General features: G+C 43.6%; 61 protein-coding genes and 1 other annotated feature (1 of these 62 running past the window's edge). Of the genes, 48 read left to right on the forward strand and 13 right to left on the reverse strand.

The genetic code is table 11. The annotated features are described in order from the left end of the window. Positions 1-202: 202 nt before the first annotated feature. Positions 203-337 (reverse strand): hypothetical protein, encoded by a 135-nt coding sequence (locus ACNAZ4_RS19580; RefSeq protein ID WP_415817267.1) that lies wholly within the window; start codon positions 335-337, stop codon positions 203-205. A 195-nt stretch (positions 338-532) separates the two neighbouring features. Between ACNAZ4_RS19580 and ACNAZ4_RS19585 the strand changes: the two genes are divergently transcribed. Then, entirely contained in the window at positions 533-766 is a 234-nt protein-coding gene (locus ACNAZ4_RS19585; RefSeq protein WP_415817269.1) for a DUF2249 domain-containing protein, read from the forward strand. Positions 767-977: 211 nt separating this feature from the next. Here the strand turns inward: ACNAZ4_RS19585 and ACNAZ4_RS19590 are convergent, their stop codons facing one another. Continuing rightward, positions 978-1,958, reverse strand: a complete 981-nt coding sequence (locus tag ACNAZ4_RS19590; RefSeq protein WP_415817271.1) for a zinc-binding dehydrogenase — start codon at positions 1,956-1,958, stop codon at positions 978-980. Between the two features lie 106 nt (positions 1,959-2,064). Between ACNAZ4_RS19590 and ACNAZ4_RS19595 the strand changes: the two genes are divergently transcribed. The 4 genes from ACNAZ4_RS19595 to asnS all read left to right on the forward strand — a co-directional run bounded on the left by ACNAZ4_RS19595 (position 2,065) and on the right by asnS (position 6,918). After that, entirely contained in the window at positions 2,065-2,430 is a 366-nt protein-coding gene (locus ACNAZ4_RS19595; protein ID WP_415817273.1) for a winged helix-turn-helix transcriptional regulator, read from the forward strand. 184 nt (positions 2,431-2,614) lie between these two features. Continuing rightward, positions 2,615-4,123: a carboxypeptidase M32 gene (locus ACNAZ4_RS19600; protein WP_415817275.1), complete on the forward strand. Its 1,509-nt coding sequence runs from the start codon at positions 2,615-2,617 to the stop codon at positions 4,121-4,123. Positions 4,124-4,216: 93 nt separating this feature from the next. Then, positions 4,217-5,122: an EamA family transporter gene (locus tag ACNAZ4_RS19605; protein WP_415817277.1), complete on the forward strand. Its 906-nt coding sequence runs from the start codon at positions 4,217-4,219 to the stop codon at positions 5,120-5,122. A gap of 117 nt (positions 5,123-5,239) precedes the next feature. Then, positions 5,240-5,473: a binding site (T-box leader), on the forward strand. Positions 5,474-5,526: 53 nt separating this feature from the next. Further along, the gene (gene asnS / locus ACNAZ4_RS19610) at positions 5,527-6,918 is read left to right on the forward strand and encodes an asparagine--tRNA ligase (RefSeq protein ID WP_415817279.1); all 1,392 of its coding nucleotides are present in this window, start codon (positions 5,527-5,529) and stop codon (positions 6,916-6,918) included. Positions 6,919-7,432: 514 nt separating this feature from the next. Here the strand turns inward: asnS and ACNAZ4_RS19615 are convergent. From ACNAZ4_RS19615 to ACNAZ4_RS19625, 3 genes are read right to left on the reverse strand one after another with little or no spacing between them, the layout of a single operon-like run. Beyond that, positions 7,433-9,088, reverse strand: coding sequence for a b(o/a)3-type cytochrome-c oxidase subunit 1 (locus ACNAZ4_RS19615; RefSeq protein WP_415817281.1), 1,656 nt, complete (start codon positions 9,086-9,088; stop codon positions 7,433-7,435). Further along, positions 9,088-9,564, reverse strand: coding sequence for a cytochrome c oxidase subunit II (locus tag ACNAZ4_RS19620; protein ID WP_415817283.1), 477 nt, complete (start codon positions 9,562-9,564; stop codon positions 9,088-9,090). Before ACNAZ4_RS19620 ends, ACNAZ4_RS19615 begins: the two co-directional genes overlap by 1 nt. 27 nt (positions 9,565-9,591) lie before the next feature. Beyond that, complete coding sequence (locus ACNAZ4_RS19625) at positions 9,592-9,741, reverse strand: cytochrome c oxidase subunit 2A (RefSeq protein ID WP_415817285.1); 150 nt, start codon at positions 9,739-9,741, stop codon at positions 9,592-9,594. Between the two features lie 345 nt (positions 9,742-10,086). Between ACNAZ4_RS19625 and ACNAZ4_RS19630 the strand changes: the two genes are divergently transcribed. The 8 genes from ACNAZ4_RS19630 (at position 10,087) to ACNAZ4_RS19665 (ending at position 19,217) form a co-directional block, all read left to right on the forward strand. Next, positions 10,087-10,233, forward strand: coding sequence for a hypothetical protein (locus ACNAZ4_RS19630; RefSeq protein WP_415817467.1), 147 nt, complete (start codon positions 10,087-10,089; stop codon positions 10,231-10,233). A 102-nt stretch (positions 10,234-10,335) separates the two neighbouring features. Beyond that, positions 10,336-11,109 (forward strand): SDR family NAD(P)-dependent oxidoreductase, encoded by a 774-nt coding sequence (locus ACNAZ4_RS19635; RefSeq protein ID WP_415817287.1) that lies wholly within the window; start codon positions 10,336-10,338, stop codon positions 11,107-11,109. Between the two features lie 285 nt (positions 11,110-11,394). After that, positions 11,395-12,480, forward strand: coding sequence for a type III polyketide synthase (locus ACNAZ4_RS19640; RefSeq protein WP_415817289.1), 1,086 nt, complete (start codon positions 11,395-11,397; stop codon positions 12,478-12,480). Position 12,481: 1 nt separating this feature from the next. Continuing rightward, positions 12,482-13,051 (forward strand): isoprenylcysteine carboxyl methyltransferase family protein, encoded by a 570-nt coding sequence (locus ACNAZ4_RS19645; protein ID WP_415817291.1) that lies wholly within the window; start codon positions 12,482-12,484, stop codon positions 13,049-13,051. Positions 13,052-13,375: 324 nt separating this feature from the next. Further along, positions 13,376-17,035: a dynamin family protein gene (locus ACNAZ4_RS19650; protein WP_415817293.1), complete on the forward strand. Its 3,660-nt coding sequence runs from the start codon at positions 13,376-13,378 to the stop codon at positions 17,033-17,035. An 8-nt stretch (positions 17,036-17,043) separates the two neighbouring features. Continuing rightward, positions 17,044-17,223, forward strand: a complete 180-nt coding sequence (locus ACNAZ4_RS19655) for a hypothetical protein (RefSeq protein ID WP_415817295.1) — start codon at positions 17,044-17,046, stop codon at positions 17,221-17,223. Positions 17,224-17,235: 12 nt separating this feature from the next. Then, entirely contained in the window at positions 17,236-18,072 is an 837-nt protein-coding gene (locus ACNAZ4_RS19660; protein WP_415817297.1) for a sulfurtransferase, read from the forward strand. A gap of 254 nt (positions 18,073-18,326) precedes the next feature. Next, complete coding sequence (locus tag ACNAZ4_RS19665; RefSeq protein WP_415817299.1) at positions 18,327-19,217, forward strand: 5'-3' exonuclease; 891 nt, start codon at positions 18,327-18,329, stop codon at positions 19,215-19,217. Between the two features lie 40 nt (positions 19,218-19,257). Here the strand turns inward: ACNAZ4_RS19665 and sspL are convergent, their stop codons facing one another. Beyond that, positions 19,258-19,389: a small, acid-soluble spore protein L gene (gene sspL / locus ACNAZ4_RS19670; RefSeq protein WP_311071259.1), complete on the reverse strand. Its 132-nt coding sequence runs from the start codon at positions 19,387-19,389 to the stop codon at positions 19,258-19,260. A 154-nt stretch (positions 19,390-19,543) separates the two neighbouring features. Here sspL and ACNAZ4_RS19675 point away from each other — a divergent pair, with 154 nt between their 5' ends. Beyond that, positions 19,544-20,005 carry a divergent PAP2 family protein gene (locus tag ACNAZ4_RS19675; protein ID WP_415817469.1) on the forward strand — a complete coding sequence of 154 codons (462 nt, stop codon included), beginning with the start codon at positions 19,544-19,546 and terminating at the stop codon, positions 20,003-20,005. A 55-nt stretch (positions 20,006-20,060) separates the two neighbouring features. Next, entirely contained in the window at positions 20,061-20,342 is a 282-nt protein-coding gene (locus ACNAZ4_RS19680; RefSeq protein WP_415817301.1) for a DUF6123 family protein, read from the forward strand. A gap of 21 nt (positions 20,343-20,363) precedes the next feature. Here the strand turns inward: ACNAZ4_RS19680 and ACNAZ4_RS19685 are convergent, their stop codons facing one another. Next, a complete protein-coding gene (locus tag ACNAZ4_RS19685; protein WP_415817303.1) occupies positions 20,364-21,302 on the reverse strand; it encodes a DMT family transporter in 939 nt (312 codons plus the stop codon). Beyond that, a complete protein-coding gene (locus tag ACNAZ4_RS19690) occupies positions 21,303-21,710 on the reverse strand; it encodes a reverse transcriptase-like protein (RefSeq protein ID WP_415817305.1) in 408 nt (135 codons plus the stop codon). A gap of 184 nt (positions 21,711-21,894) precedes the next feature. Between ACNAZ4_RS19690 and ACNAZ4_RS19695 the strand changes: the two genes are divergently transcribed. Continuing rightward, positions 21,895-22,551: a reverse transcriptase-like protein gene (locus ACNAZ4_RS19695; protein WP_415817307.1), complete on the forward strand. Its 657-nt coding sequence runs from the start codon at positions 21,895-21,897 to the stop codon at positions 22,549-22,551. Positions 22,552-22,566: 15 nt separating this feature from the next. Beyond that, complete coding sequence (locus ACNAZ4_RS19700) at positions 22,567-22,743, forward strand: zinc-finger domain-containing protein (RefSeq protein ID WP_415817309.1); 177 nt, start codon at positions 22,567-22,569, stop codon at positions 22,741-22,743. A gap of 421 nt (positions 22,744-23,164) precedes the next feature. On the opposite strand, the gene cspD is transcribed toward ACNAZ4_RS19700, so the two are convergent. Further along, complete coding sequence (gene cspD, locus ACNAZ4_RS19705) at positions 23,165-23,365, reverse strand: cold-shock protein CspD (RefSeq protein ID WP_042355328.1); 201 nt, start codon at positions 23,363-23,365, stop codon at positions 23,165-23,167. 346 nt (positions 23,366-23,711) lie between these two features. On the opposite strand from cspD, the gene ACNAZ4_RS19710 reads away from it, so the two are divergent. From ACNAZ4_RS19710 to mntR, 4 genes are all read left to right on the forward strand, one after another. Then, positions 23,712-24,695, forward strand: a complete 984-nt coding sequence (locus ACNAZ4_RS19710) for an HD-GYP domain-containing protein (protein WP_415817311.1) — start codon at positions 23,712-23,714, stop codon at positions 24,693-24,695. 60 nt (positions 24,696-24,755) lie between these two features. After that, the gene (locus ACNAZ4_RS19715) at positions 24,756-25,064 is read left to right on the forward strand and encodes a hypothetical protein (protein ID WP_415817313.1); all 309 of its coding nucleotides are present in this window, start codon (positions 24,756-24,758) and stop codon (positions 25,062-25,064) included. A 128-nt stretch (positions 25,065-25,192) separates the two neighbouring features. Further along, on the forward strand, positions 25,193-27,367 hold the full coding sequence (locus ACNAZ4_RS19720; RefSeq protein WP_415817315.1) for a DNA topoisomerase III: 2,175 nt from the start codon (positions 25,193-25,195) through the stop codon (positions 27,365-27,367). 73 nt (positions 27,368-27,440) lie between these two features. Continuing rightward, positions 27,441-27,863, forward strand: coding sequence for a transcriptional regulator MntR (gene mntR, locus ACNAZ4_RS19725; protein WP_415817317.1), 423 nt, complete (start codon positions 27,441-27,443; stop codon positions 27,861-27,863). Between the two features lie 41 nt (positions 27,864-27,904). Here mntR and ACNAZ4_RS19730 read toward each other — a convergent pair whose 3' ends face one another. Then, positions 27,905-28,123: a DUF3892 domain-containing protein gene (locus tag ACNAZ4_RS19730; RefSeq protein ID WP_415817319.1), complete on the reverse strand. Its 219-nt coding sequence runs from the start codon at positions 28,121-28,123 to the stop codon at positions 27,905-27,907. A gap of 123 nt (positions 28,124-28,246) precedes the next feature. Between ACNAZ4_RS19730 and ACNAZ4_RS19735 the strand changes: the two genes are divergently transcribed. Then, the gene (locus ACNAZ4_RS19735; RefSeq protein ID WP_415817321.1) at positions 28,247-28,936 is read left to right on the forward strand and encodes a class I SAM-dependent methyltransferase; all 690 of its coding nucleotides are present in this window, start codon (positions 28,247-28,249) and stop codon (positions 28,934-28,936) included. Between the two features lie 36 nt (positions 28,937-28,972). On the opposite strand, the gene metA is transcribed toward ACNAZ4_RS19735, so the two are convergent. After that, on the reverse strand, positions 28,973-29,881 hold the full coding sequence (gene metA, locus ACNAZ4_RS19740; protein WP_415817323.1) for a homoserine O-acetyltransferase MetA: 909 nt from the start codon (positions 29,879-29,881) through the stop codon (positions 28,973-28,975). A gap of 181 nt (positions 29,882-30,062) precedes the next feature. Between metA and ACNAZ4_RS19745 the strand changes: the two genes are divergently transcribed. From ACNAZ4_RS19745 to ACNAZ4_RS19800, 12 genes are all read left to right on the forward strand, one after another. Continuing rightward, positions 30,063-31,751, forward strand: a complete 1,689-nt coding sequence (locus tag ACNAZ4_RS19745) for a formate--tetrahydrofolate ligase (RefSeq protein ID WP_415817325.1) — start codon at positions 30,063-30,065, stop codon at positions 31,749-31,751. A gap of 92 nt (positions 31,752-31,843) precedes the next feature. Further along, entirely contained in the window at positions 31,844-32,374 is a 531-nt protein-coding gene (locus ACNAZ4_RS19750; protein ID WP_415817327.1) for a hypothetical protein, read from the forward strand. Positions 32,375-32,544: 170 nt separating this feature from the next. Then, a complete protein-coding gene (locus ACNAZ4_RS19755; protein WP_415817329.1) occupies positions 32,545-33,393 on the forward strand; it encodes a DegV family protein in 849 nt (282 codons plus the stop codon). Between the two features lie 220 nt (positions 33,394-33,613). Next, on the forward strand, positions 33,614-33,868 hold the full coding sequence (locus ACNAZ4_RS19760) for a hypothetical protein (protein WP_415817331.1): 255 nt from the start codon (positions 33,614-33,616) through the stop codon (positions 33,866-33,868). A 10-nt stretch (positions 33,869-33,878) separates the two neighbouring features. Next, positions 33,879-34,523 carry an HD domain-containing protein gene (locus ACNAZ4_RS19765; RefSeq protein WP_415817333.1) on the forward strand — a complete coding sequence of 215 codons (645 nt, stop codon included), beginning with the start codon at positions 33,879-33,881 and terminating at the stop codon, positions 34,521-34,523. Continuing rightward, entirely contained in the window at positions 34,520-36,400 is a 1,881-nt protein-coding gene (locus ACNAZ4_RS19770; RefSeq protein ID WP_415817335.1) for an ABC-F family ATP-binding cassette domain-containing protein, read from the forward strand. The genes ACNAZ4_RS19765 and ACNAZ4_RS19770 overlap by 4 nt, the downstream gene beginning before the upstream one ends. A gap of 99 nt (positions 36,401-36,499) precedes the next feature. Beyond that, a complete protein-coding gene (locus ACNAZ4_RS19775; RefSeq protein WP_415817337.1) occupies positions 36,500-37,630 on the forward strand; it encodes a conserved virulence factor C family protein in 1,131 nt (376 codons plus the stop codon). Positions 37,631-37,986: 356 nt separating this feature from the next. Continuing rightward, on the forward strand, positions 37,987-39,699 hold the full coding sequence (gene ilvD, locus ACNAZ4_RS19780) for a dihydroxy-acid dehydratase (RefSeq protein WP_415817339.1): 1,713 nt from the start codon (positions 37,987-37,989) through the stop codon (positions 39,697-39,699). Between the two features lie 81 nt (positions 39,700-39,780). Beyond that, positions 39,781-40,215, forward strand: a complete 435-nt coding sequence (locus ACNAZ4_RS19785) for a BrxA/BrxB family bacilliredoxin (RefSeq protein WP_415817342.1) — start codon at positions 39,781-39,783, stop codon at positions 40,213-40,215. A 110-nt stretch (positions 40,216-40,325) separates the two neighbouring features. Further along, on the forward strand, positions 40,326-41,111 hold the full coding sequence (locus ACNAZ4_RS19790) for a class I SAM-dependent methyltransferase (protein ID WP_415817344.1): 786 nt from the start codon (positions 40,326-40,328) through the stop codon (positions 41,109-41,111). 391 nt (positions 41,112-41,502) lie between these two features. Next, positions 41,503-42,084 (forward strand): YpjP family protein, encoded by a 582-nt coding sequence (locus ACNAZ4_RS19795; RefSeq protein ID WP_415817346.1) that lies wholly within the window; start codon positions 41,503-41,505, stop codon positions 42,082-42,084. A gap of 162 nt (positions 42,085-42,246) precedes the next feature. After that, positions 42,247-43,035 (forward strand): TerC family protein, encoded by a 789-nt coding sequence (locus ACNAZ4_RS19800; RefSeq protein WP_415817348.1) that lies wholly within the window; start codon positions 42,247-42,249, stop codon positions 43,033-43,035. 105 nt (positions 43,036-43,140) lie between these two features. Here ACNAZ4_RS19800 and ACNAZ4_RS19805 read toward each other — a convergent pair whose 3' ends face one another. Next, positions 43,141-43,401 (reverse strand): hypothetical protein, encoded by a 261-nt coding sequence (locus ACNAZ4_RS19805; protein WP_415817350.1) that lies wholly within the window; start codon positions 43,399-43,401, stop codon positions 43,141-43,143. A 187-nt stretch (positions 43,402-43,588) separates the two neighbouring features. Here ACNAZ4_RS19805 and ACNAZ4_RS19810 point away from each other — a divergent pair, with 187 nt between their 5' ends. The 6 genes from ACNAZ4_RS19810 to ACNAZ4_RS19835 all read left to right on the forward strand — a co-directional run bounded on the left by ACNAZ4_RS19810 (position 43,589) and on the right by ACNAZ4_RS19835 (position 49,712). After that, entirely contained in the window at positions 43,589-45,226 is a 1,638-nt protein-coding gene (locus ACNAZ4_RS19810; protein WP_415817352.1) for a YceG family protein, read from the forward strand. A gap of 3 nt (positions 45,227-45,229) precedes the next feature. Continuing rightward, on the forward strand, positions 45,230-46,339 hold the full coding sequence (locus ACNAZ4_RS19815; RefSeq protein WP_415817354.1) for a toxic anion resistance protein: 1,110 nt from the start codon (positions 45,230-45,232) through the stop codon (positions 46,337-46,339). Positions 46,340-46,674: 335 nt separating this feature from the next. Beyond that, positions 46,675-47,376: an anthrax toxin lethal factor-related metalloendopeptidase gene (locus tag ACNAZ4_RS19820; protein WP_415817358.1), complete on the forward strand. Its 702-nt coding sequence runs from the start codon at positions 46,675-46,677 to the stop codon at positions 47,374-47,376. Positions 47,377-47,518: 142 nt separating this feature from the next. Beyond that, positions 47,519-48,313 carry a thymidylate synthase gene (locus ACNAZ4_RS19825; protein ID WP_415817360.1) on the forward strand — a complete coding sequence of 265 codons (795 nt, stop codon included), beginning with the start codon at positions 47,519-47,521 and terminating at the stop codon, positions 48,311-48,313. After that, complete coding sequence (locus ACNAZ4_RS19830) at positions 48,310-48,795, forward strand: dihydrofolate reductase (protein ID WP_415817362.1); 486 nt, start codon at positions 48,310-48,312, stop codon at positions 48,793-48,795. Before ACNAZ4_RS19825 ends, ACNAZ4_RS19830 begins: the two co-directional genes overlap by 4 nt. Before the next feature lie 185 nt (positions 48,796-48,980). Continuing rightward, entirely contained in the window at positions 48,981-49,712 is a 732-nt protein-coding gene (locus ACNAZ4_RS19835; protein WP_415817364.1) for a lysophospholipid acyltransferase family protein, read from the forward strand. A gap of 91 nt (positions 49,713-49,803) precedes the next feature. Here ACNAZ4_RS19835 and ACNAZ4_RS19840 read toward each other — a convergent pair whose 3' ends face one another. Further along, a complete protein-coding gene (locus ACNAZ4_RS19840; protein WP_415817366.1) occupies positions 49,804-50,025 on the reverse strand; it encodes a hypothetical protein in 222 nt (73 codons plus the stop codon). 163 nt (positions 50,026-50,188) lie between these two features. Between ACNAZ4_RS19840 and ilvA the strand changes: the two genes are divergently transcribed. The 8 genes from ilvA to ACNAZ4_RS19880 form a co-directional block, all read left to right on the forward strand. Then, a complete protein-coding gene (gene ilvA, locus ACNAZ4_RS19845) occupies positions 50,189-51,457 on the forward strand; it encodes a threonine ammonia-lyase IlvA (protein WP_415817368.1) in 1,269 nt (422 codons plus the stop codon). Positions 51,458-51,630: 173 nt separating this feature from the next. Then, on the forward strand, positions 51,631-51,834 hold the full coding sequence (locus ACNAZ4_RS19850) for a twin-arginine translocase TatA/TatE family subunit (RefSeq protein WP_079509461.1): 204 nt from the start codon (positions 51,631-51,633) through the stop codon (positions 51,832-51,834). A 105-nt stretch (positions 51,835-51,939) separates the two neighbouring features. Next, the gene (tatC, locus tag ACNAZ4_RS19855) at positions 51,940-52,704 is read left to right on the forward strand and encodes a twin-arginine translocase subunit TatC (RefSeq protein ID WP_415817370.1); all 765 of its coding nucleotides are present in this window, start codon (positions 51,940-51,942) and stop codon (positions 52,702-52,704) included. Positions 52,705-52,947: 243 nt separating this feature from the next. Continuing rightward, positions 52,948-53,199, forward strand: coding sequence for a DUF2535 family protein (locus ACNAZ4_RS19860; protein ID WP_415817372.1), 252 nt, complete (start codon positions 52,948-52,950; stop codon positions 53,197-53,199). Between the two features lie 168 nt (positions 53,200-53,367). Next, positions 53,368-54,210, forward strand: coding sequence for a DegV family protein (locus tag ACNAZ4_RS19865; RefSeq protein WP_415817374.1), 843 nt, complete (start codon positions 53,368-53,370; stop codon positions 54,208-54,210). A 302-nt stretch (positions 54,211-54,512) separates the two neighbouring features. Continuing rightward, positions 54,513-56,081, forward strand: coding sequence for an ATP-binding protein (locus ACNAZ4_RS19870; protein ID WP_415817376.1), 1,569 nt, complete (start codon positions 54,513-54,515; stop codon positions 56,079-56,081). Positions 56,082-56,154: 73 nt separating this feature from the next. Beyond that, the gene (locus ACNAZ4_RS19875) at positions 56,155-57,129 is read left to right on the forward strand and encodes a nucleoside hydrolase (RefSeq protein ID WP_415817378.1); all 975 of its coding nucleotides are present in this window, start codon (positions 56,155-56,157) and stop codon (positions 57,127-57,129) included. Positions 57,130-57,225: 96 nt separating this feature from the next. Beyond that, positions 57,226-57,671, forward strand: partial view of an SCO family protein gene (locus tag ACNAZ4_RS19880; protein ID WP_415817380.1) — the 5' portion only. It continues 139 nt past the right edge of the window; only the first 446 of its 585 coding nucleotides appear in the window; the start codon lies at positions 57,226-57,228; its stop codon lies off the right edge, out of view.

The raw sequence follows: 57,671 nt of genomic DNA on the forward strand, positions 1-57,671 counted from the left end.
CCTAGCCAGTTTTCATCCTTGAGTGCGCTTCCTCGAGTATCTTGCGATAAGCGTTAGCTTTGAGCAGCTCGAGACGCTTGGCTAGCTGCGGCTCCTAACTCCTCGAGACGTTTCGGTCCTGCCAATGAAGGCAAAGAACGACTTCACTGTCAGGCCCTCCAGCGCTTGTCGGGGCTGAACAAGGCGCTTGCGCTTTTTGTTCCTAGGAATCTTCCTTGGTGTTTTTTTCACATTCAAAACAAAGCAATTTACCATTGTCATGTATTCCATTCAAAAAGCCGTCCATGCAAAAAATTTCTTTTCCGCATGCATCACATATTCCAACAAGCTCCTTCATAAAGATCCCTCCCTACTAAACTAGTTCTTGTTTTGGCACGGAGTTCCTTTTTTATCAGCGGATTTTTTTGTCTGGAGCAGATTAAGCCGCCAATGAAGGATGTCATAGTCAAACTGTGACGACGCTCACTACCAGGGAAGCTGTGCGGTCCTATAATGTAAGTGTAAAGAAAATAGATTCGAAGGAGAGAGGGAAATGACTTTCAACATAATTATCAATGTTCCTGATTATGCACCACGGGAAAAACACCCTACCATATTCCAAAACTTTGATTCACTTAAACCAGGAGAATTCATGCAGATTGTCAATGACCATGACCCTAGGCCGCTCCAGTATCAATTCATGATGGAGCGTCCTGAAACTTTTTCATGGGAATATCTCGAAGAAGGTCCGGAAACATGGCGCGTAGCCATCGGGAAAACGAAATAAAAGAAATTGAATTTCTGATGCCATTATAACAACAGATTCTACTGCAGAATTGTGTATCTGTACGAAAGGCATCATTCATTGCGAAAACTGTTTAAAAAAGAACAAGCCGTCCTCAAGAAAGAGACGGCTTGTTCTTTTTTGCTATGAGTTGATAAATTGTAGTGACCACGGTCCTGCCAGTCGTGCAGCCAAGTGTAAGGGGAAAGCATTATTATTTTATCTTCGCTACGAGCTTCCCTTTTACATGGCGTTGTGATAAGCGGGTAAGTGCTGCTGGGACTTCCTCGAGAGAGATCACTTCAATCGGCAGTGGAGACAGCTTGCCTTCAGCCATTAATGACAGCATCGAGTCGCCAATTACTGATAGATCAGTTTCTCCTTTATTCCCGCCATACTGATATGCGGCTGCCAGGGCAATCTCATGATAAGATGGCACCTTTGTGAATCCTGGGATTTTTGTGAAATCAGGTGCTCCGGCAATGTAGACGATATGTCCCATATAAGCAAGGGCATCAAGAGACTGTGTTGAACTTTGTCTGCTGACAGCGTCAACGACCGCATCGACACCTGTTCCACCTGTAATCTCCATAACCCGGGCAACGACATCTTCATTGCTGTAATCAATGACATGGTCTGCGCCTAATGATTTCACATACTCATGATTGGAGCTGGACGCTGTGGAAATGACCGTTTTTCCAGCAAGCTTGGCCAATTGGACACTAAAGCCGCCTACTCCGCCTGCACCTCCGTGAATAAGGATGGTCTCGATTTGCTCGAGAGGGAGCTTTCTGTGAATGGCCTGGAATGCGGTATAGCCTGCTGTTGGAATCGCCGCAGCATCCTCAAAGCTGATTTCCTCGGGAATGCGGGAAACAGCGTGTGCAAGGGCAATAGCATACTCTGCGTAACCGCCTTTTCGTTTCAAGTCGCCATGAACCACGACCCTGTCACCTTTTTTCCATTGAGTAACACCTTCACCGGTTTCTGCCACAACACCCGCTGCATCGAGTCCCAAAATATGAGGATAGCTCCAGTGAGGATTGCCGTTTGTTGCTGTCTTATAGTCAACAGGATTCAAGCCGACGGCATGAACCTTAATCAATAATTCACCTTTTCCTGGCTGTGGTGCTTGAGTTTCTTCGACCTTCATTTCCTTCCAAAGGCCTTTATCATGTAAAAGCAATGCTTTCATCTATTTGTCATCTCCTTTTGAGAACTAGTTTTATCTAACAAGGTTTATAATATATACTGAACGACATCATAACAAGGCACCAAATGGGAACCAGGAGGATTCAAACATGAAACAGTTATACGAACAATATGATTGCGCAATTGATTTGGCCATCGACTTGATCGGGGGCAAATGGAAAGTATTGATATTATGGAATCTAAATGAAGGCACCAAACGTTTCAATGAACTTAAAGCCTCACTGCCTGGCATCACGCAGAAAATGCTGACCCAGCAGCTGAGAGAACTGGCATATCACGGTCTTGTCGAAAGGACTTCCTATGATGACAATCGCGTCGAATATTCCACGACTGAACTCGGCAAAAAATTGCAGACCACCTTATTCGAGATGTGCAAATGGGGCGATCAATATGCTGAGCAGAATGGCATCAGTATGAACAAGTGCTGGACGTCCATGGATTTTATGAAACTTTGAATCCGGATAAATCCAGATCCAGAATCAATCCATCTCCAAGTTCAATTTATTAAGTGAGAACCTTAATAGAGCCAAAACATAAAAAGCAACGAACAATCCGAAAACAACCTTTCTAAACTTCGTAAACCAAAATATCAGAAAAGTATGATAAGATGATGAAGAAAGATAAAATGGGGTGAGATGGATGAGTGAAGTTAAACAAACAGAAAAGAATTTCTTGGATTATGTAAAGAAGATGGCAGCCTATGGTGAGGCGCTTTCTTTGATTTACTGGGATTTAAGGACAGGCGCACCGAAAAAGGGAGCAGCGCAGCGATCCGAGGTGATTGGCGTCCTTTCATCTGAGGTATTCAATATGTCAACTTCAGAAGAAATGGCTTCATACATAGCAAGACTATCGAATGAACAGGCTTTATCTGAAATTACGCGTAAGACGCTTGAAGAGTGCAGAAAAGATTATGACCGCAATAAGAAAATTCCTGCCGATGAATACCGCGAATATGTCATCCTGCAATCAAAAGCAGAAACAGTTTGGGAAGAGGCGAAAACCAACTCTGATTTTGATCTGTTCCGTCCGTATCTTGAAAAATTGGTAGAAACGACAAAGAGATTCATTGGATATTGGGGTTATGAAGGAAATAGGTATAATACATTGCTTGATATGTATGAACCAGGAGTCACTGTCGAGGTTTTGGACCAGGTGTTTGGTGACCTGCGCAAGAAAATTGTTCCGCTTGTACAGCAGATCTCAAGCTCAACAGAAAAACCGGAGACCGGGTTCCTGTTCCAGCATTTCCCGAAAGAAAAGCAGCGTGCATTCAGCCTGGAAATCCTTAAGCAAATGGGATACGATTTCGATGCTGGACGTCTTGATGAAACAGTACACCCATTTGCGATGGGTCTAAACCCGGGGGATGTAAGGGTTACGACGAAATATGACGAAACAGATTTCAGGACAGCGGTATTCGGGACCATTCATGAAGGCGGCCATGCTCTATATGAACAAAACATTTCCGAAGAGCTCGTTGGAACGCCTATGAGTTCTGGGACATCTATGGGAATCCATGAATCCCAATCTCTTTTCTACGAAAACTTTGTTGGACGGAATCTTTCTTTCTGGAAGCATAATTACAGCCTCCTGCAGGAATATTCAGATGGCCAGTTTTCAGGAGTGGATGTAGAGGACTTCTATCGTGCAGTCAATGAATCAAAGCCAAGCTTGATCAGAATCGAGGCAGATGAGCTCACATATCCTCTGCATGTAATGGTCCGTTATGAAATCGAAAAGGGCTTGTTCAACGATGAGATCGAAGTCAAGGACTTGCCGGAAATCTGGAATGACAAGTATGAACAATATCTTGGCATCAGGCCTGACAATGATGCTGTAGGTGTCCTCCAGGATGTCCACTGGGCAGGAGGCAGCTTTGGCTACTTCCCATCCTATGCTTTAGGCTATATGTATGCAGCGCAATTCAAGAATGCCATGCTCAAGGACTTGCCAGACTACGAGGAACTAATGGAACAAGGGAATCTCCAGCCTGTTAAAGAGTGGATGACTGAGAAAGTCCATAAGCATGGAAAAATGAAAAAGCCTCTTGAAATATTGACTGATGTAACTGGTGAGGGATTGAATGCTCAGTACCTGGTTGATTATCTTTACGAAAAATACAGTAAAGTATACCAGCTGGTCTAGTGTCCAAAATTTTCGCTGAAATACTTATTTAGGTAACAGAATTTTGAATATAAGATGGCAGTCTTCCTGCCATCTTTACTGTGTGGTGAATGTATGTACAGTAAACTGCCATATTTCATGATCGCATTTGCAGCGGCTATGTGGGGCTTAATTGGTTTTTTTGTAAAAGGCTTGAATAACGCCGGGTTCAGTGCGATGGAGGTTGTCGCAATCCGCGTTTTGACCGCAGCCATCGTGTTGGTGCTGGTTGGAATTGTTTTTTATCGAAATCATTTAACGATCAGGGTGAAAGACCTGTATCTTTTTGTAGGTACAGGCATCTTAAGCATTGTGTTCTTTAATTGGTCATATTTTACGGCCATCAACCTGATGAACATCCCGATTGCAGTGGCGTTATTATACACCTCACCAGCTTTTGTGGCGGTTTTGTCATTTCTTTTTCTGAAAGAAAGCATGAACAGGAAGAAACTGTTGGCGATTGTCATGACGGTCATTGGCTGTACGCTTGCCGCGGGCATAACAGGGCAGGGAGGGACGTCTTTTTCTGTTTCCAGTATTCTGATTGGGCTGGGGGCAGGATTTGGCTATGCTCTTTACAGCATTTTTGGCAAGTTGGCATTAAGGCGTTATCATCCTTTTACAGTCACTCTGTATACATTCCTTGTTGCTTCGGCTGCCCTGGTGCCGACGACGGGTATAGTCAGCAAAACTGCCGTCCTTTTTGCCGGGGATACGTGGCTTTATGCGATAGGGTTAGGTGTTTTCCCGACTGTGGTTGCCTATTTTGCATATTCCTGGGGACTTGAAAGGACGGAAAGCAGTACTGCTGCAGTAGTTGCTACATTGGAACCCGTCGTCGCCACCTTGCTGGGAATGATGGTGTACGGAGACAGGCTCGATGGTATGCAGCTGCTAGGTTCAGCACTCATAATCCTGTCTGTGATTTCAATCAATCTTTCAGTACCGTTCAGGAAGCAGAAAAAGCACTTCACTGTTTGATAGATCTCTTTTGAATGCTCGCGTCTGACAAAATGCAGATCAAGCAGGGGCAACTAGACAAGGGATTGTGTTTTGTGATAAATTATTACAGTGAAAATCCTTTTAAAACTCCATATTTTTAAATCGATGAAAAGGAAAGTAGTTTTTGCTATATTCGATAGCGAGCCGGGGACGGTGGAAGCCTGGTGATGATGCATAAATGAAGAACACCTTTGAGTTCTGACCGAAAAGGAAATCATGAGTAGGCTTGGACGTTGCCAGCACGTTATCGACTGGGATAAGCAATAGTGAAGCTGGTCATTCTATGACAATTTGGGTGGTACCGCGGAAGTTCAGCCTTTCGTCCCTTTTTGGGGGATAGAAGGCTTTTTTTATTGCAAAAAATTATCATGAGGAGGCTTATTATGATTAAGACCGTAGTAAAAGATTTATTCAGAAATCAAGAAAATTTTAAGGACCAGACAGTTCAAATTACAGGATGGATCCGTACCCTGCGTGACTCCAAAACCATTGGCTTCATGGAGTTGAATGATGGAACTTTCTTCAAGAGTGTACAAATTGTTTTTGAGGATACCCTTGAAAACTTCAAAGAAATCACCAAGTTGCCGATCAGCTCTTCTGTTTTAGTAGAAGGGGTATTTATCCCAACACCTGAAATGAAGCAGCCTTTTGAAATCAAAGCGACAAAAATTATCGTCGAAGGATTATCGGATACAGATTATCCAATCCAAAAGAAGAGGCATACCCTTGAATACTTAAGGACAATCGCCCATTTGCGTCCAAGAGCCAATGCCTTCTCAGCAGTATTCAGAGTACGGTCCCTGGCGTCCTATGCCCTTCATAAATTCTTCCAGGATAAAGGGTTTGTCCATGTACATACACCGATCATTACCGGAAGCGATACTGAAGGAGCGGGGGAAATGTTCCGCGTGACATCCATGGACTTGAACAAGCTTCCAAAAACCGAAGACGGAAATGTCGATGAAAGTGCAGATTTCTTCGGCAAAGAAACCAATTTAACTGTAAGCGGTCAATTGAATGCGGAAAGCTTTGCTCTTGCGTTCCGCAACGTGTATACATTCGGTCCGACATTCAGGGCTGAAAATTCAAATACAGCACGACATGCCGCAGAATTCTGGATGGTCGAGCCTGAGGTTGCCTTTGCAGAATTACCAGATATCATGGACCTTGGAGAAGAAATGGTCAAATATGTCATTGATTACGTGTTTGAACATGCACCGGAAGAAATGGCTTTCTTCAACAGCTTTATTGATAAAACACTTATTGAAAGATTGCAGAATGCATTGAATTCCGATTTCGGAAGAGTTACTTATACTGAAGCAGTTGAACTACTAAAGAACTCTGGTAAGGAATTTGAATACCCTGTTGAATGGGGCACGGACCTGCAAACAGAACATGAACGTTACCTTAGTGAGGAAATCTACAAGCGTCCTGTTTTCGTCACCGACTATCCGAAAGAAATCAAGGCATTTTATATGCGAGCGAATGAGGATGAAAAGACAGTTGCGGCGACCGACCTTCTGGTTCCTGGCATTGGCGAATTAATCGGCGGAAGCCAGCGTGAGGAAAGAGAAGAAGTCCTTGCAAATCGAATCAAAGAACTTGGTATGTCTGAAGAAGATTACTGGTGGTATCTCGAGCTTAGAAAATACGGCAGTACCAAGCACTCCGGCTATGGAATCGGTTTCGAACGCCTTGTCATGTACTTGACCGGAATGAAGAACATCCGTGACGTCATTCCTTTCCCTCGTACACCAGGAAATGCAGATTTTTAATGGGATCAATGTAAATAAGAGACAATAGGATGCCGCGGCATCCTATTTTTTTATTGAACATGATCGGTCTTCAGAGCAGTGTGTAATTCACTAGTTGTTTATCATATATATCAATTGCTGTTGTAATAAAATGACTTTGTTAAAGCCCAATGTTGTTTTTACACCTGTTGATTGAGTGGAAGGCGCGTAGACTCCTCGAAAATGCTAACGCATTTCCTTCGTGCGTGGGCAGGTTCAAGGAAGCCAAATCAATGTCCTGCGGGCTCAAGCTGGTCAGGTGAGACCCCGCAGGAGCAAAGCGACGAGGAGGCTCAGCGGCAGCCCCGAGGAAGAATTGTTTATGAAAAAGACGGCAGTTGGTCTTTTTCATATTCTTCACGCGGAATGCGAAGCGCCTGGAACGAAAATCAACAGTCTTGATTAACAGAACCAACTAAAAAACAGGGTATGAAATCTCGACAGATTTCATACCCTGTTTTGTTTGATTCTGATTTTCCACTCATAAAGGGGATTTTTAGAAGAATTTATATCCCTTCGACCCAATTGGTGCATTTTGAATCATATCAATGAACGGGATAGTGTAAGCGAACAGAATCAAAAGAACAGTGATACCAAGCCATAACTTCCAGTTTTCAAATACCATTGGAGTTTTTTCGGCCTGATCAGCAACCTCTCCGACTGGGAATTCTTCTTCCCCTTTAGGTGCGAAGAAAGCGAGGTTGATGAAAATATATAGCATCAGGATAATTCCAAGGAACAGGATGGTTCCGCCAACCGCTTGGGCAATTTGATATGGAATCCACTCAGCAGCTTGCTCTGAACCGCCGTACGTTGAGAAAGATGAACGGCGTGGAGCACCAAGCAGGCCGGCTGCGTGCATCGCACCTGACATGAAGGTCATGCCGATTGCCCAGACGATACCCTGGATGATCGCTAATTTATTCATTGCTTTTGTCAGGACCCTTCCGGTAAGGTGAGGAACCAGCCAGTAGGAAATCCCGAAGAACGTCAATACGACAGAAGTTGCAAGAGTCAGATGGAAGTGTCCAGTAACCCAAATGGTATTATGGACTACCTGATTCAATTGGTGGGAAGCGTTGACAATACCGCCAGCACCAGCTGGGATGAACGCAAGCATACCGATGAATGGCACGGCGAAACGAGCATCTCCCCAAGGAAGCTTTTTCACCCAGCCGAATAGGCCTGTCGCACCTTTGGAACGTCCAAACATTTCAAACGTCGCAAACAGTGAAAATGCCGTCATCAAAGATGGTATGACAACCAGGAATGTCAAAATTACCTGAAGGAACTTCCATGCCGGATCAATTCCAGGTTCCATCAGCTGATGGTGGAAACCTACCGGGATTGAGAACAGCAGGAACAGGATGAAGGACATCCTTGCCAATGAATCTGAGAAAATCTTTCCGCCAATGATCTTTGGAACGATTGCATACCATGCCATGTAGGCAGGCAATAGCCAGAAGTACACAAGCGGGTGACCGAAATACCAGAACAATGTACGGCTGACCAGTACATCAACGCGATCTACAAGGCCCAATGACCAAGGAAGCAGCTGGAAGAGTACAGTTGCAGCGACACCAATCGTTGCGACGATCCACATAAGAGTGTTGACAAGTGACATGAAAGTCAGCAGCGGGCTAGGCTGTCCCGGGTTGGCTTTTCTCCAGGAAGAGTAGGCCATGATGATGGCAGCACCGTCAATCCAGCTTCCGACAATCACGAGTGTAAGACCAAGGTAAAAGAGTGCGTGTGCCTGTAATGGAGCATAGAACGTATAAAGGACTGAAGCTTGGTTAGTAAGGATCATGATCGCTGCCATTACAGTACCAATGGTCATCGTCCAGAACCCGATCCATCCGGTCATACGCTGTTTGTCAGTGAAGGTACCGGATGTTTTGCTCACAAGAGCGAGCTGGAATCCCATGATAAAAAATGTTGTCAGCACAAGGCCAAGTACGACACCATGTATCGTAAGGATCTGATAATACCCAGTCCATGATGGCAACTCGAATTTCCCAGAGCGGACAAGTGTTTGCAGAAGGCCTGCTAAACCGCCGATGGCAAGTGCGATGAAAGCGACATAAAAGTGGGCCATGGCGAGTTTGCCGTCACGGCGGTCAACTTTTGGGTTCATTGAATTTGTATTCATTATTCTACCACCTCGATCTTAGACGTCATCATGTGGTGGCCGACGCCACAATATTCATTACAAACAATCAGATATTCGCCAGCCTTGTCAAATGTAGTGACATATTCACTGATGAAACCAGGCTCGAGCATCATATTGATGTTTGTTCCTGCAACCTCGAAACCATGGATGACGTCCTTGGTTGTTGCGATGACTTTTACTTTTGCTCCTAGTGGAACTTCAACCTGTCCAGGATTGTATGAGAATGCGGAAGCAACGAAAACTAGTTCGTAATCCCATTCTTTTCCTTCAACCTTTTTTAAACCAGGTTCATTGAATGGTGCCTGAGTATCAACTTTTTCAGGATTGACCGTTGCCAGGCAGCTTGGCGGCTGGTTCCCGAGATAAAAAGCGCTGACCCCGATGACAGTCAGGAAGACGATCAATGTCGTTATCCCGAAGATAAGCCAGATTTTCTCAAATTTATGAATATGCATAACTTCTTTCTCCCCTTTAAGTCTCTCTTAAAAACGATCTACAAATAAGAAATAAACGCTTAACCAAGTGACGATCAAAAAGAATCCTAATAAGAAAACGGATGCAAGTGTTCCTTTCAAGGAAGATCGATCTTCCACCTTCGTATGTGTTTTCTTCCCAATTCCAGGCTGAGCCATCCCGGTCCACTCCCTTCGCATAAAATAAGTCATTGATAAATTGATAAGTACACTCTCATCATACAAAACAATTTGGAAACGTAAATATGGTTTCGCGCAGTTCACAAATTGTTCATACCTGACATATTTACTATGTTAATGATGAAAACGCGTCATTACAGTGATTTAAGTCACATGGTACGAGGGGTAAATGTGAATAATCTGTGAAAATAGCAATGTGAAAACTTGAGCATATTGCCAAATGCTAAATCAGGTGTGTGACAGGACTGCTTGACAATTTAAGAAAGGCTAGTCTTAAAAGGGAAGCACCATTCTGTTAGGACTTAATATAATGGCAGAAAGAACATTTTCCAGGAAGTGAGATCTTTGCAGAAATATTATTGCGATCATTGCCGGCTTATTTATGATGAAAAAAGAATCTGTATGAATTGCGGGGAAGCGGCTGAAAACCTGATCTGGATCGAAGTGCAGAAGCAGCCCGATGAAAACTAAGCACCTAGTATGGTGCTTTTTCTTTGGATAGGCATACAGGCAGCAATTTGCTGCTGTGCTATGGTAAAATGAAAGCAATTTTATATAGGGAGGCTGATAGGAATGTTCTTACCTTCATTTGAATTGAGCGGGAAAACGGCAATAGTTACAGGTGCAGGCCGGGGGATTGGCCGAGCGTTGGCAGTCGGATTAGCAGAAGCCGGCGCTGATGTCGCACTTCTTGCCAGAACGGAAAAAGACCTGGCAGAAACTGCAGGAATGATAGAGGAGCTAGAAAGAAAGGCCCTTATACTTCCGACGGATGTCACGGATAGGGAACAGATACATAATGCGATAGCAGAGATTCATTCTAAATGGGGTAAAATCGATATTCTTGTGAATAATGCAGGAATGAATATCCGTTCTAAAGCATTGGATGCGACAGATGAGGAATGGCAGCAGATCATGGATACCAACTTGAAATCAGCCTTCATGATGTCCCAGGAAGCTGGCCGAATCATGAAATCCCAGCCTTCAGGCGGAAAAATCATCAATATTGCATCAGTAGCCGGCCAGGTGGCGCTCAGGACCGGCGTAGTCTATGCCGCTACAAAAGCCGCTCTCATGCAGATGACAAAAGTGCTTGCGATGGAATGGGGCCAATATGGCGTCAACGTGAATTCCATCGGCCCATGGTATTTTAAAACACCACTGACCGAAAAGCTTTTAGCGGATGAAGCATATGTAAACGACATACTCGCTGTTACACCCCTGAAAAGGATTGGCGAGCTGCCTGAGCTTGTGGGGCCAGTAGTATTCTTAAGCTCGGATGCCGGGAATTATGTAACCGGACAAACCCTGTTTGTCGACGGCGGGATGACGATTCATGGTTTTTAAGTAAGGTTCCTAAATACATCAGACATTGGAGCAGGTATTTTTTTCGGCCAGCGCAACATTGTAGGCAGTATTGCTCAGGCCCTTTGTCAACTGGTAAAGATTTTATAGTGTACAAGTCCTGACGGCAATGTATAATGAACTTGCACAGCAACTCCTTCAAAACGTTAGGCTTCCTCCATCCCGGGGGAAGCTTTTTTTTTCGTTATTAAACAATATTTGTTTGCCTGTATACTCTCCGGGTAAATGGAAAAAGTAACCGTACATATATGTGAGGAGAGTATTGTCATGCCCAGAATTATATCGATCGCAGAAGCTGTTCCCCCATATTCCATTGAGCAGGAGAAAGTCATGGACTTCGCTGAAAAGTTATTCAACGAATCCTTTAAGGACATCCAGCGTCTGCTTACAGTATTCCAGAATGGCCAAATCGAAAAGCGCCATTTTGCCAGGGACCTGGACTGGTTCGAAACAGACCATAGTTTTGAGGAAAAGAATGACGCGTATATAGAGACGGCAGTGAAGCTTGGTGCAGAAGCCGTCACAAACTGCTTGAAGAATGATGATTTCCTGAAAAATGAAATCCATTTTGAAGAAATCGACGCAATTTTTACAATCAGCAGTACTGGTCTGTCGACTCCAAGCATAGATGCGCGAATCATGAATATCCTGCCGTCTTCTCAATACACCAAAAGGATTCCAATCTGGGGCCTTGGATGTGCTGGCGGAGCCGCAGGGCTGTCTCGTGCCTATGAATACTGCCTGGCATATCCAAAAGCAAAAGTCCTTGTGCTTTCCATTGAGCTATGCAGCCTGACCTTCCAGAGAAATGACAGGTCAAAAAGCAACCTAATCGGGACATCGCTGTTTGCGGACGGAGTTGCGTGCGCACTTGTCTGTGGTGATGATTCTGGCTACGAAAAACTGACCAAAAAGAGTTCAGCGCCTAATATTATCGGCACGCAATCCACCACGATGCCAGATTCCGAGGATGTCATGGGATGGGATGTGAAAAATGAAGGTCTCTATGTCGTCTTTTCCAAGGATATACCTACTATAATTGAAAACTGGCTTCAGCCTAATGTGCTAAGGTTTCTGAACACCCACGGCCTGGATGTTCCGGATCTTGATCACTTCATTGCCCATCCTGGCGGCAAGAAAGTTCTTGATGCATATGTTTCAGCATTGAAATTGCCGGAAGATATGACAAAAACCTCACTGGACGTTCTGAAAGAATTCGGGAATATGTCGTCCGTGACAATTCTGTATGTCCTTAAGAGATTCATGGAAACCGCTAATGAGGGTGATCTTGGCCTTGGCGCTGCCCTCGGGCCTGGCTTTAGTTCGGAGCTGCTGTTGATGAGGTGGGAGTAACGTGGTGTTCTATCTATTTGTTGGATTGATAACCTTCCAGAGGATAACGGAACTTGTGATTGCCAGGAGAAATGAAGCCTGGATGAAAAGGCAGGGGGCATTGGAATTCGGTCAGGGACACTATCCGGCGATGGTGGCAATCCATACAGCTTTTTTCCTGTTTTTAATTGCCGAAGTGAATTTATTTGATAAACATCTGTCAGAATATTGGCCGGTTTTGTTGACGCTGTTTTTGTTCACGCAGGGAATGAGAATTTGGGCACTCGCTTCATTGGGTAGGTTCTGGAATACGAAAATCATTATCCTTCCGGGAGCACAGGTCGTTAAGAGAGGACCCTATAAAATCATCAAGCATCCAAACTATCTGATTGTCGCGATTGAAATCCTGGTCATTCCGCTGATGTTCAATGCATATATTACGATGGCGCTTTTCACACTTTTGAACATCATGATCCTATCAATCAGGATCCCTGCTGAAGAGAAAGCTTTGAGAGAATTGACAAAATATGAAACAACCTTCACACATCAGGGACGTTTTCTGCCGAATTTGTTAAAGAAGTGTGACAATTAAACACCTTCCATTGAAAATGATAATCAATAGTGCTACACTTTCCTTAGATGAAAATAGTTCTCAATCAAAAGAACTTCAAGGACGGTGTCGTATAAATGGTTTCTATGCTAGTTGTTTCGACGATAGCTGCTTACTCCTTAGTCATGAAATATGTATTGAGCAATGTATTAAAACCTCACTGAAATTAAAATATCATTTAGATGGCGGCCCGGACATGATGTCCGGGTTTTTCTTTTTGCTCTGGAAATAATGTAATTATAGGAAAAGACCGAAAAATCGTATAAAATAAAGATATTCACAATTTTGTCACAAGGAGTTAGAGGAATGGGCCAGACTGTAGCACACCAAGAACATAAACTTCTCGGGAAGATTTTATCTCTATATAATTTATTGAACAAGAATCAAGATGGAGAAAGTGCGGAAAAAGTTAGGGAGCTGGGGAGAAAAGCCGTCGAAGAAGAATTTTCGATTGCCTTCTGCGGCCATTTTTCTGCAGGTAAGTCGAGTATGATCAATAAATTGATCGGCGACAATATCCTGCCGTCAAGTCCGATCCCTACCAGTGCAAATCTGGTGAAAATTAAGTCAGGAGCAGAATATGCAAAGGTCTTTTTCAAGAACGGAGGATCCAGGCTTTATCCTGCTCCATATGATTATGAAACAGTCAAAAGCTATTGTAAGGATGGTGACCAGATCCAGGCGATCGAAATCAGCCATAACGGTGCGGAATTCCTGCAGCAGGCTATCATCATGGATACCCCAGGAATTGATTCAACGGATGATGCCCACCGGATCGCGACAGAATCGGCACTTCATCTTTCTGATCTTGTTTTTTATGTCATGGACTATAACCATGTACAATCAGAGCTGAACTTTCTGTTTACGAAAGAGCTGACCGATGCAGGGAAAGAGTTATATTTGATCATCAACCAGGTCGACAAGCATCAGGATGCCGAGCTGTCGTTTGAACAATTCAAGGAAAGTGTCGAAGCTTCTTTTTCCGATTGGGGAGTAAAGCATTCAGGCATTTTTTATACGTCGCTTAAAGTTCCTGAGTCGCCATTAAACCAATTTGAGAAGCTTCGTCAATTCATCATTGAAAGAAAAAGCAAAAGGGCGGAAATTTTGCCTGTTTCAATTTTCAGGTCCCTGGAGAAGCTTTCAGAAGATCATTTAAGCCGCCTCCATCAGGATGTTTCGGCTCAGATTGACCAGTATGAATCTATTCTGGCAGATCTTTCTGAAAGCGACAGGCAGCAGCTCGCAAAAGAACTTGATGATATTAGAAGTCAAATTGCCAAAATCAAAACGGAGCAAGATCCGGAACAAGAGTTCAGGTCCGGCCAAAACGACATCCTGAAAAATGCATACCTAATGCCGTTCCAGACAAGGGAACTTGCAGAAGCATACCTGCAGGCCAGGCAGCCGGATTTTAAAGTAGGCTTATTTTTCTCAAAACAAAAAACCGAACAGGAAAGAGCAGACAGATTGGCCAGTTTCTATCAGGACCTGGAGGAAAAGGTCCAATCGCAGCTTAATTGGCATATCAAGGACTTTTTGACAAAGCTATTTAAAAAACATCAATTATCACAGCCTGAACTTCAGGGTGCTGCCAATGGTTTCAAGGTGGATTTTGGTGAAGAACTGCTGTCAGGATCCGTCAAGTCTGGCGCCCGGCTGTCAGGCGATTATGTCCTGAATTATACAAATGATGTCTCTGAAGCGATAAAAAACCTTGCCCGAAAAAAACTCGATCCGATTAAAGAAATCTTCCTTCAATATGTAAAAGTAAATGATGATGAGCAAGTGAATGAACTTATTCAAAAAGAACAGGAATACGAAAAGCTGCTCGATGCCTGGGAAGGCTTGTCCGCAATCAGGGAAAAAGAAGCCGAGGACAGGAGGCATGTATCCGAGATTCTTTATGGAGAGCCGATTAAGTGGAACGCTGAAGATTTAAGCGTATTCCAATCAGACGAGGATGAGCCTGAAGTGATCAAGAATCTGGACCCAGGCACTTCGGAACCTGCAAAGGAAAAAGGTGAACCTGTAAAAGATGAAGTATCTTCTAATGACCAGGAAGGTAATGAGATAGAACAGTTCCATGACGTTCAGAAGAAATTGGTGGGAAAACTGAACTTCACATCTGGACAGATAGAAGGGATTCCAGGACTGAAAAAGATTGCCCGCGAATTGAAGGATAAAGCTGAGAGGATCAAAGACAGGGAATTCACTGTAGCCTTGTTTGGTGCGTTCAGTGCCGGTAAATCCTCATTTGCCAACGCGCTTGTAGGGGAGAGGCTTCTGCCGGTATCACCTAACCCGACCACTGCCGCGATCAATAAAATCAAACCGGTGACAACAGAGCATCCCCATGGGTCCGTCATTGTTAAAATCAAAACGGATAAAGAACTCACGAAAGAACTTGAGCGTTCGCTCGGGTTATTCGGCGAAAATATCACAGATTTCGAGCGAGCGATCGATCAAATCAAAACCATTAAATGGGAAGACAGCGGTTATAGTGCGATAGAAAAGACGCATTACTCGTTTCTTCAGGCTTTTGCGAAAGGCTTTGAAGATTTCAGGGACAAATTCGGTGAGCAATTATCCGTTGACCTCGAATCTTTCCGTGGATATGTAGCGCAAGAGGAGAAATCATGTTTTGTTGAATGGATCGAGGTCTATTATGATTGCGAACTGACAAGAGAAGGAATTACCCTTGTCGATACTCCGGGTGCTGATTCAATCAACGCGCGCCATACAGGTGTTGCCTTTGATTATATCAAGAACTCTGATGCCATTCTTTTTGTCACCTATTATAATCATGCCTTTTCAAAAGCTGACCGGGAATTCCTGATTCAGCTTGGCAGGGTAAAGGACAGCTTTGAACTTGATAAAATGTTTTTCATTGTCAATGCAGTCGATTTGGCGAACTCAGAGGAAGAACAGGAGGCTGTTCTGGAATATGTTGAAGGTCAGCTTGTCCAGTATGGTATAAGGAACCCGCATCTCTATCCGGTATCCAGCTTGAAAGGGCTGAATGAAAAGCTGCAGCCGGGCAGTGGCGGGGATCCGCTCTTTAACTCCTTTGAAAAAGCGTTTTACAGATTCATTGCCAATGACCTGATGAACATGGCTGTCGATTCTGCCGAGGCTAAATGGCTGCAGGCTGTCAGGGTGATCGAAGAGATGATCCGCTCGGCAGAGGAAGACAAGGCGGCCAAGGCTGAAAAACGCCAAAATCTGCTTTCACAAAAAGAACAGATGCTGGCAGTACTTACCCAGAAAAATCACGCAATCCTAGAAGAGCGTTTGAAACAAGAGGCGGATGAATTGACTTATTATATCCGCCAGCGTGTCTTCATCCGCTTCGGGGAATTCTTCCGGGAAGCCTTCAATCCTGCACTACTGAAAGATGATGGACGGAACTTGAAGAAGGCTCTGGAGTCGGCATTGGATGATTTGATTGAAAGTATTGGATATGACCTGGCTCAGGAAATGCGGGCAACTTCATTAAGGATTGAAAACCATATTGCCCAGCTGCTCAAGGAGTTCCAGCTGGCACTTATTTCTGAACTGTCAAAAATAAATCCTTCTGTATCTATTTCATTAACTGAAAATGGACCATTGGCAGGAATTGAATTTGACACATACCAGAACATCGACCGTGTCCTTTTCAAGAAAGCGCTTGGGATGTTCAAAAATCCGAAGTCATTCTTTGAGAAAAATGAAAAGAGATATATGGCAGAGGAACTTGAACAGATCTTGCAGGAACCTTCCGGGGAATATTTAGAAGAAGAGAATTCAAGACTGAAAGACCACTATCAGCAAGAAATGAAGCGGGAGTTTGAAGAAGTACAAAATGATTTCTCAGAACAAATCAATGAATATTTTGAAGGAATCACCTCTGCGCTTGAAGAGAACTTCTCAATTGAAGTGGTTAAACAAGCTCTCATAAAGATTCAAAATTACTATAAGGGTTGATTGGGAGTATGAGCGGCAAAAGATTCCATGCATGTGCGACATGTGTTAATTTCCAGGCTATGAAGCAGGATGAGAAAATGAGCTATCATTGCAGCAGGCTAGGCTATGAGACGAAGAGCCACTATCAATTTGCCTGCTGGGAGCCTAAAGAACATGTGAAAAAATTGATGGCTAAAACAAAAAGCTGAGGAGTGGTTTCCTTGCAAAATTATGTAGACGCTGATTGGCTCAAAGAGCATCTCGACGAGAAGGATCTAAGAGTTGTGGATTGCCGGTTCAAGCTTGGGAATCCTGAAGAAGGCAGACAACAGTATGAACAAAGTCATATTCCTGGAGCAGTCTATTTCCACCTTGAAAAGGACTTGTCAGGTGAAGTTGGGGAGCACGGCGGCAGGCATCCGCTTCCTGATTTGACTGTGCTTAAAGATCGACTTGAAACTGAAGGAATTGGCAATGAAACAACGATTATCGCCTATGATAGTCATGAAGGTGCTTTTGCATCCAGGTTGTGGTGGATCATGAAATACATTGGCCATGAAAAGATATATATCCTGAACGGCGGATTCACAGTATGGGAACAGAAAGGCTATCCAACTGATCAAACCATGCCCCATTTCGAAAAAGCATTATACACCATATCTGAAAATGAAGATATGCTTGCTTCCTATGAAGAAGTGAAGGATATAGCGCTAAATGGATCAGGGAGCGCAGTCCTGATCGATTCACGGGAAAGCAGACGATATAAAGGACTCGAAGAGCCGATTGACAGTATCGCAGGCCATATTCCTACTGCCATCAATAAGCCGTGGATGGAGGGCCTTGAAAATGGGGCCTTCAAGTCCAGGGAACAGCAGGAAAAGCGGTTTGCCGAACTGGACCGTAACCAGCCTGTCATCGTTTATTGCGGCTCAGGAGTGACAGCAACTCCTAACTACATCGCCTTGAAAGAAGCCGGATTCAAAAATGTCAAACTGTATGCTGGCAGTTATAGCGACTGGGTTTCATACAAAGAAAATCCTGTGTCCGGGGAAGAATGAAACATGGGGACTAAGTGATTTTAGGAGGCCTCCACGGTCTGCTTCCGCACAAAAAATGGCGGTGCGGCTCCCTGGAGGTTTTTTGAATGATTTGAACTTGTCCTTTTACCTCCGTCCTTACATAAAGAAATAGGCGTAATTTTCCGTGCGAAATAGGACATTGAGGTATGTTATAATATAAAAGTTGTTTATTAAATATCGCCAAGCGTTTAACATAAATTCTGATCAAAATAATATTTTAAGGAGGTCCAGCTTTGGATACTAATAAATCGTCACTAATGCTTGTTGACGGAATGGCTTTGTTGTTCAGGGCATTCTTCGCAACAGCTGTTTCCGGACAGTTCATGATCAACTCCAAAGGGGTCCCGACCAACGCAATCCATGGTTTCGTCAAACACTTCGCGACTGCAGTGGCCAAATTCAAGCCTACCCATACAATGGTGTGCTGGGATATGGGCAGTAAAACGTTCCGCACCGAAATGTTCGATAATTATAAAGCCAACAGACCTGACGCACCGGTCGAGCTCTTGCCCCAATTCGATCTTGTCAAAGAGGTAGTCGCAGCTCTTGATGTTCCGAATATCGGCCTTCCGGGTTTTGAGGCAGATGATTGCATCGGCACGATTGCCAGGACCGCAAAGGAAGTGGATTCGATTACGATTTTGACTGGGGACAAGGATATCCTTCAGTTGATCGATGACCGGGTTTCTGTTATCTTACTGCAGAAAGGTTATGGGAATTATTTAGTTCACAATCGTGATAGTTTGTTTGCTGAAAAGGGAATCTGGCCTGAACAGATGATCGATTTGAAGGCTTTCATGGGTGACCCAAGCGATAATTATCCTGGTGTCCGCGGGATTGGTGAGAAGACCGCCATTAAATTGCTTCAGGAACACGGGAATGTAGAAGGTGTCATTGCAAATCTGCATCAATTGACTAAATCACAGCGTGCCAAAATCGAGGCTGACCTCGAGATGCTTCATTTAAGCAGGCAGCTTGCAGAAATCAAGTGCGATGTACCGGTCGAATGCAGGATGGACGAAGCACTATTCAGGATCGACAGGGAGAAGCTCCTTTCCAAGTTCAATGAAGTTGAGCTGAAAGGGCTGCACCGTCTATTTGAAAATGATGCAATGTACGCATAACAAAACGGCTGGATGCTCCAGCCGTTTTTTGTTTGCCTAATTATTTTGTATTCTTTTTCTTGGCAGCATTCTCAAGCTTTGACTTTGGTTCTTCAGCAAATTCAGCATCCTGTCCATATCCCTGTGGAGTAACTCCTGGTGCCTTAGTTCCTCTGTTGCCCTTTTTACTCATTGCGGTAGATCCCTCCAAAAATTTTTGTTTAAAAATACATAGAAAAGTGAATTAACCTTTATAGGTTGTCTGCTTGAGCAGCTTAATCCTTATTATGAACGCTCAAGAATAAAAGCACTCATTTTTCTTCAAAATAACATGGAGGTGACTGATGATGAATAAAGGTGCAGTAATTGCGATATCAAGTATCGGCCTGGCTCAGGCTTTAAAAATACCGATTCATTATGCAAAAACACAGGAATGGAAACCAGATTTATTTTTGGCAACAGGAGGAATGCCCAGCTCACACTCGGCCGGTGTTTCATCCTTGACCACCTATGTAGCCCTTACAAGAGGAGTACGTTCGATTGACTTCGCGCTTTCCCTTGTTTATGGCATGATCGTTATGTATGATGCACAGGGCATCAGACGGCAGACAGGAGAGCTTACTCTGAAAGTGAATGACCTTGATGAACTGATTGATAAAATCCATGAGGATGACCCAGTGGAGTTCGAGGAAAAGTCCCCGGATCCTTTGAAGGAAATGCTCGGACATCAGCCAAAGGAGGTGCTGGGCGGCGCCCTTCTGGGGATGGTCATGGGATATGCCGGCTATCTTTTAACGAAAAAACGGTAGAAAAAGCTCGGATAATGCGGTAAAATTTTACTAGAAACGGCTTGAAGAGAGAGGATTGATTCAGTCAGTGCGGACAGTTGAAGATTATCTGCTTCATTTGAAGAGCAAAGGGTTCCATTTTCGTGAGGATGCCATCGGCTTCATATTTTTCGGACAGCAATATACGAACTCAACCGATGAAATCGCGAATGCAGCCATTGAAATCACACTGAAGGCTCAAAAAGGTTTTGACGGGAGCTTTTATATTTCATTGCTTGAAACGTTCGCTTCTAATAAAATTCATTCCCGCAAAGAAGCATTGCAATTTGTCAAAAAAATCGAGCTTTTGGCTGTATAAAAAGAGGCTGGTTCCAAAGCGTCATGCTTTGAAATCAGCCTCTTTTTTAGGGAATATCTTACGAACAAAGCTTTCCAATTTTCCTGATGGCAATTCAGCGAAAATCATTCCAGCAAAAATCAGCACACACCCTGTCAGGGCACTATACGTCAGGCGCTCATCTGCCCATAAATAAGCGGTAATTGCTGCAAAGACAGGTTCCATGGCAAATATTAAGGCGACTCTCGTAGCAGTTGTATGCTTCTGGAAATTTGTCTGGATGAAGAACGCCAGGGCAGTCGCAAGAATCGATGTGACCAATAAGGCGACCATCACATCCGCAGAAAAAATGACCTCTGGCTGAAAAGCCCTTTGCCAGTCCTCGAACAGGACCGAAGATACAGCTGAAAGGGCGGCGACAGTCGCAATCTGCACTGCCGTCAAAAGCAGTGTCGGATAACTGCTTGAGAATTTTCCGGTAAAAACGATATGCAAGGCGAAGCCAGCTGCGCAAATCAGCACCAAAGCATCACCGATGTTAAGACTCGATACATCTGACATCGTTAATAAATAAAGGCCGCCGGTTGCCGCCGAAACGCCTGCTATCGAGTTCATGCCCGGGCGCTGTTTCAAAATCCCGATCATCAATAAAGGGACCAGGACGACGCTCAAGCCGGTGATAAAACCAGCTTTTGAAGAGGTGGTGTACAAAAGGCCCAGCGTCTGGAAGGCATAGCCAATGAACAGCCAAAACCCAAGCATCACTCCTGACAAAATCAATTTCTTATCAAGTTTCTGCAGTTGATGCTTTTCAAAAATCACCAGCCAGAGTCCCAGCAGGATCGCGGCAATGGTAAATCGGACGGTGTTGAACGCCAGGGGCTCAAGGAATGAGATGGCATTTTGTACGACAACAAAAGTCGCACCCCAGATGAGTGCCACGAATAATAAACTTAAGTCAGCAAAAGTCGATGCTTTCATTTAGTTTTCGGTTCCTTTCATATCGTTGTCTCTTACAGCTTTCCTGGCCAGGTCATCAGCTGTTTTATTTTCACTTGATGGAATCCATTTCATGAAGAATAAATCGAATTGGCCGGCAAGTATTAAAGCTTTTTCTAAAAGAGGAGCGTAAAGCTTGTTTTTGACGAACTCCTTTTCGACTGCAGCATTCACCAGCTGTGAATCAGTCCTGAAGGAAACCACTTTAAAACCCTTCTCAATACATATTTCCAATGCTTTTATAAATGCATGATATTCAGCTTCATGGTTTGACATGACGCCGAGAGGGATTGAATATCTGAAAACTTCCCCTTCTCCTTTAATAAAAATGCCAGCACCGCTTGGTCCCGGGTTGCCAGCACTTGCTCCATCAATATATACCTCGAACAAAGATGATCACTCCCGGTTGGTTTGTACAGATAATAGATAGTGTATCATAATAAGGGCGATAATTAATAAAATTATACAAATGCATTTTCGTCATCCTCAGCTCTTTTTCATTGTAACGGCCATCGAAAATGGGTAAGATAACTAAAAATGGTGGAGACAAAAGATCGGAAAGCGGGGAGAAGTCTTGAAATATAAATTGGAATGGGAATATAAAGCAAAAGGTTTGGCCCCTATCCTGTTCAGCTCTGATTATCTGGACGGGGAACATGCACTCCAGACGGCTGAAGAACTTGAGAAGTCAGGAAAAGCATTGGAAATCTCTTTCACTGATGAAATCGGCACTTCCTGGTCAATCAAGGAAATGCGCAAACTCCTTGCTGAGGTGGAAGAAGAGCCTCATGACCTGACTGTTTATTTTGACGGAGGCTTCGATAATACCCATTATAAGGCCGGACTCGGCACAATCATTTACTACAAGCAGGGCAAAAAGAAATACAGGCTGCGCGCCAATGAAGTGTTCGACGAACTGGAAACGAATAATGAAGCGGAGTATGCAGCTCTTTATTTTGCCCTTACCATCCTGGAAGAAATGGGTGTCAGGAACATGTCTTGCGAAATAAAAGGTGATTCCCAGGTTGTTCTGAAGCAGCTGGAGGGAGAGTGGCCGTGCTATGAAGAGACACTCAACCGCTGGCTCGACAGGATCGAAAAGAAAATCAAGGAGCTTGGCCTCCATCCAAAATACAATCCGGTAGGAAGAAAAGAGAACAAAGAGGCTGACAAGCTGGCAACCCAGGCTTTACAGGGGAAAATGATCAACAGCAAAATGCAAATATTGTAGCCAGGAGGGACACGATTGACTCGAAATGAAATCCTTGCTGAGGTGGAAACATTGCTCAACACATACTGCAATGGATGCTTCCTGAAAAAGCATAACCGGCAAGAACGCGGAAAAACATCCGCCCACCGGTTTTGCATAACAGAATGCACCGTCGGCGAGAAAATTAAAAAGTGCGGACAGAAATTATTATAGTCAAGTGGAATTAATGGACATTTCAGGGGCATGAGGTAAGCAAAATGTTTAAGAAAGAGTGTTTAATGGACTTTTCAGTGGCGTGAGGAATGTAAAATGTCCAAGAAAGTATGTTTAATGGACATTTCAGTGGCTTGAGGAATGCAAAATGTCCAAGAAAGAGTGTTTAAAGGACATTTCAGNGGCATGAAGGAAGTTAAATGTCCAAGAAAGAGTGTTTAAAGGACATTTCAGGGGCATAAGGAAATCAAAATGTCCAAGAAAGAGTGTTTAATGGACATTTCAGGACCATGAGGAAAGCAAAATGTCCAAGAAAGCTTGTTTAATGGACATTTCATGGCCGTGAGGAATACAAAATGTCTAAAATCAAATGTATAAAACAAAAAGGCTGGCGCCAGGCGCCAGCCTTTATCTTTTGGAATTATAGTTTCACTACGTTAGCTGCTTGTGGTCCGCGATTTCCTTCGACGATTTCGAAAGAAACTTCCTGGCCTTCTTCTAAAGATTTGTAGCCTTCACCCTGGATTGCTGAGAAGTGTACGAATACATCGTCTCCGCCTTCTACTTCGATAAATCCGAAACCTTTTTCATTGTTGAACCATTTTACTTTACCGTTTTGCATGTTAAACTTTCCTCCCATGTCTTTCGAGGCACAAAGTCTGTGCCCAATTGAATATTATCATCTAATTGGATACACCTGCGTTCTTATGACATGACAAATATATTCTTTTAAATGATGTCTTAAATATACAATATTGGAATAGTCCTAGTCAAGAATGTAAGCGTTATTAAAATCTAATAATCTTAAAATTTAGTAAATTTATAACCGCTGTTCTGGTTCCTATTTTCGGGAAAATTTGTTATTATTTTCTTACTGAAGCTTTACTTTAAAATGCTTAATGCTAAAAGCAAAAACGGCAATCAACTAAAAAAGCAGTCTATTATGTAGCTAAGAGGAGGGCACTAAGATGAAGTCCACTCCATCAGCGTTCACGTCCTTATCTGATTATCAAATTGAGACATTATTGGATTCAATCAGGAACGGCAATCCCGTTCAGGACCCCACATCACAGAAAGTAGTGAATACCAAAATCGATGATATTTCCAGGAAACTTGACGCCGCTTCCATTCAAATGGAGGAAATATTCGATGTCGTCGCGAAGACAGGCGCTGTTCCTGTCTCTGAGATCAAGAATGAAATCATGCCAGCAATCAGACAGGCAGCAGAAATTCCTCATATTTATCATCTGTTTTATGAACTTAAGTCCAAAGATGAGTATACCTACAGGCACACGGTCTGTGTCGGCATCATTTCAACACTGCTTGGAAAATGGCTCAATTTGAATCAATCCGATTTGAATGACCTTTCGCTGGGAGCTACCCTCCATGATATCGGCAAGGCTCGGATACCAACTGACATTCTTAATAAGCCGGGCAGGCTGACACAGGAAGAGTACGCCGAAATGAAACGTCATACCGTTTATGGCTACAGATTGCTGAAGGATATACCTGAGCTGAATGACAGGGTTGCCCTCATCGCTCTCCAGCACCACGAACGGGAGGATGGCGGCGGCTATCCGTTCAGTTTGCAGAGCGGGAAGATCGACGAGTTTGCCAAGATTGTCGCGATTGCCGATGTCTATCATGCCATGTCGTCATCGAGGGTCTACCATCAGGCAGAACCTTTTCATATAGTCATTTCCCAGATGCAGAACGATGTTTTCGGCAAATTCGACCCGAAAATCATGCTGGTTTTTTTATACAGGATCATGGACAGCCTTGTCGGGAAAAGGGTCCTTTTAAGCAATGGGGAAGAGGGGACCATCCTTTTGATCGATAAATTCGAACCGTTGAGGGCATTGATCAAGACCGAAGATACGCTGATTGACTTGCGCCTCAACCGGGGATTGAGAATCTCACGCGTCCTAAATGATTCAATCGTAGGGGTATAAAAAACCATTGTCCTTCATATCTTTTAATAGTCAAATATGATGAATCAAAAGGGTGAGGGCATGTATCGCTTTTCGATTGGTGATGAGGACTGGATTATCATTTTTTCTCCGCATCTTTCCCTTGAACAAAAAGAAAAGGAAGAAATCATCCGTTCCATCGCCATCATGGGTCTGCAATGGGCTGCTTTCAGCCATGGGGAATCATGCGTGATTTTTCAGGAGCTGGTCGGAGCGATCGTGGTTCGGATTGAAAAAGTTCCTTCCCTGATTTTGACTGTTTCGGCAGTTGTTCAAAGGGATCGATGGTATATAAGCGAAAATAATAAAGTCGAACCGTTCGACAATGATAATTTCCTAGAAGGCAGCTGATCACTCGGCTGCCTGTTTATGTGTTTTGGAGGATGAGATAAAAGTCCTTTACGGTCTTGTCGAAAAAAAGATAAAATAGAATTCTAGGTTTGAATTATGCTCATATAAAAGCTTTTCAGGAGGAAATTATGAAATTGATCATTGCGGAAAAGCCTGACCAGGGCAGAACGCTGGCCTCCGTTTTTAAAATGAAAAAGAAAGATGGATACATCGAGATCCTTCCAAATGAAGTTTTTCCGGATGGCGCTTATGTATCCTGGGCAATCGGGCATTTAACGGAATTATCCGCGCCTGAACAGTACAACCCGTCATGGAAAAAGTGGTCGCTGAATACATTGCCGATCATTCCGGACCAATTCCAGTACGAAGTCGTTAAATCGAAAGCGAAACAATTCAATATCATAAAAAGGCTGGTTTCAGACCCTCAGGTCACCGAAATCATCCACGCTGGCGATGCCGGGCGTGAAGGGGAGCTGATCATCAGGAATATCCTTCGCCTTGCGAATTGTACGAAACCGATGAAACGGCTGTGGATATCTTCCCTGACCCCAAAAGCGATTAAAGAAGGCTTTCAGAAATTATTGAGTGAATCAGATACTAAGAATTTATATTTTGAAGCCTATACCCGGGCATGTGCTGATTGGGTTGTGGGCATGAATGCATCCAGACTGTACACTCTTTTATTGCAAAAGAAAGGCTATTCTGATGTGTTTTCCGTCGGAAGAGTCCAGACTCCCACGCTTGCTCTCATTGTAAAAAGGGAACTGGAGATCGAAAGCTTTGTCTCAGAACCATTCTGGGAAGTAATCGGGAAATTCAATATCAATGGCAAGAAATACACTGGCAAATGGGAAAAAGATGGGGACTCAAGGATCAAGACGAAGGAGATGGCCGAAAAAATTGCTGCGTTCTGCAACGGCAAAGATGCTGAAGCAGCAGAAGTCATTTCCGAAAAAAAAGAATTCCTGCCGCCATTACTATACAATCTATCTGCGATTCAGGCCGAGGCGAACCGCCGTTTCAAGATGTCTCCAAAAAAGACGCTCGACATTTTACAAGGCCTCTATCAGAGAGGGGTAGTCTCTTACCCCCGTTCCGATTCCAGGTATGTGACTCCGGGTGAAGCGGAAGGGTTTCCTGCCATCCTGAACAAACTTAAGGCAATACCGGATTATGGTCCGTTATTTCCGTTGCCAGTGGAATCCATTCAACACAATAAACGATATGTGAATGAGAAAAAGGTGACAGACCACTATGCAATCATCCCGACCGAGCAAGTCCCGAACATAGGCAGGCTCTCCGGGGATGAGCTGAATTTGTATGATCTGCTCGTAAGGACGCTGATCGCCGCCCACTATGGACCATATATTGCGGAGTATACGACCATCAAGACGGTCGTGGATGGAAGGGCTGACTTTATTTCAAAGGGGAAGGTCCAGCTTGAGGAAGGCTGGAAGAAGGTGCTTCCACAAAAAGACGCAGATAAAGAACCGGAACTGCCTGCTGTACAGCAGGGTGAAACCGGAACCGTCTTGAAAACGGATGTAAAAGAAAGCAAGACCCAGCCGCCAAAGAGACTGACTGAAGGACAGTTGATCACCTTAATGAAAACGGCCGGCAAGCATATTGAAGACAAGCAGCTCGAGAAGGTGCTGATGAAGGCTGAAGGACTTGGAACCGAAGCTACGAGAGCAGGCATCATTACCATGCTGAAGGACCGTGCCTACATCGAGGTCCGAAAAAATCTCGTTTACGCCACAGCCAAAGCAAAAATTCTCGTTGCCGCAGTTGGAGGACAAGTTCTTGCCTCACCCGAAATGACAGCAAAATGGGAACAGCGGCTGCATCAGATAGGTGAAGGGGAAGCATCGCCCAAACAGTTTATAGAGCAAACTTCAAAAATGATCAAGCACCTTGTTTCCGAAACGACCGAGGGGTCAGCTGGCTGGACATTTTCCGAAGAGCTTACCAACTCGTTCGTACCTGGTAAAAAAGGCGGGAAGTCACGGCGCAGCGCCAATGTGGGGAAATGCAAAAAATGCGATGGCATGGTTGTGGATAAAGGGACGTTTTATGGATGCTCCAACTACCAAAAAACCAAATGCAATTTCACGCTTTCCAAACAGATCCTGGGCAAAACCGTTACGCAAAAAAATATAAAGAAGCTGCTGGCAGAAGGAAGCACAGATGTTATTGAAGGCTTCCAGAGCAAGGATCGCACTTTCAACGCGAAGCTGTACTGGGATGCGACCGAAAATAAGCTGAAATTCGATCTTGTTCAACAGCCGGTCAATCAGGGTTGATAGCGCCTTGTCACCCTTGTCCTTCTATAGTAAACTTTAATATGGCTATTGTATAAGCATTGGAGGTCGTGGGATGCCAACACCTAGTATGGAAGATTATATTGAACAAATTTTTATTTTAATAGAACAAAAAGGTTATGCCCGGGTCGTGGATATCGCAGAGGCATTATCAGTCCATCCCTCCTCAGTGACAAAAATGGTCCAAAAGCTTGATAAAGATCAGTTCCTGGTCTACGAGAAATATCGCGGACTTGTGCTGACCCCAAAAGGATACAAAACTGGCAAAAGGCTTGTTTACCGCCATGAATTGCTTGAACAATTATTACAAGTAATCGGTGTGAAGGAAGAGAACATCTATAATGATGTCGAGGGGATTGAACATCATTTAAGCTGGGATGCAATCGACAGGATCGGTGATCTTGTCCAGTTTTTCGAAGAAGATAAAACGCGGGTCCAGGAGTTAAGGGCCATCCAGAAGCAAAACGATGAACAATAAATCAAACACCTGACAAAATGCTGTCAGGTGTTTTTAGCTTTTCAGTATATATCAGGGTATGTATGAAAATCAGAACCGTCTGCTGAAATTAAGGAAGATGTCCCATTTGTTTCTTCATTGATGTTGACTCCTGAAATTGTCCCCGCAGACGCTTCCAGCATGGCTTTTCGATAAGAAATGATCCTCCCGCTGGAAGTCTGGAAGCTGATGATTTCACCAGCATTGTTTCTATGTACCGCGACTAACTGTTCTTGTTCCAATCAAAATCTCTCCTTTCATTCAACTAGTCTTGCACTTCCGCAAGAATTTTAAACTGTAAAGGTATTTCTCAAGACCATGACGAACTAAAAAGTATATGGATTAATTTGCAGGGTGGTGATCTAATGGGTACATATGATTGGAAAACGGCATCTGAAAAGCAATGGGACGGTATGGCTGAGTCCTGGAATTCAAGAAGCATAGGGATGTGGGAATCGGGAAGCCGAAAGGATATTGTCCCGTTCATCAAGGAGTTTATCCCTGCTGGTTCAACTATATGTGATTTAGGCTGCGGTTCTGGCGTTGGATCGCTAAAATTGGCAGAAGCGGGGTATTCTGTCACAGGGATTGATCTATCCGAGGAAATGCTCGAGAAAGCGAGACAGAATACCAGCGAAGGACAGTGTGTTTTTGTGAAGGGGAATCTGGCTGAATGTGGCAGACCTGAAAACAGTTTTGATGCAGTGATGGCAATTAACTCGATTGAGTGGAGTAACAGTCCCTATGAATCATTGAAAGAAGTGACCCGCATTTTGAAGCCGGGGGGATTTGCCTGCATCGGCATTCTTGGGCCGACAGCGGGACCGAGGATTAACAGTTTCCAGAGATTATACGGAGAAGAAGTATTATGCAATACCATCATGCCATGGGAGCTGGAAAGACTGGCTGGGAAAAATGGATGGGAAAAGATTGGGGAATTTGGCGTCTATAAAAAGGCGGCTGAACAGCTTTCCCTGGGTTCACTGCCATTGGAGCTTAAGCAAGCACTCTCTTTTATGTGGGTCTTCATGTTCGAGGTACCTGAAACAGCTTAGGGAACAAAGAAAGGCACCGATTGTCGGTGCCTGTTTTTAATTCCATTCGAATGGAGTCTCCTGGTATACATAATAATTTAACCAGTTGGAAAAGAACAAATGAGCGTGAGATCTCCACCGATTGGCTGGTTTCTTTTCAGGATTGTTATCTGGGAAGTAATACTCAGGAACCTGGATCTCAATCCCCCTGCTCCTGTCCCTTCCATATTCCTCAGCTAGAGTGGTAGCTTCGTATTCTAAGTGGCCGGTAATCATGATTCTGGCCCCATCTTTACTTGAAATGATCAAGGGGCCTGCTTCATCCGAGACCGACAGGATTTTTAACTCAGGATGCTCTTCCAGTTCTTTTATGGAGATATTTGTGTTGCGTGAATGAGGCGCTGGAAACTCATCATCAAAGCCTCTTAACAATTTTTCCGTTTCATCCAATACTACATGATTGAAGACTCCTGAACATTTTTTGGGCAGGACGTATTTCCCAATGCCATAGTGATGATACAAGGCAGCCTGCGCTCCCCAGCAGATATGCAAAGCAGAGGTCACGTTTTCCTTTGTCCAATCAAGGATCTCCCTCATCTCATCCCAGTATTCCACTTCTTCGAATTCCATTAGTTCGATAGGCGCACCGGTAATGATCATTCCGTCATATCTCTTTTCTTTTACCTGGCTGAAGGTTTGATAAAATTCCTCAAGGTGGTATTGGGATGTGTTTTTTGAATTGTATGTAGCTGTTTTCAGAAAAGTGATATTGACCTGGAGCGGAGTATTTCCGAGCAGGCGAAGCAGCTGCCTCTCCGTCTTTTCTTTTTCAGGCATCAAATTCAGGATCAAAATATTCAATGGACGGATATCCTGTCGAGAGGCACGGGTGTCATCCATGATGAAAATGTTTTCTTTTTCCAATATTTCTTTCGCTGGCAAATGCAGCGGAATTTTGATTGGCATAAATTAACCTCCCTTTTAGCAAACTAAAGTCAGTAATTTTTATTATAGTCTGAATTCTTTCGCGGAGCAATTGACTAAAGAGGAAATTTTATGACAAATAAATATTTTTTACCTGATAGTAATTTTCTGATGGTAGAATATAAGATGGTAAGCACATAGATAATATCTGGGGGGATTGGGAATGGAAACAAATGTTCAGGTTAAGTCAGATATTGAAATTGCCCGTGAAAGCCAAATGATGCCGATCGTTGATATTGCAGCGAGCATAGGCCTCGATGCCGATGATATCGAGATGTTTGGCAAGTATAAAGCAAAGCTGTCATCAGAAGCTTTGACAAAATTGAAGACAAAGGAAAGCGGTAAGGTTGTCCTTGTCACAGCGATTAATCCAACTCCTGCAGGGGAAGGGAAATCGACAGTGACGGTCGGACTCGCTGACGCTTTAAATAAACTGGGACAAAAAACAATGATTGCCATGCGTGAGCCATCACTCGGACCTACGATGGGAATCAAGGGAGGTGCAACAGGCGGAGGATTTGCCCAGGTGCTTCCGATGGAGGATATTAACCTCCACTTCACAGGGGACCTTCATGCCATCACCACTGCGAATAATGCGCTGGCTGCTTTGATTGATAATCATCTTCAGCAGGGGAACAGGCTGAATATCGACCAGCGGAGAATCGTCTGGAAGCGTGCTCTTGACTTGAATGACCGTGCCTTAAGGAAGGTTGTCATCGGACTTGGCGGACCCCTTCAGGGTGTGCCTCGTGAAGATGGGTTCGATATCACGGTTGCTTCAGAAATCATGGCTGTTTTATGTCTTGCAAGCGACCTGAAGGATTTAAAGAGACGTCTATCGAACATGGTTGTTGCCTATAACTATGACAAGCAGCCTGTCACTGTAGGTGACCTGGGTGTAGCAGGCGCACTTACACTTTTACTGAAAGAAGCCGTAAAACCAAATCTTGTCCAGACGATTGAACATACACCGGCATTGATCCATGGCGGACCTTTCGCGAACATTGCCCATGGCTGTAATAGTGTCATCGCAACGGAAGCGGCCTCCAAGCTCGCTGATTTTGTTGTGACGGAGGCAGGGTTCGGGGCAGATCTTGGTGCCGAAAAGTTCCTGAACATCAAAGCAAGGACAGCTGGAATCGATCCATCAGCAGTTGTCATCGTCGCTACCATCCGGGCGCTGAAAATGCACGGGGGCATGAAAAAGACCGAGTTGGTGAACGAGGATGTCCAGGCCTTAAAAGACGGCTTCACGAACTTGAAAAAGCATGTTGAGACGATTGCCGGCTTCGGCTTGCCGTATGTTGTTGCAATCAATCGATTCATTACCGATACAGAGCTCGAAACCGATACACTGAAAGAAATGTGTGAGGATGCAGGCATACCAGTTGCGCTGACAGAAGTCTGGGAAAAAGGCGGTGCTGGTGGAATTGAGCTTGCTGAGACATTGCTTGATGTGATCGAAAAAAGTGAAAATACTTTTGCCCATTTATATGACCTTTCCGATTCACTAGAGGATAAAATCAAGAAGATTGCGACTCAGGTTTATGGTGCAGAGGGGGTCGAGTTTTCAACAAAGGCTAAGAAACAGCTTGTTGATTTTGAAGGTTTCGGCTGGGGTGTGCTGCCAGTTTGTATGGCTAAAACGCAATATTCGCTGTCAGATGATCCGCAAAAACTTGGCCGGCCATCAGGATTTACCATCACAGTCAGGGAATTTAAGCCATCGGTTGGTGCGGGATTCATCGTCGCCCTGACAGGTGAAGTCATGACGATGCCCGGACTCCCTAAAATGCCGGCTGCGCTGAATATGGACGTTGATGAAGATGGGAATGCTGTAGGCCTGTTCTAATCTTAATATCTGCAAAACCAAAAGTGCCAGCCTTCCATATGGGAGGCTGGTTCCTTATATCTGGTTCTAAACTTGGAATGGAGTGAACTTTTTTGTTTGACCCGACCGCGTTTGATAACATAAAAGTCGTAATTGAAGGCGAAATATATGACAGGGATTTGGACGGAGAAATCAAAGTGGTCGATCGAAATGACTGGATCAATGCCGCCAAGCTGTCGCGAAAATACGAAATTTCCTTTACTGTAAGTGGATACAATGATCAAGAAATTGCAGCCATCATGACATTAGAGGCAGGCTTGGAGAACCTTTCCGCAGAATTATTGGGAACAGGCGCTGGTGATCATCTTGCAGGGTGCATTGTTGGAATTTCTTTTTCATTGCTACATAAAAACGAAATTCAGGTTTTTCAATCCATACAAGATAGACTGGAAGAAATCTGGGGAAGTGACAGGGAGATCATTCAATCCATACACCTTCCTCCCCTGGCAGAAAATCAATGGATCAGAAATGTTGCCAGTGTTTCATTTAACCGCCTTGTTTATGAGGAACAAATTGATGATTTAACAAATATGATTGATTATATGGCTGAATCATTAAGTAAGCTGAAAAAAATTATTGAATGAATAATATTTCCTGCCGTAATAGGCAGGAATTTCTGCGTTTTTTCAGAATAATCTATTATTAGATAGTTTTTGAACATCGATCTGTTAAAAGTTCTCCATATGTGCGCAATAAACTTTGGAAGGAGACAAGCTGTCCGGGAGAAGACAGGTTTTAGATAGGGGGAGATAATGTGAAAAAAATAGCTTGGGTAACTGACAGTACTGCTTACCTCGATGAGGAATTGAGGAACAACCCTGATGTCTACCAGGTGCCAATGACAATTGTTCTGGACGATGTGGAATACCTCGATGGCAAAGATTTAACTGCTGAGGAATTATATAAGAAATTAAAAACGGTGAAGACTCCATCTAAAACATCACAGCCGCCTGTTGGCGTTTTCATGGAGTTGTATGAAAAACTTGAAAAAGAATATGATCTCGTTTTCGCGGTTTTGATTTCCTCGAAATTGAGCGGAACAGTCGCATCGAGTGTACAGGCTGCACAAGCTGTGAACATACCAGTCATCACTTTTGACTCTAAGATTCTCACGTATCCGCTGACATCACTCTTGAAAAAAGGGATATCCCTGGCCGAGCAAGGTGCGGACGTCGAGGAAATCAAAGAGAAACTGGAAACCGTCCGTGATTCAAATGAAACCTATGTGATGATCGGAAGCCTGGAACAGCTTCATCGCAGCGGAAGAATGTCTGGAGTCCAATTTTATCTCGGAAGCATGCTCAGCATAAAACCAATCATCAGCATTGAAGATGGTACATTGAATACCAAGGAAAAAGTGCGAAGCGACAAGAAGGCCCGCGACAAAATATTCGAATATTTGAGGTCCTCCCATGAGAAATACGGAGTAGAGGAAGTGTACATCCTCTACGGGCTTCATAAACAGGCAGCAGATGAATGGCAAAGGGAACTTGAAGGGATGTTCCCGGATATTACACTCCTCAGCTGTCCGATTGGAGCAGTCATCGGCGTCCATGCCGGAGAACATACCATTGGAATCAGCTGGAATAATGCAAAAGTATAAGTGCCGAATTGGCACTTATTTTTTTGCTGTATAAAATTCATTAAGTGAAGCTGAGCGGAGTTGAATGATCGAGAAACAGGTTTTAATAGACATTTCCAAGCCGGTAAGGGATTAAAATGTCCAAGAAACAGATTTTAATAGACATTTCAACNCCGGGAAGNGGCCAAAATGTCCAAGAAACAGNTTTTAATAGACATTTCCAAGCCGAGAAGGGATCAAAATGTCCAAGAAACCGGTTTTAATAGACATTTCAATGCCGAGAAAGGACAAAATGTCCAAGAAACCGGTTTTAAAAGACATTTCCAAGCCGGGAAGGGATCAAAATGTCCAAGAAACCGGTTTTAATAGACATTCCCATGCCGGAAAGGAATCAAAATGTCTATTGGATGCAGAGAAGATCATCATCCCCCATTCTGTACTTATCATCCCATCACCAGCCGATTTATATGGTAAAATGAGTTCGGTAGGAAAGTAGGTGCTGAAGTATGAAAGATTTAATAAAAATCACAGAGGAATTCGTGAAAAACGAGCTTGGCGGAGATTCTTCCGGGCATGATTGGCATCATATTGACCGGGTTAGGAAGAATGCGCAGCTGATCTGGAGCAAGGAAAAGCAGGGTGACTGGTTCATAATCGAAATGGCGGCCTTGCTTCATGATATACCGGATGATAAATTGAATGAATCGGAAGCAGCCGGATGGGCAAAGCTGGATTCGTTTTTACAAAGTATAGAATTAGATGGTGAGACTGCTTCAAAGATTAAAAGCTGTATTGAAACGGTATCTTTTAAAGGCGGAAGGTCGATTGAACTCGACAGTATCGAAGCGGAGATCGTACAGGATGCGGACCGTCTTGATGCCCTTGGTGCTATCGGGATTGCAAGGACTTTTGCTTTTGGTGGAAAGAAAGGTCATCCCATCTATGAACCCAGCCTGGGTGTCAGAGGGGAAATGACGCTTGAAGAATACCGGAATGGCAGCAGTTCTTCGGTCAATCACTTTTACGAAAAGCTTTTGAAGCTGAAAGATAAAATGAATACACCCCATGCAAAACAACTAGCTGAGGAAAGGCACCGTTTTATGGAGGCTTTCCTTGAACAATTTTACAGTGAATGGAATGGTAAGGCATGAAAATGATCACGATTGAAAACGTGACAAAGACTTACGGAGAAAAAGAACTGTTCAAAGGCATTACTTTTACGATCGGCGAGCGTGAACGGGTCGGGTTGATCGGAGTGAATGGCACCGGAAAATCTTCCCTGCTGAGAATCGTAGCGGGGATTGACCAGCCGGACTCTGGTGAGTTGATCTATGCGAAAGACTATAAAATCTCGTTTTTATCCCAGCAGCCTGAAATGGAACCGGAGAAAACCGTCCTTGATCAGGTGTTCAGCGGAGAGGCTCCAATCCTGAAGCTGATGCGGGATTATGAAGTGATTCTTGCTAAGTTAGGTCAAAAACCGGATGATGCAGGAGTACAGGAAAGATTTTACGAGCTGCAGCGGAAAATGGACAGCTCTGATGGCTGGGATGCCAATACGGCGGCAAAGTCGATTCTGATGCAGCTGGGGATCTCAGACTTCACCAAAACAATGGGTGAACTATCCGGCGGACAGAAAAAACGTGTCGCACTCGCACAGGTGCTGATTGAATCTCCTGATTTGCTGATCCTGGATGAGCCAACCAACCATCTTGACTATGAAACGGTCAAATGGCTGGAAGACTATCTATCCCGCTATTCCGGGTCGCTCTTACTCGTGACCCATGACCGGTACTTCCTGGACAGAGTGACGAATAGGATATTTGAACTCGATGGAGGCAGCCTCTACAGCTATAAAGGCAACTATGCCAGCTTCCTGGAAGCAAAGGCGATCCGTGAGGAAAATGAAGCCGCTACACTCGAGAAGAAAAAGAATCTGTTCAGACAGGAACTTGAGTGGATCCGAAGGGGCGCAAAGGCCAGGACTACCAAGCAAAAGGCCAGGATTCAGCGCTTTGATAAACTGGATGACGAAGTTTCGAATGTTAAGTCCGCTGAAAAACTTGATATTTCCCTAAGTGGAAGCCGGCTGGGCAAACAAGTACTTGAATTGAAGGATGCAACCAAAAAATATGAGGACAAAATCATACTTGATGATTTCAATCTCCTCGTAAAGCCGGGTGACAGACTTGGTATCATCGGCCGAAATGGGACCGGGAAATCCACTTTACTGAATATCCTGTCGGGAAGGATAGAACTCGATTCTGGCGAAATCATCACGGGCCAAACTGTTAAAATTGCCTATTATACACAGGAAAATGAAGACCTGGATGAGAATAAACGGGTGATCGAGTACCTGAAGGAAACAGCAGAGATTGTCCATACTACCGATGGAAAAACAATTTCAGCTGCGCAAATGCTTGAGCGATTCCTGTTTCCACCATATGCACATGGAACCCCGATCAGAAAGCTTTCAGGAGGAGAGAAGCGCAGGCTATACCTGTTGAAGCTGTTGATGGAAGAACCGAATGTCCTCCTGCTCGATGAGCCAACCAATGATTTGGATACACAGACTTTAACCGTCTTGGAGGATTATCTTGAGGAGTTCCCTGGTGTTGTGATTACCGTATCCCATGACCGTTATTTCCTTGATAAGGTTGTCGACCTGCTGCTTGTATTGGAAGGGGATGGACGGACAAACCTTTATTACGGCAATTATACTGATTACCTTGAAAAACGACCGAAATATGATTCAGTTTCTTCCCAACCGAAGAAGGAAAAGGTGGAGCAGCCAGAAAAAACGAAGAAAAAGAAACTTAGCTTCAAAGAGCAAAAAGAATGGGCAGAAATCGACGATGAAATTGCAGGAACAGAAGCCCGGCTTGAAGAAGTACAGGCTGAAATGACCACCATCGGAAGTGACTTCGAAAAAGGTCAGGCCTTGATGAAGGAAGAAGCAGAGTTGAATGAACAGCTGGAGTATCTAATTGAAAGATGGAGCTATTTATCAGAGCTCGCTGACGAATAAGGCCTGGATTCCAGGTCTTATTTAATTGCTCCCAAATGCGATTGTTCACTGGTTATGTTAAAATAGCTTCATTCCTGAAAAATATAAAGGGGTGGGAATGTGAGAATTATATCAATTGAACCAACACCAAGCCCGAATACGATGAAAATCAATCTAGATGAAGAACTTCCAATGGGCAAGAGCAATAATTATAAAAAGGATTCGGCTGCCGGGGCACCAGAAGTCGTTTTGAACATATTGGATATTGAAGGGGTAAAAGGGGTTTACCATGTGGCAGATTTCCTGGCAGTCGAAAGGAATGCAAAGTTTGACTGGAAGGTCATCCTGCCTGAGGTGAGAAAAGCGTTTGGTGAAGAAGCAGAGGAATCTGGGGACGATGCACCTCAAATCAATGAACACTTTGGGGAAATAAATGTGTTTGTCCAGGTATATAAGGGAATTCCAATGCAGGTGAAGCTAACGGATGGAACAGAAGAGAAGCGGTTTGGACTTCCAGAATTGTTTGTGAAAAAAGTAGGCGAGGTTCAGACTCCCGAGGATAATGTCGTTATGGTCCGAAGGTGGAAAGAACTTGGTGTCCGTTATGGCGAATTTGAGCAGGTGGGAAATGAGGTTGTCGAAGAGCTTTTGGCAGCTTATCCTCCAGAACGGCTGGAAGAGCTGGTCAAATTAGCGAAAAATCCAGGGCAGGAAGCCCAGATAAAAGCGGTCAAAAAGAAGATCAGGCTGACAGAAGCAGATCTGGATAATCCTGATTGGCGGATCAGATATCAGCAGCTTGAACAAATGGACGACCCGACAATAGATGACCTGCCTGTACTTGAAAAAGCGTTAAAGGATGAAAAAGCATCCGTGCGCCGTCTGGCAACAGTGTATGCAGGAATGATTGAAGATGTAAAGGCACTGCCTTTATTGTATAAGGCCCTGAAGGATAAAACCGTTACGGTTCGCAGGACGGCAGGAGATTGCTTATCGGATCTTGGGTTCCCGGAAGCGAAGGAATCAATGATGGAGGCTCTTAAGGATCCAAGCAAGCTTGTCCGCTGGCGTGCAGCCATGTTCCTGTATGAAGTTGGAGATGAGAGTGCATTGTCTGCGTTAAAGCAAGCAGAAGATGATCCGGAATTTGAAGTAAGCATGCAGGTGAAATTGGCGATTGCCAGGATTGAACATGGTGAAGAAGCCAAAGGTTCGGTTTGGAAACAAATGACCGAAGCCAGAAAGCAGTAAATAAAAAAAGGAAACACACAGGAAAATTGTAAGATTTCCGGTGTGTTTTCTTTTTTTTTGGCTCTTTTCTCAAAATTTGTTGCTGTTCTTTATTAAATAGAATGTAATCACCTAAGATTAGTCACACAATTAACGATCATGCTGAGAAAAGAGCTTGCAAACTTAGTACCGACATACAAAATGGCTATTACAGGTTAAAATCGGCTTTAGGATTTTAACAACAATCTTTACGAAAACAGCCTTTTTTTATGATGAATCCGCTTACAAATATTTAATAATTAAAATATTTAGATTATTATTGCAATTGGTCGAGAAAAGAGGTAAGGTAATGAATAAAAAATCGGGAGGGACAGTCTATGGAAAAGGATTTAAGAATTAAAAGCCATGTTTTTAGTGATGATGCCAGGAAAGCGCCTAACAGGGCGATGCTGCGCGCAGTTGGATTCGATGATGAGGATTTCAAGAAGCCGATGATCGGGATTGCAAGTACCTGGAGCGAGGTAACTCCGTGTAATATACATATAGATAAGCTTGCTGTAAAAGCAAAAGAAGGCGCGAGGGCAGCAGGTGGTGCTCCGCTGATTTTCAATACGATCACAGTGTCCGATGGAATCTCAATGGGAACGGAAGGAATGCGCTACTCACTGCCGAGCCGCGATTTGATCGCTGATTCCATTGAAACGGTAGTCCAGGGTGAGAGCCTTGATGGCTTTGTCGCAATTGGCGGCTGTGATAAAAATATGCCAGGCTGCATGATGGCAATCGCAAGGATGGATCTTCCTTCTGTTTTTGTATATGGAGGGACAATCAAGCCCGGTAAGCTTGATGGCAAGGACATTGATATAGTATCTGCCTTCGAGGGAGTTGGCCAATATAACAAGGGAGCCATCGGCGATGGACAGCTGCACAAAATTGAGTGTCAAGCTTGTCCGGGTTCAGGTTCCTGTGGAGGTATGTACACTGCCAACACAATGGCCAGTGCGATTGAGGCCCTCGGCATGAGCCTTCCGGGCAGTTCTTCCCATCCAGCGGAAACAGATGAGAAACGGGATGATTGCTATCAGGCCGGGGAAGTAGTTTATCAGATGCTTGAAAAGGATATTCGTCCAAGGCAGATCTTAACGAAAGAAGCCTTTGAAAACGCGATTACTGTAGTAATGGCGCTTGGCGGGTCCACAAATGCGGTTCTCCATTTGATGGCGATTGCCAATGCTGCTGAAGTTGACCTTACCCTCGATGATTTTAATAGAATTCAAGAAAGAGTCCCTCACCTGGCCGACCTGAAACCAAGCGGGCAATATGTCATGCAGGACCTTTTCGAAGCAGGCGGAGTCCCTGCTGTCATGAAGCTGCTTTTGAAAGAAGGAATGCTTCACGGAGATTGTCTCACGGTAACTGGAAAAACAATCGCAGAGAACCTTAAGGACTTTCCGGATTTGAATCCAGGCCAAAAAGTAATCAGGCCGGTCGATCAGCCTTACAGGGAGAATGGGCCGCTTGTTGTCATTAAAGGGAATCTTGCCCCAGCAGGAGCAGTAGCAAAGGTCTCAGGGCTGAAGGTGAAACGCATGACGGGCCCCGCGAAGGTTTTTGACGATGAAGAGTCGGCTTCAAAGGCAGTGATGTCTGATGAAATAGTACCCGGGGATGTGCTTGTCATCCGTTATGAGGGTCCTAAAGGCGGACCGGGTATGCCGGAAATGCTGTCATTGTCAGCCATCCTTGTCGGCAAAGGCCTGGGAGAAAGCGTGGCATTGCTTACAGATGGCAGATTTTCAGGGGGAAGCCACGGCCTTGTCATTGGCCATATAGCTCCTGAAGCCCAGGTTGGCGGCCCGATTGCCTTGATAAAAAATGGGGATATGATTACGATCGATAGTGAACAGAAACTGTTATCAGTAGCATTGAGTGAGGAAGAATTAGCTTCCCGCAAACAGAACTGGACACCGCCGGCACTCCCTTCAAGAGGGACTCTGGCTAAATATGCAAGACTGGTTTCCTGTTCTTCGAAAGGGGCAGTAACTGACCTGTTTGAGGGAGAAACAGCGCAGGAGCCTGTCCATTCCTAGACCAAGACGTTCTTTTATTGCGTTTGGCCCAAATAATATAGTATGCTAACATTGCAAACCAATGTTTGGGAGGGAATATTTATGTCAATGGCATATGAAGAATATATGAGACAAATGGTCAAGCCGATGCGTGAGGAACTGACTCGCGCAGGGTTCAAAGAACTGCTTACTGCAGATGAAGTAGAAGATTTCATGGAGAATGCAGAAGGTACAACTTTGGTTGTCGTTAACTCTGTATGTGGCTGCGCGGCAGGCCTTGCCCGTCCATCGGCAACACAGGCAATTTTGAGAAGTGAGAAGAAACCGGATCATCTTGTGACTGTTTTTGCAGGGCAGGATAAGGAAGCGACTGCTAAAATGCGTGAATATTTCACGGACCTTGAGCCTTCTTCACCATCAATGGCATTGTTGAAGGGAAAAGAAGTTGTTCACTTCATTCCTCGTCATAATATTGAAGGCCAGCCAATGGAAGCGATCATGGAGAACTTAACTTCTGCGTTCGAGGCTAATTGTTAGAGTACTTAGCGGGGATTAACCCGCAGCATCATTTGGGAAATTAGATTTGCCAATCGGGAAAGGATGTCATTTGACGTCCTTTTTCTTTTTAGGGCCAGGAGGAGTTTGATATGATTGTGACGACAGCGGGCAGGACGGATGAACATATGATTGCCCGGGCAAAAGCGATTGCGGCCGAACTTGGAACGGAATTTATTCCGCGGAAAAAAAGATCAGTATCAAAGATCCAGGAACAGATTAAGAATGACTGCCTCGTAGTCGGCAAAGAGAGGCTGGAGCTTTTTCAGATCGGTGAAACCGAGCCATTCTTTTTTCATCCCAATTCAGCGATGTTTCGGATCAAAAGACTCATGAATGGGGAAAGGGATCCTCTTATAGATGCGGCACAATTGCACGAGGGTATGAGTTTCCTTGATTGTACGCTGGGTCTTGGTTCGGACAGCATTGTCGCCAGTTTCGCAGTTGGAGATAAAGGATCTGTTAGTGGAATAGAAGCAAGGCAAGAGCTTTCCTATTTAGTGAAGAAGGGACTGCAGACATGGGATTCGGGGAACGAACTGATCAACAGGGCGATGGGAAGGATACATGTAATTGAAGGATATTCACTGGATATTTTAAAGGAAATGGGCGAGAACAGCATTGATTGTGTTTATTTTGACCCAATGTTCGACGAGTCGATCCTTGAGTCGGATGGAATCCGGAGCTTAACAAATTTTGCTGTCTATGAAGGACTTTCCGATGAATTGATGGCTCACGCAAAGCGTGTGGCCAGAAAGAGGATCATTCTTAAAGATCATTTCAGGAGCACACGATTCAAAGAGTACGGTTTCAGGGTGAGCGTCAGGAAAACAGCGAAATTCCATTTTGGGATCATCGAAAAAGACCGGGAAGCTTGAGTTAAATAAGTGGTATTACTGAAGAGAAGATTTAAATTGAGGGACGGACAATAAATAGATTTTTACTGTCCGTCCACATAAATACCGTTCTTAATCAGCAACCGCTAAATAAACAAAGTAAGCCAGCATAAATAGACTGACAGCTACGAAGATCCACTCCATACATTTTGTCCTCCCTTTTGTAAATCGATAATATAACCTCTATTATTTCCTTATAACCATTTTTGAAAAATCTGAAACTCTTTGCCCAATTATTCGTATAAACAAGTTATAATGATATTAAGCGATTGTCCTGAAATTGTTGCTTAGGGACAGGCTGTATTAAACAAGAAGTTCGTAGTATTTCAAATTCAACAGATAATGAATCCCTTTTTATAAGGAAGTGATCCAAATGCCTGTATGGCTCCGTAAATCGTTAGTTGTCATGATATCGATTGTAACCTTTGGGATGGTGTCTCCAGCCCAGGTGAATGGATTCCTGACAACCACAGCTGAAAGAACCGATAAGTCGACTGCCGCTGAAACATCTTTCATGGATTCCTTTGATGACACTTTAGATGAAGATGCGGAACGTAATAAGTTCATTGACTGGGCGATGAGGGAAGCTGAAATGCAGTCCTTCGAGAAATTCGGCGCAAAAATTGGTCCTGTGATCGAGGATGAATTCAGGCAGACCATCTTGCCAAACATTGAAAAAGCAATCGAAATGGTAGCTGTCCAATATCCAGGTGAAAAACTCAATACACTGCGCATCACTGAAATGCCTGGCGGGGGCGAATCAGAGAAAATCTTCCACATAATCGGAGATACTGGCAAGGATATCATTCGCTTCCATGTGAGAAGGGACCAGCCGCCAAAGGATGGATACTGGTTCAATTTCCACTACCATACCTATCACGACGGATTCCAGAGCCATTATGAGCTGGGTAGGATCTTCTGGGACAAAAACACTCCTCCAAAATGGAGAAGTTGAGCCGGTTGCCAGCTCCCTGTGTGACAGAATGCTTTCCATTTTTTTTAGCTGAAATAGGACTTAATTTGAGCAAAACGAAATAAGTTTTAAGTAAAGGCCCAGCTGATGCTGGGTTTTTCTATATAAGCATCTAGAGCTGAAAAAATGGGAGGAACATCTAGAATGGCGGACATCATGCAAGGTTTTGTTGATACTTATGCCCAGTTTTTCAATTGGGATTTGTGGGTCGAGGTGTTAACGGACCCTGTCAGCTGGGGGCTGATCGGGACTCTCGTCATCCTTGAAGGACTTTTATCTGCTGATAACGCTTTGGTCTTGGCCGTAATGGTAAAGCATTTGCCTGAAAAACAGAGAAAAAGGGCGTTGTTCTATGGGTTGCTTGGCGCCTATGCGTTCAGGTTCATCGCCATCGGAATCGGTGTATACCTTATTGAATTCTGGTGGGTTAAAATCCTGGGAGCCGGTTATCTGGCCTGGCTTGCCATAAAATATTTTAGCGAAAAGAAAAAAGGGGATAATCAGGAAAATGGGGAATTTCCCGAAATCAATAAAAGCGGGCTTCTGATCAGGTTATTTGGGACTTTCTGGGGCACGGTAGCAGCAGTGGAATTGATGGATATTGCTTTTTCTGTTGACAGTGTCCTGGCAGCTTTGGGCATCAGCGAGGAAGTTTGGGTATTGCTTCTTGGCGGGATGCTTGGCGTTTTGATGATGAGGGGGGTCGCAGGGATATTCCTGAGGTTGATTGAAAGGATACCTGAACTTGAGACGACGGCTTATATCCTGATTTTAATCATATCTGCAAAAATGTTTGCCGGTGTTTTCGGGCTCCATATCGAGCACGCACATTTTTTCATCCTGCTGCTGATCACATTTATCGCAACCTTTGTCGTTCATTACAAGAACAGGAAAAAAGCTGCCGTAATCCAAAAGCAAAAAAAGGGACAATAAACCAATCGATCGAGGAACAGATGTATGTCTGTTCCTCTTTTGATGGACAGAAATCAGGAAACGAATAGCTAAAGTGTCCGTCAACAGTTCCGTTCTGGACCTAAATCACCTGATATGATCAGCATCCTTTCCCTTCGCTGCCTTCCTGATCAAAAGGAATAAGCAGGCAAGTGAGAAATAGATGATGATGAATGTGCCGGTCATCCTGGTTACCGTGAAGGTTACTGGAGAGGTAAGGAGGGTGAGGATGAAGGAATAGAATAAAAGGTCGATTAATACGAGCCAGCCTGAAGACATAACCTGCCATACCTGAGCTAAATCTTCTTCCAGCTCGCCAATAGACTGTCTCTTATATAAGAAGCGCATTTGCATCACCATCCAGATTGAAGTATTTATCTATATGCAGGGACGAACTGGAGAGTGAAAAGACTTCCTGTTTGATGAAACATTTTAAGAACCAGCACGTAAAGGTAGTAGAGGTGTGTAAATGAATTTTTCAGTATAATGTAATCAGGCAGCCTGGCAGCGATTTTGTTCATTGGGAAGTGATTCTATGTACCCATCAAATTATCAATTAGTAAAGCATCCATTACCTTTAACGGAAGAGAGCTGGTTGTCCTTCATAAAAGTTGCTGCAAATGAGCGGCCGCTTTATAAAAAAGAGGGCAATGTCCTGCAGTTCGGGCAGGTTGCAGCCAGTTTCGCCGGCATTCCGCAAGGTGAAGACGAATATTATAGCCAATTATCTGAATATGTGCATTCCCACGGACTGGTATTGCTAAGCGAGGATTCCCTGTTCAACAAATTGGAAACGGACCGTCTGCAAACAATCCAAACAGCAATTTCATCGACCCAATCAAGAAATCCATCAATAAATGACTTTGTCCTCATGCTTGAAGAGAAGAATTTCCTCCTGAAGCTCGAGCATCCTATCATGAACCTTCAAATAAAACTAGCTCTGATTGAAATGCTTAAGAAATGTAGTGAAAATGAAGACGGCGGCCTGGTGGGCGAGGGGTTTGTTCAAGTCTTTCTCGATGTCCTTGGCTGGACACTTACCTACCTTGATGAATATCTGTACAAAGCAGATCCCGAAAAGAACATGCCTGCTTTCCTCTGGTATGGCAATTACACAAAAAGCCATCAGTACCTGCTGTTCTTTTTGCTTGAAGTGGGCTGTGATGTCATTTCTTTCACCCCGGCAGGAGGCGACGCCCTTGGAATTGCTGCAGAAGCAGGGCATGCGACCTTTAGGCGCAACTATCCAAAGAAGCGGGATCCCGAAAGGTTTCCGGCTGAACAAATCAGGAATTCGGCTACAGTAGCATACCGGGCCTCGAAGGAAATCGAAAACATTCTGACGGATACTGGGGGATTATTGTACAAAAGCTGGCAGTTAAGAGACTATGTGCCTTCTGTTATAACCCTGAAGACAACATACGAAGAATTGTTCATGGTAGCAGAGGAAAAGGCAATGGTCAGGCCATATTTTGAAATGAAGGATAAATCGGTAAGCATTCCTGCATTGTTCGCAAAAATCAACGGAGTCAGCCATAATCGGCGAGAGTACTGGAAGCGGCTCCATCGACTGATCCTCCAGGAGAATGCCTTTCTGGTAAAAACGCTCCCATTTTCAACAGGAGCAAATAGTGATTTCCGCTTTCATTATCACAAGTCAATGGACAGAGAGGGATTCCTTGACCCGCAAAAGATGTCAGGCGCACATTACTGGAAATATCATCACATGCCTGAATGGCTCCAAACAGCTATCGCAACCGCAATCAGACGGATTTGTGCCAATCCCTGGCTGAAGGCTCAAAACAACGAGAAAGTCGATGATGTCCGGGTCTATTTGTTTACCCAGGGAATGCAGATACCGGAAAATATATTGAAAATGCTTCAGAAGTTTGATTATTCTCAGGAAGTGCCCAAGGTGATCATTTACAATAACGAGCTGAATGGTTCAATCACACGGCCAGATGCAGCCCTCCTGCTGTTATTGAACCAGTTAGGGGCAGACCTGGTTATTTACAACCCTGCCGGCCGCAGTGATATCGAAAAATTCATCGATAAGAGAATCTTTGTTTCACACTGGCTTGAGGATGTGGTATTCGATCAAGAACTAAGGGAACCTTCTGTCATGAAAAAAATCATTATGCAAGGACTATTCAAAACTCTAAGGAGTGATTAGTTGATGAATCCTATCAATGATCAAAAGGTCAGCTCATCGTCGCATCAATCAACGGGACAGCTGGACGATGGGAGGATAGCCAATTTGAAGATGGCGTTGAGGAGTGAACAGGAGGTCCAGCATCTGACTCGAAGCATTGATGAAAAAAACCTGATCCAGATTCTCGATTTCGGAATGGAACCTGCTATTGAAGTTTCTCATTACGCTGACCAGATACTTGGTTTCATTTTAAGGGAAAATGAAGTGGATTCTGCTAATATATTCAAACGGCTGGGGAGTATCATGGCTCGGTTTGACAAGAGGGACTTCGAAAAGACAGAAGGCGGGCTGTTCAGCAGGATATTCCAGAAGTCGGTGAAAAGGTTGGATGTGCTGATTAATAAGTATCAAACGATCGGCAAGGAGATAGATCAAATTTACGTAGAAATATCGAAATATACAAGTGAAATGGCAGAAATATCGAAGATGCTGGAGCTGGTGCATGAACAGTACTATCAATATTACTTGACTCTTGAGAAATATATAGTTGCTGGAGAAATAAAGCTCAATGAATGGAAAGCGAACGAACTGTTGATGATGGAACGGCCTTCTTATAATGAAAATCAAATGGAAAAAATGGAACTTGATATAATGAACCAAGCGATAAAAGCACTTGAACAAAGGGTGCATGAACTTGAAAGTGTTAAAATGGTTGTCTTACAGGCGGCACATCAGATTAAAATGCTGCAAAGCGGAAACGCCAGAATGGTCAAGAGAATTAACTCTGGATTCATAAGCGCCATTCCTATTTTTAAGGAGGGCCTGCACCAGTCCATCGCTGCAAAAAAACAGAAGCTGGTTGCGGACTCGTTGAAAGAGCTGGCCCGGAGGACTAATGGGTGGAATATTAGGAAGGCGCAGAACATCATAGGGCAAAATAGGGAGATTGAGCCCGTTTTGAATACACCAGGCCCTAAAATAGAGACGATAGAAGCATGTCACCATGTTATTTTGGAAGGTATACAGGAAACCATATCCATCGAGGAAGAAAATAAACGGTTAAAAGAAAAAAGCAAAGAGCGCCTGCTCAAGCTGCAAAAAATAATAACAACTTCAGATAAATCCAACCAGTGATGGACTCATCCATTTTTAAGTGGATGAGTCTTTCTGTTTTAACCTGTAGAGTGTTTGCAAACAGGACTTCTCCATCGAACTTCAATATCCTGCGGTCGCCCATAGTAAACTCAAAAAATACCTCAATTAGGACAATAATCATCTTTTCAACCAAAATAGCCAAAATCCAGCAGCTAAATTGCCTTTATCCTAACCTGTTTCCTGAATTTCTCAGCCAGCAGGCAAGCGATCATATGTTATAATTTTAATAGCTTACTATTGATGAAATCCCTCAATCTCCAGCTAACCACGTTTGTTCATAACTCAGAGAACCACTTCAGGAAAGGGGATAATACATGCGAAAAGTTTTTCAAATATTCGTTGTTATCATTCTTTCCTTCACACTTCTGGGAAGCTCAAATGCCAATATGGATGGCATTTTTCTTTATGAATACCCAAAACAATCCTTACTTTATGATTCTTTGGATCCTTCAGCAATAAAACTGGCAGGGAGTTTGGTCGTGCTTCCTGAAGGTGATTTCGACCAGTTGGAAGCAGCGAAGATTATTGGAAGGCTCACTCATTTACCTGAATCCATGATCAAGAAAGCAATCAATCAAAATATAAAAGTACGATTATTTGAAGGCAACCTCACTGATAATCCTACGGCCAGCCATTTAAAGGGTATCATTCCCCGTGGCTACACTTCGAAAAGGACATGGGACCAGGTTCCGGGAATTGGAGGATCAAGAGTCGTTCTTGTGAAGATTGGAAGCAGCGAGAAGGGAAAGGGGCACGGATCGGTCAATCTTGAATTGCACGAGCTGGCACATTCACTCGACCGCCATGTCTATGGCGGAATCAGAGAGGAAGAAAGGTTCCAGATGATTTGGAAACAGGAAAGCCGCCTGCTATTTCCAGGGAGGGCGTATTTCCTGGACTATCCAGAGGAATATTTTGCCGAATGCTTTGCGATGTACTATATTGGCGGCATGCCTGCCCATCTGTTGAAGGAAGCAGCTCCGCAAACCTATCATTACATTGAAGGCCTAAAGTAGTATTTTATAAGATTCCACTTAAAACAAGCAGGAAATCAGCCAGGGACATCAAAAATAAAAAAGAGGAATTTCTTTATTCCCAACTTTATAATTGCTAAAATAAATAGAAATAAATCGTACGTTTTGAAGGGCAGGGAGATTCATGAAACAATATCTAGAATTATGCAAACATGTATTGGACACAGGTGTAAAAAAAGAAGACCGTACCGGTACAGGGACCATCAGTACGTTCGGCTATCAAATGCGTTTTAACCTCCAGGATGGATTTCCGCTGCTGACGACCAAAAAGCTTCACCTGAAATCGATTATTCATGAACTGCTCTGGTTTTTGAATGGTGATACAAATGTAAAGTATTTACAGGAAAACGGAGTGCGGATCTGGAATGAATGGGCAGATGAAAACGGTGAACTGGGACCGGTGTATGGGCATCAATGGCGCTCATGGGACGGTGCTGATGGGGAAACTGTTGACCAGATTTCCGAGTTGATCCATACGATCAAAACCAATCCGGATTCCCGGAGGATGATTGTCAATGCATGGAATGTAGCGGAAATCAAGAATATGGCCCTGCCGCCATGCCATTGTATGTTCCAGTTTTATGTAGCGGATGGCAAGCTTTCCTGCCAGCTTTACCAAAGATCCGCGGATGTATTCCTTGGGGTGCCATTCAATATTGCTTCCTATGCGCTCCTGACCATGATGGTTGCCCATGTTTGCGACCTTGAGCCCGGGGATTTTGTGCATACCTTTGGAGATACCCATATTTACTCCAACCATTTTGACCAGGTTAAGCTTCAAATGACAAGGGACCCAAAACCATTGCCGCAAATGAAGCTGAACCCAGAAGTCAAATCGATCTTTGACTTTACCTATGATGACTTTGAATTGGTTAATTATGAAGCACATCCTCATATTAAAGGGGTTGTCAGTGTATGATATCGTTAATCTGGGCAATGGACGAGAACAGGGTGATCGGTTACCATAATCAGCTTCCCTGGAGGCTACCAGAAGATTTAAAGTTTTTCAAACGCGTAACGATGGGACATCCTATCATGATGGGAAGAAAAACATTTGAATCAATCGGAAAGCCGCTTCCTGGCAGAGAAAATATTGTCATAACCCGGGATGAAAACTACCATCCTGAAGGCTGTACAATCATGAACTCGATGGAAGAATTTTTGGGCTATTCAAATCAAAAAGAAGAAGAGATTTTCGTCATTGGCGGTGCGGAGATTTTCAAGGAAATATTGCCGGAAGCAGACAGGCTTTATCTGACAATGATCCATCATCAATTTGAAGGAGATACCTACTTTCCCGTTTTTGACATAGAAAAGTGGAACCTCCAGACAAGGGAAGTCGGCCCAAAAGATGAAAAGAATCCATACGATTATGAGTTCCTGATTTTTAAACGCAAATAGCACTTACGTTAAAGCAGTCCTTAAAAGGATTGCTTTTTTATTGTGAGAAACTGTCCGAAGTTAAAACTTAAAAGGAAAAGCCAATCGTTTTGTTTAAAGAAAATTCTCATTAAATTTGTTCAATCATATAGTCTTGCCAAAACAAATCCATTATAATGGCTACAGAATGTACTTAGGAGGAAACAATGCTTCGTTTAATTGCTTGTTTTTTGTATATGGGTGGCTATCTTGTCTGGAGCATGCCAAAACTGTCGAAGGTAAAAAAGTTGCCCGCAGATTTGGAGTTGGGGGAAAGGAAGCGGCGTATCTTTGAAACGCCGAAAAATTGGTCTAAAACGTTCCTGGCTTTGACTGGATCCCAGGTTGAGGTGCAGGGACTGAACAACATCCCAAAAGGTCCTGTGCTGTTTGCCAGCAACCATGAAGGCGATTTTGATATACCGGTCCTGATTGGAGCCATTGATAAACCTTTTGGCTTCATTTCCAAAATTGAAGTCAAGAAGGTCCCGATTTTGTCATCGTGGATGGAAGCGATCGATTGTATATTCATAGACAGGAAGAATCGTGAAAAAGCGGCAGATTCCATCTTTACAGGAGTGGATTTATTGACGAAGGGGAATTCACTTTTGATATTCCCGGAAGGAACGAGGAGCAAGGGCGGACCGGTCGGCCGTTTTAAAGCGGGAGGTTTCCGCCTTGCCAAAGATTCTGGTGTACCAATCGTTCCGATTTCCGTCACCGGTACGGCTGATGTTTTTGAAAAGAACGGGCGTCTTGTCAAACCTGCCAAAATAAAGGTCATCATCAGTGAGCCGATTTATAGTTGGCAATACAAGGATAAAGATTTGATTGCGATTGCTGATGACGTTAGAGACAAAATCTTACGGTCAAGGGATGAAAAAAGAATTGCTTCCTGAACTATATTCCATTTAAACGAAAAAGCCCCTGCTGATAGCAGGGGCTTTATATGTTCATCTCGAAATCTGGCTGGACGAAGAAATGGATTTTTTATTCAAATTGTGAAAGGCTATTCATCATCCTGCTGAATTCTGCTGGAATGCAGAAATCCTCAGGCTTGAAATTATCGCGGATCCATTTCACCATTTCCATCGGGCTATTGAAGAATTCTCCGCTAGTATCACTTTTGCGGATCATATATCGCCCATTGTCTTCATCAAGGGTAACTTCTACCGGCAAAGCCCCGTCATAACTGTTCAAATAAAATTCCATTTTTAAATTCCCTCCAGCGTATTTTCGTTATTATATGTTATTTTACTCTCATTTTATTCATTGTAAAGCCTAGAATTTCAAATATTTAAAAAATTCAATCGACAAAATATTTTTTTGTGATATAATGAACAAATTAATTATTTTGCAAAGTGAGGGTGACGAGATGAAACAGAAAACATTGAATGGAAAATGGGTAAGTGTAGAGGATATTCTTATTGCCTACAGGCATCTTAAAGAGATTGTTGCCCATACTCCGCTGCAATTGAACCAACGTTTATCAGAAAAATACGAAGCTGATATATATTTGAAACGTGAAGACCTTCAGCATGTACGTTCTTTCAAGCTAAGAGGGGCATACTATGCAGTCAAGTTATTATGGGAGAGTGGATTGGAAAATGGTGTTGTCTGTGCAAGTGCGGGCAATCATGCTCAGGGAGTGGCGTACGCCTGCAGACAACTGGGAGTGAACGGGAAAATTTTCATGCCTGCCACTACACCGGGGCAAAAAATCAGCCAGGTGGAAATGTTCGGCCGTGAATTTGTTGAGATTGTCCTGGTCGGGGACACCTTTGATGATTCTTACAGAGAAGCACGGAAATGCGCGGAGAAAGAAGGCAGGGAGTTCATCCATCCTTTCGATGATGAAAATGTCATTTCCGGACAGGGGACCGTTGCCGTTGAAATCCTCAATGACTGCCAGGATTCTGTAGATTATGTCCTCGCAAGTATTGGCGGCGGAGGCTTGATGGCTGGACTCAGTACATACATAAAAAGCGTCTCTCCCTCTACAAAGCTGATTGGTGTCGAGCCTAGCGGTGCTGCTTCCATGAGTGCAGCATTTGCCCACAATAGTGCAATTCCCCTGGAAAAAATCGATACGTTTGTCGATGGTGCTGCTGTCAAATGTGTGGGTAGCAAAACCTATGAAATTTGCAGGGGAAATGTTGACAGGCTCGTTGCTGTTCCTGAAGGGAAGGTCTGCACTTCGATTCTACAATTATATAATGAGCATGCGATTGTGACTGAGCCGGCAGGGGCTTTGCCGATTGCCGCCCTGGACATGCTGAAAGATGAGATCAAAGGTAAATCGGTTGTATGTGTGGTGAGCGGCGGAAATAACGACATCGGCAGGATGCAGGAGATCAAAGAAAGGTCATTGCTCCATGAAGGCCTCCTTCATTACTTCATTGTTAATTTTCCGCAGCGGTCAGGGGCTTTGCGGGAGTTCCTCGATGATGTACTTGGACCAGGGGATGATATTACGAGGTTTGAATATACGAAGAAAAATAATAAAGAAAGCGGGCCTGCGCTTGTCGGTATTGAATTGAAAAATAAACATGAATACAATAGGCTCATTGCCAGTATGGAGAAAAAGGGCTTTGCATTCATGGAGTTGAATAAGGAACATCAGTTGTTTAATTTACTGGTATAATATTAATAATAGATAATTAAGGACGGATGTTATAGAATAGGAAATGTCACAATTAGCTGGATCTTGGTCTCCACTTGTGAATTTCTTATGAACTTTCACAGCATTCCTCCACTTTAGGAATGAAAAGTACTATAATCATAGTAGATTTACATTATGAAAAAGGAGATGTTGATATGTTATCAAACATCGGAGTTCCTGGATTGATTTTAATCCTTGTCTTAGCCCTCATTATCTTTGGACCAAAGAAACTTCCTGAGATTGGACGTGCATTTGGCCAGACACTTCGTGAATTCAAGAAGTCAACTCGTGAATTGACAAGTGATGTAATGGAAGAATTCGAAGATGAAAAAAAGGAAATCACGAAAGTTACTAAATAGGGTGTAAGATGCTTTTGTCTTACCCCTTTTTCTTTCGCGGGCTGATGTTCGCAGCCCTGATAATGAAAATGGAAATGCAACAAAAGGAATTGGCAGGGGATTGGTATGGAAGATAAAGAATTAAATCTGGTGGATCACCTCGATGAGCTGAGGAACAGGCTGATTGTTTCGGCTGTCGCCTTCATTATTTTCTTTGGCTTAGGCTTCTACTTTGTCCAAGACATCTATAATTTCTTCGTCCGTGATCTGGACGTGAAGTTAATCGTCCTGGGGCCAAGCGATATTATCTGGATTTACTTCATGCTCGCTACGATCATCGCTATTGCTGGTACGATACCGGTACTGGCTGTACAAATATGGCTGTTCGTCAAACCGGCTCTCAGACCGATTGAACGGAAACTTTCCCTTTCGTACATCCCGGCGCTGTTCATCTTATTCATCGTTGGTCTTGCTTTTGGCTATTTCGTGATTTTTCCGACAGTCCTTAGTTTTCTCGTCGAACTGAGCGGGGACATGCTGGTCACAAATTTTACAGCGGAAAAGTACTTCAAGTTCATCATGAATATGACGATCCCATTCGGGGTGCTGTTCGAGCTGCCGGTTGTCGTGATGTTCCTGACCTCACTAGGAGTCATTAATCCTTACGTCTTGGTGAAAGTCAGAAAGTACGCCTACTTTATACTGGTTGTCATCTCAGTGGTTATTTCACCACCAGATTTCATGTCAGATGTACTGGTAATGATTCCGCTGCTGCTATTGTATGAAGTCAGCATCAACCTGTCCAAAGTGGTTTACAGACGGAAGCTCAAGAAGGAAAAAGAGTGGCAGGAGAAGTATGGAGATATGGATGATGAGGAATCCTCCTTTTAACATATGATCCAAAAAGCATCAAACGAATATCAGGCAAAATAACGCGTAGACATTCCACGCGTTTTTTTGTTGCGTTCATTAAGTCTGATTGCATCCATTGCAGATGGATTTCCAGGTTGGGACTGCATATGATTTTATGAATGGAAACGTATTAATTTTTTTTGTATTCAGCGCAAACAGACACATTTCGACCAGGATATAGGGTATAATATAAACAAACGGGTATAAAAGAGGATTGATATCTTGTTATTCAAAAGCCTGGAGTTCAAAAACGTTGTTGGACAGAAGGTTAAAGTCGTGGATATTCCTGTGTTGGAAGAAGAGAATTCTTATTATTTTATGATCCAAGTCCGTTTGCAAACTTTTATTACAGCAATCTACCAGGAAAGAAACGCAAGAAAGTTTTATTCATTCAAAGAGTATTTAAAGAGAGTGATGAAATGGCCGGATTATGAACAGCTGTTCAAGTCCGCCGAATTGAAGAATAATGCCTGAGATTTATCTTTTGAAGCGCCTCCTTGAAGGGCGCTTTTGTTCTTTTTTCAGTTCGTTCAGTCTGACTATAAAATGAATGAAGATCCAAAAGAGACCATGCAAATATTTTAAATTGTCATGATGAATAGGTATAATAGTTATAGTGTTTTTTGATAGGGATGTGAAATTATGGCTAAGATTAAAATTGTTACGGATTCTACTTGTGATTTGAATGAGGAGACCATAAAGAAATGGGAGATCATCGTCGTCCCATTATCGATTTCGATTGATGGGGAAAATTATTTGGACCGAGTGGATATTACTCCAAATGAATTCATGGAGAAGATGAAGACTTCTTCTGAGCTGCCAAAAAGTTCGCAGCCTCCTGCAGGGGAATTCCTGAAGCTGTACGATGAGCTTGCTGCGGATGGTTATGAAATCATCTCCATTCATATGACTGGCGGGATGAGTGGTACAGTGCGCTCTGCAGAAAGTGCTGCCCAGATGTCCAGTGCGAATGTTCATGTCGTGGATTCCCGGTTCATATCAAAAGGGCTGGCCTTCCAGGTACTTGAGGCAGCAAAAATGGCGGCAGACGGGAAGTCTGTGGACGAAATATTGTCCAGACTGAACACAATAAGGGCACAGACCCGCTTGTTTGTCGTCGTTGATACACTTGAAAACCTGGTCAAGGGTGGAAGGATCGGCAAAGGAAAAGCAATGATAGGCTCATTGTTGAATATAAAGCCGATTGCCTCACTCGAAGGTGGAGAATATACTCCAGTATCCAAAGCAAGAAGTCATTCCCAAGTCGTGAAATACCTAAAAAAACAGTTCACTGAAGATACACAAGGGAAAACGATAAAAGGCGTAGGATTGACTCATGCTGATGGGATGAGCCTCGCTGAAAAGGTCAAGGAAGCTGTCATCGCAAGCTCAGGCTTTGATGAATTTTCCATTGAAGAGACAACACCCATTGTCAGCACCCACACGGGCCCGGGCGCAATCGGGTTTATGTATTATTTTGAATAAATTACATAGTCTATGACATGGTCTGGGTTCCTGAATCCCAGGCCTTTTTGTGTTCCAACCTATTTCCGAACTATAGATTTTGAGGCTCAGTTCCAGCCTTCCGGAAAGCGAAGCGTCTGGAACAAAAATCAAGGCGTATTCTAAATTCGTCCAGTAAAATTGTTGAAGCATACAGGAAATCATGAAAGGATGTCGAATGTTTTTAACTATTCACTCTTGATGGAACGGAAAGTGACAATGAAAATATGAAATTCAATCTAAAAAACCTGTCATTATTCAATAAAGTATGGATGTTTTCATACATGATTACAACAATTGTTGTCGTCTCGATCATGGGGACAAGTTTCTACCTCCAGTCCAAGCAGCTGAAAGATCAAATGGCTGACAAAGTTGAGGATGTTGCAGGGATTTGGTCTTCAACGATTGACCCAGACGAAATTAAGAAAGCAGATTACCTAAGGAATGAGACAAACCCATCAAGCGAGCGGCTTGAGAAACTTCTGACAATGGTCGGGGAGAAAAGTGCGTCCTTCCTGGGGGCGTACATATTACTTCCTGAAGAATACCAGCACCAAAAAGTATACGTCCTTGCAGCATCAGACATTTACACGGATTATTCATTTGGATCCCGGATGTACTATGACGCAAGTGAGGAATTTCTACTCGGCTTTCGCGCCACCCGTGACAAGAAAAAAGTGACAAGTACCGATATTTTCTCAGATCAGTATGGATCATGGGTTTCATCCTTTGCACCCATTTTGGATAATGACGGGAATGTAGTCGCGGTACTTGGGATCGATGCCAAGGCGACAATCATCAGGCAAAATCAGATGGAGATTCTTTTCCTGTTAATCGTCCAGATGGCCGCCATTTTGGTTGCGGTGTATATCATTTTGAATTGGGGTCTCAAAAAGGTAATGAAGCCGATGGATGACTTATTTTATGGCATAAAGGAAATCAGTTCAGGGAATTTTTCCGTACACCTGCCAGTCCGCGACCAATCAGAATTGAGTATCTTGAGTGAGAAGTTTAACGAGATGGCGGCCCAGCTCTCTCAATTGTTCAAAAGTGTATCAGCTGCCTCAAGAGAACTGGGACAGTCTTCTATTAAAGAGAACGAATCTCTCTTGCTTGAGGAAGCGATTAATACAATAGAGGATATTTTTGAACGAACCAAGCTGCAGCAGGAGCTCCAGCGTGCTGAAAAGATGAACGCCATCGGCCAGCTTGCCGCATCTGTTGCCCATGAAATCAGGAATCCTATGACGGTAGTAAAAGGATTCCTGCAAATTTTCCTTGCAAAAAAAATGAGTGAAGAAGAGCAAACGTATTTAAAGCTGATGATCGATGAATTGAACAGGGCGGAGACAATCATCAATGATTACTTGAGCCTCGCGAAACCGGATGTAGGAAAGCTTGAGATCATTGAAGGAAAGGAACTGGCTGAACAGGTGATGGACCTGATGAGTTCCTATGCGATGATGTCCAAAAATATATCCCTTCACACGCAAATAAACGAACCTGTGAAAATCAAGGGGAACAAAAGCGAATTAAAGCAAGTGCTGATCAATATCCTGAAAAATGGGATCGAAGCCATGGACGATGGAGGAAGACTCTGTATGACTGTTGAAAAACAGGGAGAATACGGTGTTTTTATGATTGAAGATACAGGAATCGGGATGACAGCGGAGGAGCTTTCCAGGCTGGGAACGGCTTTTTATTCATTGAAGGAACGCGGAACTGGCATGGGGTTGATGGTGTGTTATCAGATTGTGGAAAGGATGAAAGGTCAGATAAAAGTGACCAGTTCTAAAGGTGAGGGAACAACCTTTGAGATTATGGTCCCGATATACACAGAAAGTCCTGAGTAATATTCAGGGCTTTTTATATTTTTGCCATTATTTTCAACCCTCTCAATATAATTTTACAAGGGGGTGCTCAGTCTTGGGGAAAAAGGTTTTGTTCTTTAGTGACTTTGGAATTGACGATAATATTGCTGTTTTATATGCGTTTTTTAACAAAGGAATTGATATGGTTGGCGTAGTGGCGGATTATGGGAATGTATCCAAGTTAGATGCTCTCCGGAATGCCGCCTATTTACAGGAGCTTACGGGAAGGCATGATGTGCCCGTCTTTGCTGGGGCAGAATTGCCTTTAACAGGAGACCCGCCAGAATATGTGCCAGATGTACATGGGAGTGAAGGGCTTGGTCCAATAATACCTGATATAGAAGTGGATTCTTCACTTGAAAATTTTCATGGCATCCAGGAAATTATCGAAAAGAATCCGGATGAAATCATCATTGTGAACGTCGGGAGGCTTTCATCACTGGCCGCTGCGTTTATCCTGTATCCTGGCACTATGAAGAAAGTGAAGGATTTTTACATCATGGGCGGTGCTTTCAATGAACCTGGGAATGTCTCACCAGTCGCAGAGGCAAATTTCTTTGGTGATCCCTATGCCGCAAACATTGTCCTGACACAAGCTAAAACACCAGTCAAGATTATACCACTTAATGTAACCAGCGGAGCGATTGTGACACCTGCGCTAATTGATGAACTTGATGCATATTACCAATCGATCGGTAGTAAAGTTGGAAGCCTTGTAAAGCCCATGTTCGATTACTATTACAAATTTTATAAGAAGCGGAATCCAGAACTTACAGGTGCACCTCTCCACGATGTCCTTACTTTATGGGCCTTATTGAATGAGGAAAATGTCGTTTACCGCGAAATTCCTGTCAAGATTGTCGTTAATCGGGGTGAGGCATTTGGGCAAAGCATTGGAGATTTCAGGAACACGATCAGCAAGTCGGATTTTCCTGTCCATCAAGTTGCTGTTAATTTTAACTATACTGCCTTCATCAAAGATTTTTACATCACCATGAAAAATTCCGTAAGCCACAATGAAACAACTTGAGCATTGTTCATTTCACACTTCCCTCATAGCTTTTTCTTTCTTCTCTCAAACTCGTCTGCTAGAATTGGTTATGGACATTATTAGAAAATGCAGGTGATGAACGTGAAGAAGGTATTTTTGCTGATCATGATGGCTGCTGTTGTCGTGTTCGCTGCTGCTTGTGGAAACGGCGGATTAAAGGATGCGAAAAATTATCCGATTGAGGATTTCACATTTACGAATCAGGATAATAAGCCGCTTAGTAAAAAGGATTTAAAAGGGAAGGTCTGGGTTGCTGATTTTGTTTTCACCAGCTGTGCGGATGTTTGCCCGCCTATGACTGCCAATATGGCCAAACTTCAGGATATGATCAAGAAAGAAGATCTTAAGAATGTTGAAATTGTATCATTCAGTGTTGATCCGACTGTCGACAAGCCTGAAGTACTTAACGAATATGGCCAGAAGTTCAATGTGGATTTCAGCAACTGGTCATTCCTGACTGGGTACAGCCAGGAGGAAATAGAAAAATTCGCATTTGAAAGCTTTAAAGCATTCGTCAAGAA

Source organism: Mesobacillus thioparans (assembly GCF_965138835.1).
GTDB classification, from domain to species: Bacteria; Bacillota; Bacilli; order Bacillales; family Cytobacillaceae; genus Mesobacillus; species Mesobacillus thioparans.

Coding starts and splice junctions, on each gene's coding strand:
- ACNAZ4_RS19590 (WP_415817271.1), bottom strand. CDS start 1,958: ATGAAAGCATTGCTTTTACATGATAAAGGCCTTTGGAAGGAAATGAAG.
- ACNAZ4_RS19790 (WP_415817344.1), top strand. CDS start 40,326: ATGATTGTGACGACAGCGGGCAGGACGGATGAACATATGATTGCCCGG.
- ACNAZ4_RS19785 (WP_415817342.1), top strand. CDS start 39,781: ATGTCAATGGCATATGAAGAATATATGAGACAAATGGTCAAGCCGATG.
- ACNAZ4_RS19685 (WP_415817303.1), bottom strand. CDS start 21,302: ATGAAAGCATCGACTTTTGCTGACTTAAGTTTATTATTCGTGGCACTC.
- ACNAZ4_RS19805 (WP_415817350.1), bottom strand. CDS start 43,401: ATGCGCTTCTTATATAAGAGACAGTCTATTGGCGAGCTGGAAGAAGAT.
- ACNAZ4_RS19745 (WP_415817325.1), top strand. CDS start 30,063: ATGGAAACAAATGTTCAGGTTAAGTCAGATATTGAAATTGCCCGTGAA.
- ACNAZ4_RS19850 (WP_079509461.1), top strand. CDS start 51,631: ATGTTATCAAACATCGGAGTTCCTGGATTGATTTTAATCCTTGTCTTA.
- ACNAZ4_RS19825 (WP_415817360.1), top strand. CDS start 47,519: ATGAAACAATATCTAGAATTATGCAAACATGTATTGGACACAGGTGTA.
- ACNAZ4_RS19835 (WP_415817364.1), top strand. CDS start 48,981: ATGCTTCGTTTAATTGCTTGTTTTTTGTATATGGGTGGCTATCTTGTC.
- ACNAZ4_RS19595 (WP_415817273.1), top strand. CDS start 2,065: ATGAAACAGTTATACGAACAATATGATTGCGCAATTGATTTGGCCATC.
- cspD (WP_042355328.1), bottom strand. CDS start 23,365: ATGCAAAACGGTAAAGTAAAATGGTTCAACAATGAAAAAGGTTTCGGA.
- ACNAZ4_RS19810 (WP_415817352.1), top strand. CDS start 43,589: ATGTACCCATCAAATTATCAATTAGTAAAGCATCCATTACCTTTAACG.
- sspL (WP_311071259.1), bottom strand. CDS start 19,389: ATGAGTAAAAAGGGCAACAGAGGAACTAAGGCACCAGGAGTTACTCCA.
- mntR (WP_415817317.1), top strand. CDS start 27,441: ATGCCAACACCTAGTATGGAAGATTATATTGAACAAATTTTTATTTTA.
- ACNAZ4_RS19600 (WP_415817275.1), top strand. CDS start 2,615: ATGAGTGAAGTTAAACAAACAGAAAAGAATTTCTTGGATTATGTAAAG.
- tatC (WP_415817370.1), top strand. CDS start 51,940: ATGGAAGATAAAGAATTAAATCTGGTGGATCACCTCGATGAGCTGAGG.
- ACNAZ4_RS19715 (WP_415817313.1), top strand. CDS start 24,756: ATGTATCGCTTTTCGATTGGTGATGAGGACTGGATTATCATTTTTTCT.
- ACNAZ4_RS19710 (WP_415817311.1), top strand. CDS start 23,712: ATGAAGTCCACTCCATCAGCGTTCACGTCCTTATCTGATTATCAAATT.
- ACNAZ4_RS19735 (WP_415817321.1), top strand. CDS start 28,247: ATGGGTACATATGATTGGAAAACGGCATCTGAAAAGCAATGGGACGGT.
- ACNAZ4_RS19765 (WP_415817333.1), top strand. CDS start 33,879: ATGAAAGATTTAATAAAAATCACAGAGGAATTCGTGAAAAACGAGCTT.
- ACNAZ4_RS19795 (WP_415817346.1), top strand. CDS start 41,503: ATGCCTGTATGGCTCCGTAAATCGTTAGTTGTCATGATATCGATTGTA.
- ACNAZ4_RS19655 (WP_415817295.1), top strand. CDS start 17,044: ATGAGCGGCAAAAGATTCCATGCATGTGCGACATGTGTTAATTTCCAG.
- ACNAZ4_RS19760 (WP_415817331.1), top strand. CDS start 33,614: ATGTCCAAGAAACCGGTTTTAATAGACATTTCAATGCCGAGAAAGGAC.
- metA (WP_415817323.1), bottom strand. CDS start 29,881: ATGCCAATCAAAATTCCGCTGCATTTGCCAGCGAAAGAAATATTGGAA.
- ilvA (WP_415817368.1), top strand. CDS start 50,189: ATGAAACAGAAAACATTGAATGGAAAATGGGTAAGTGTAGAGGATATT.
- ACNAZ4_RS19585 (WP_415817269.1), top strand. CDS start 533: ATGACTTTCAACATAATTATCAATGTTCCTGATTATGCACCACGGGAA.
- ACNAZ4_RS19830 (WP_415817362.1), top strand. CDS start 48,310: ATGATATCGTTAATCTGGGCAATGGACGAGAACAGGGTGATCGGTTAC.
- ACNAZ4_RS19770 (WP_415817335.1), top strand. CDS start 34,520: ATGAAAATGATCACGATTGAAAACGTGACAAAGACTTACGGAGAAAAA.
- ACNAZ4_RS19650 (WP_415817293.1), top strand. CDS start 13,376: ATGGGCCAGACTGTAGCACACCAAGAACATAAACTTCTCGGGAAGATT.
- ACNAZ4_RS19820 (WP_415817358.1), top strand. CDS start 46,675: ATGCGAAAAGTTTTTCAAATATTCGTTGTTATCATTCTTTCCTTCACA.
- ACNAZ4_RS19635 (WP_415817287.1), top strand. CDS start 10,336: ATGTTCTTACCTTCATTTGAATTGAGCGGGAAAACGGCAATAGTTACA.
- ACNAZ4_RS19800 (WP_415817348.1), top strand. CDS start 42,247: ATGGCGGACATCATGCAAGGTTTTGTTGATACTTATGCCCAGTTTTTC.
- asnS (WP_415817279.1), top strand. CDS start 5,527: ATGATTAAGACCGTAGTAAAAGATTTATTCAGAAATCAAGAAAATTTT.
- ACNAZ4_RS19580 (WP_415817267.1), bottom strand. CDS start 337: ATGAAGGAGCTTGTTGGAATATGTGATGCATGCGGAAAAGAAATTTTT.
- ACNAZ4_RS19675 (WP_415817469.1), top strand. CDS start 19,544: ATGAATAAAGGTGCAGTAATTGCGATATCAAGTATCGGCCTGGCTCAG.
- ACNAZ4_RS19720 (WP_415817315.1), top strand. CDS start 25,193: ATGAAATTGATCATTGCGGAAAAGCCTGACCAGGGCAGAACGCTGGCC.
- ACNAZ4_RS19870 (WP_415817376.1), top strand. CDS start 54,513: ATGATTACAACAATTGTTGTCGTCTCGATCATGGGGACAAGTTTCTAC.
- ACNAZ4_RS19615 (WP_415817281.1), bottom strand. CDS start 9,088: ATGAATACAAATTCAATGAACCCAAAAGTTGACCGCCGTGACGGCAAA.
- ACNAZ4_RS19640 (WP_415817289.1), top strand. CDS start 11,395: ATGCCCAGAATTATATCGATCGCAGAAGCTGTTCCCCCATATTCCATT.
- ACNAZ4_RS19620 (WP_415817283.1), bottom strand. CDS start 9,564: ATGCATATTCATAAATTTGAGAAAATCTGGCTTATCTTCGGGATAACG.
- ACNAZ4_RS19815 (WP_415817354.1), top strand. CDS start 45,230: ATGAATCCTATCAATGATCAAAAGGTCAGCTCATCGTCGCATCAATCA.
- ilvD (WP_415817339.1), top strand. CDS start 37,987: ATGGAAAAGGATTTAAGAATTAAAAGCCATGTTTTTAGTGATGATGCC.
- ACNAZ4_RS19840 (WP_415817366.1), bottom strand. CDS start 50,025: ATGGAATTTTATTTGAACAGTTATGACGGGGCTTTGCCGGTAGAAGTT.
- ACNAZ4_RS19605 (WP_415817277.1), top strand. CDS start 4,217: ATGTACAGTAAACTGCCATATTTCATGATCGCATTTGCAGCGGCTATG.
- ACNAZ4_RS19865 (WP_415817374.1), top strand. CDS start 53,368: ATGGCTAAGATTAAAATTGTTACGGATTCTACTTGTGATTTGAATGAG.
- ACNAZ4_RS19625 (WP_415817285.1), bottom strand. CDS start 9,741: ATGGCTCAGCCTGGAATTGGGAAGAAAACACATACGAAGGTGGAAGAT.